A 54,220-nucleotide genomic window follows, 5' to 3' on the forward strand; every position below is an offset into this window, starting at 1 on the left:
GCGCCCCAGCGGCGAGGAGGCCAAGCAGATCGCCAACGAACTCAGGAATTGGGTGGCCAAGGAGATCGGCCCGATCGCCAAGCCCAAGGACATCCGCTTCGGCGAGAACCTGCCCAAGACGCGCAGCGGCAAGATCATGCGGCGCCTCTTGCGCAGCATCGCCAAGGGCGAGGCCATCACGCAGGACATCTCGACGCTGGAAAATCCGGCAATTCTGGAACAGTTGTCACAGACCAACTGATTCGATCTGTAGGACATGGCCGTTAATGGGAAGCAGGGGCCATTGCGGCCCGCGGCCTGAGGTAAAACCGGCACAGTTGCCATGCACCTCGACGTGCATGGGCGGGTTCACTGTGTTCGATCTTTACGAAGGAGGCCCCCATGGGCGTGAGATCTGCTTTCCTGTTCGTCATCCTGCTGCTGATTGCGGCGCTCGCCGCGCTCAACTGGGGCACGCTTTCGGGCCCGGTGCCGGTGTCGCTGGGCTTCATGACCGTGTCCGCGCCGCTGGGCCTCATGATGCTGGGGCTGACGGTGGCCCTCGGCGTATTCTTCCTGGTCTACGTTCTGTACCTGCACAGTTCGGTGCTGCTCGACGCCAAGCGCCACAACAGGGAAATGCAGGTGCAGCGCGACCTGGCCGACAAGGCCGAAGCCTCGCGCTTCACCGAACTGCGCAATTTCCTCGAAGCGCAGGAAACCAAGCACATGGCGCAGAACGCCGAGCGGCATGCCGCCATGCTGACGCGGCTGGGGCAGCTCGAGAGCGTGATCCGCCAGCGCTCCGAGCAGTCCGACAACACCGTGGCCGCGCACATCGGCCAGCTCGAAGACCGCATCGAGCGCAAGCCGCTGCCCACGGACATCGATCCGCGGATCTGACGAGCGCTCGTCAGCGCGCCAGCATCACCCAGGCCGCCAGCTTCTTGGCGTCGGCTTCGCTGACCTGGTTGTTAGCCGGCATTGCCAACGGCCCCCACACGCCCGAGCCGCCCTTGATGATCTTTGTCGCCAGCATGTCGACGGCGCCGGCGTTGCCCTTGTACTTGGCGGCCACGTCCTTGAAGGCGGGGCCGAGCACCTTGCGGTCCACCGCGTGGCAGCTCATGCAGTTCTTCGACGTTGCCAGCGCCAGGTCGGCAAAGGCGGGCGCCGCCAGGCCGAGGCCGAGAACCGCGAATGACAGGAGTCTTTTCATGGGGCTTTATTCGTAATGGCTGAGTTACATTCGATGTAACGCGATTGTAGGTAGCGCCGTGCACAGGCGTCCGGAAGCGTTGCCAACAAAACCCGGAGGGATTCGCGATGCTTTTTCTGCTGTTGGGCCTGCTCGGCGTAGGCCTCAAGTACTTCGAGGTGGGCATGGTGGCCGGCTGGAGCTGGTGGATCGTGCTGTCGCCTTTTGCCATGGCCGTGGCGTGGTGGGCATGGGCCGACTGGTCGGGCTACACCAAGCGCAAGGTCGTCGAGCGCGAGGAAGCGCGCAAGCAGGCGCGCATCGACCGCCAGCGCAGCAACATGGGCCTGCCGGGCAGCAAGGGCCAGCGCCCCAAGCGCTGACCGGCGGCTTCCAGCCCGGATGCCTCGCGGCACCGCGACATGGACGAGGAAGCGACCCGCCATGCGATGCTCGTCTTCGGGCTCTCGCTGCTTGTCGGGCCGGCCATCGGCGGACTGACGGGATGGCTCAGGAATCTTTTCTGGGGCGTGGGGGTCGGAGCCCTGCTGATCGGCTGCGCCGGCCTCTATGCGGCCGCAACCATCGGCTGGCATCGCTATCAGTCGATCGCAGGCACCGCCAGCGTGCAGGGCAGCCTGGTCGAATTCGTGGAGGAGCGCAGCAAGGACAGCAACGGCCACACGACGGTCTCGCGCGCGCCCATCGTCGAATACACCGCGGCTGACGGCCGCAAGCGCCGCGTCAAGGGGCTCGGCGGCGGGCTGTCGGACAAGGAGTGGGGCGATCCGGTCGAGGTGCGTTACAGCGTGGCCGACCCTGCGCAGGCCCTGGTGGCCGATTTCCAGAACATGTGGGGCGCCGTGTGGGGCCTGGGCCTCTTCGGGCTGTTCCCGATGATGTTCGGGCTGTTCTTCACCGGCATGGCGATCAAGGAGGGGCGGGCCCATGGCCGTGCAGCGGCGCCGCAGCGCACGGCCACGCCTGCCCAGCAGCGATGGCGCACGCGCGGCACCGTGCTGGCCAACCTGGTGTTCGTGGGCGGCTTTGCCGTCTGCTTTCTCTACCCGGACGAACGCCTGGGCAGGGCGCTCGGCGCAGGCTTCATGACCATCGGCGCCGGCGCATTGCTGCACTTCATCGTGCAGAGCCTGCCGCCGGCGATGGAGTTCGAGTTCCGCAGCATCCTCGCGATCGTGGGCCTCGGCTTCCTGGCCTTCGGCTACGGCGCGTGGATGATGTTCTGACCGGCTTCAGAACTTGTCGAGCACTGCGCCCGAACTGGCGCTGGAGGCATTGAACGCGAACTTGGCCTGCACGCCGCGCGTGTAGCGCGGCGCCGGCGGCTTCCAGCCTTCGCGGCGCCTGGCCAGCTCGGCTTCGGGCACATTGAGTTCGAGCACCAGCTTGTGCGCATCGATGGTGATCGAGTCGCCTTCGTTGACGAACGCAATGGTGCCGCCCGCCGCCGCTTCCGGCGCGACGTGGCCGACCACCATGCCCCAGGTGCCGCCCGAGAAGCGGCCGTCGGTGATCAGGCCCACGCTTTCGCCGAGGCCCGCGCCGATCAGCGCACCCGTGGGGGCCAGCATCTCGGGCATGCCCGGGCCGCCCTTGGGGCCGAGGTAGCGCAGCACCATCACGTCGCCGGCCTTGATCTTGCCGTCCAGGATGGCCTTGAGCGCCGACTGTTCGTCGTCGAACACGCGCGCCGGGCCGGTGATGACCGGGTTCTTGAGGCCGGTGATCTTGGCGACCGCGCCTTCGGGCGACAGGTTGCCCTTGAGGATGGCCAGGTGGCCTTCGTCGTACATCGGCTTGTCGATCGGGCGGATCACGTCCTGGTCGGCGCGCGGCACATCGGGCACGTCTTTCAGCACTTCGGCGATGGTCTGGCCGGTGATGGTGATGCAATCGCCGTGCAGCAGGCCCGCATTCAGCAGCACCTTCATGACCTGCGGAATGCCGCCGGCCTGGTGCAGGTCGACCGCGAGGTACTTGCCCGAGGGCTTCAGGTCGCACAGCACCGGCACCTTCTTGCGCATGCGCTCGAAGTCGTCGATGGACCAGTCCACGCCGGCCGCATGCGCGATGGCCAGGAAGTGCAGCACCGCGTTGGTGGAGCCGCCCGTGGCCATGATCACGGCCACCGCGTTCTCGATGGCCTTCTTGGTCACGATGTCGCGCGGCTTGATGTCTTTCTTGATGGCCTCGATCAGCACCTTGGCCGACTCCTTGGCCGAGTTGGCCTTTTCGTCGTGCGGATTGGCCATGGTCGACGAGTAGGGCAGCGAGATGCCCAGCGCCTCGAACGCGCTGGACATGGTGTTGGCCGTGTACATGCCGCCGCAGGAGCCCGTGCCGGGAATGGCGCGCTTCTCGATCTCGTGCAGGTCCTCGTCGCTCATGTTGCCGGCGGCGTTCTGGCCCACGGCCTCGAACACGCTCACGATGTTGAGGTCCTGCCCCTTGTAGCGGCCCGGCAGGATGGTGCCGCCGTAGACGTAGATGGCCGGCACGTTGGCGCGCAGCATGCCCATGAGGCCGCCGGGCATGTTCTTGTCGCAGCCGCCGACCACCAGCACGCCGTCCATCCACTGGCCGCCCACGCAGGTCTCGATGCAGTCCGAGATGACCTCGCGGCTTACCAGCGAGTACTTCATGCCTTCGGTGCCCATGGCCATGCCGTCGGAGATGGTGGGAGTGCCGAACACCTGCGCATTGCCGCCGGCTTCCTCGATGCCCGCGATGGCCGCGTCGGCCAGCTTCTGCAGGCCCGAGTTGCAGGGCGTGATGGTGCTGTGGCCATTGGCGACGCCGACCATCGGCTTCTTGAAGTCGGCTTCTTCGTAGCCCATGGCATAGAACATCGAGCGGTTGGGCGCGCGGCTCTTGCCTTCGACGATGTTGGCGCTGCGGCGGTTGATCTGGATTGGCTTGGTGTCCATGGTGTCTCTTGTGTCGTGGGGAGATCGAGGGGAATTCCAAGTATCGGACTTCTCATTGATTCATTCCAATCCATTTTTGTGCGCCGATTGATATGCTTGGCGTATGAAAGATGCCTTGATCGACCTGCGCGCCTGGCGCCAGTTCGTGGCCGTGGCCGAGGAGCTGCACTTCGGCCGCGCCGCGCTGCGGCTGCACATGACCCAGCCGCCGGTGACGCAGGCCATTGCCCAGCTCGAGAAAGCGCTGGGCGTCGTGCTGTTCGACCGCACACGCCGGCGCGTGGCGCTCACGCCGGCCGGCGAGGCGCTGCTGCCCGACGTGCGCGAACTGCTGGCGCGCGCCCAGGCGCTGCCGGCGCGGGCGCGCGCGGCGGCGGCGGGGCAGGTGGGGCGCGTGCGCATCGCCTTTGTCTCGACCGTCGGTTTCGAGCAGCTGCCGGCCTGGGTGCGCGAATTCCGCGTGCGCTGCCCCGAGGTGGCGCTCGAACTGGTCGAAGCCACGGGCGACGTGCAGCTCGAGGCCTTTGCGCGCGGCGAGATCGACGCCGGCCTGATGCTGCACTCGCCGGGCGCCGCGCCGCCCGGACTGGCGCGCCTGCCGGTGGAGGAAGAGGCGCTGGTGCTGGCGCTGCCGTCGCAGCACCGGCTCGCGCGTGCGCGCCCCGTGCCGCTGGCCGAGGCGCTGGCCGAACCGCTCGTGATCTTTCCGCGCCGCATCGTGCCGTCGCTGCACGATGCGGTCTTCGACCTCTATCACGCGGCGGGGCGCACGCCGCAGGTGGCGCAGGAGGCGATCCAGATGCAGACCATCGTCAACCTCGTCTCCGGCGGCATCGGCGTGGCCTGGGTGCCGCACAGCGTGATGCAGTTCCGGCGCGCCGGGGTGGTCTATCGGCAGGCCGACGAGTTCAAGGGCACGGGCCGGCGCCGCGTGGCGCTGCCGGCCTGCGAAACCAGCCTCGTGTGGCCCGCGCAGGCCGCGCATCCGGCGCTCGCGCGCTTCGTGGAGTTCGTGCGCGAGCGCACGGGGCGGGCGCGGGCGGGGTAGAGCCGCCTACCTGCGCGGCGTTCGTGCGCCGGCCGGCCGCGGTGCTGCGGGCGCATCGAGCGAGGCGGCGAGCAGCGCCTCGAGCCAGCCCGCAAAGGCCTGCATGCGGCGCGAGAGATTGCGCCGGTGCGGATAGACCAGGTGCACCGGCAGCGGCTGGGCGCGCGCCTCGGGCAGCACCTCGGCCAGCTCGCCGGCCGCGAGGTGTTCGCGCACGTCGTAGGCCGGGATCTGGATCAGCCCGAGCCCGGCGAGCGCGCAGGCGATGTAGGTCTCGGCGTTGTTCGCGGCCACCTGGCTGCGCATGCGCAGCGTCGCGGTCTCGCCGTCGCGCTGCCACTCCCAGGGCGCTGCGCGGCCGCTGGTCGGCGAGGCGTAGTTGACCGCGATGTGCTCGGGCAGGTCCGCTGGCGTGCGCGGCGTGCCATGGCGCGAAAGGTAGGCCGGGCTCGCGCAATTGATCAGCGTGAAATGCCCGAGCGGCCGCGCCACCAGGCTGCTGCTCGCCAACGGGCCCACGCGCAGCGCGCAATCGACACCTTCGAGCACCAGGTCCACGGCACGGTCGCTGGAGCCGAGTTCGAGCTCGATCGCCGGGTAGCGCTCGAAGAAATCCGGCAGCGCCGGCGCAATGAGCCGCCGCGCAATGCGGCTCGGCACGTCGACCTTGAGCCGTCCACTGACGTGGCTGCGCGACGGCAGGAACTGCTGCTCGATGTCTTCCATATCGGCCACGAGCGTGCGGGCGCGTTCCAGCAGCACTTCGCCGTCGGGCGTGAGGCCGACGCGCCGCGTGGTCCGGTGCAGGAGGCGCGAGCCCAGCTTCGCCTCGAGCTGCTGCACCGCCGTGGAAATGGTGGCGCGCGGCAGTGCGAGCCGATCGGCCGCACGCGTGAAGCTGCCGGTTTCGGCCACGCGCAGGAACACCTTGAGGAGGTCGATGCGGTCCATCCGTGCCAGTCGAATTGTTTGTAGTTTTACGAACAGTCTAGCGCCGGATTGTTGATTTATTCCGGAACTGGCGATCAATAGACTGAAGCTTCCCGATTCACATCAACGCTCTTCAGCAGGAGGTCATTCCATGTCCGCACGCACTCTCAAGAACAAGGTCGCCGTCATCGCCGGCGGCGGCAAGAACCTCGGCGCGCTCATCGGCCATCAACTGGTCGACGGCGGCGCCCGCGGCATCGCCATCCACTACAACAGCGACGCCTCGCGCAAGGATGCCGAGAAGACCGCCGCCGAGCTCGAGGCCAAGGGCGCCGCCACGCTGCTGGTGCAGGGCGACCTTGCTGTGGTGGAGAACAACGCGAGGCTGTTCGACCAGGCCGTGAAGCATTTCGGCCAGGTCGACATCGCCATCAACACCGCGGGCGTGGTGATCAAGAAGCCGATCCTCGATGTCACCGAAGCCGACTACGACAAGAGTTTCGACGCCAACGCCAAGGCCGCGTTCTTCTTCATCCAGCAGGCCGGCCGCACGCTGGCCGACGGCGGCAGCATCGTGTCGCTGGTGAGCTCGCTGCTGGCGGCCTACACGCCGTTCTACGCGATCTATCCGGCCTCGAAGGCGGCAGTGGAGCACTACACGCGCGCGGCCTCCAAGGAGTTCGGCGAGCGCGGCATCTCGGTCAACGCGATCGGCCCCGGACCGATGGACACGCCGTTCTTCTACGGCCAGGAAAGCAAGGAGGCCGTCCAGTACCACAGCAGCGCGGCGGCGCTCAGCAAGTTCTCGAAGAAGGGCTTGACCGACATCGAGGACATCGCGCCCATCGTGCGCTTCCTGGTCACCGAAGGCTGGTGGATCACCGGCCAGACGATCTTTGCCAACGGTGGCTACACCACCCGCTGATCCGGCAGGATCGCGCCCGGAGGACAACGCAAGATGCACACGATGATGGTGACGGGCGGCGGCTTCGCGCTGCTGGTGGTGTTTCTGTTGGCCGGCCGCTTCTTCGGCGACGGCTCGTCGCTGGCGCTGGCCGCGGCGGCCAAGTGGTTCATCCCGGCATGGTTCATCGGCGCCGGCATCAACATGGCCGTGGGCGTGATCAAGGCCGGCTATTCGGTGGCCGAAGAACTGCCGATCTTCCTGCTGGTCTTTGCCGTGCCGGCGGTCGTGGCGGCACTGCTGTGGTGGAGGTTCGGGCGCTGACATTGCCCTGAATGTCCCCGCGCCGGCCGCGACATTCGGGCCGGGCACAATCCGCGGATGCTCATGTATCCGCAGATCAATCCTGTCGCCCTGCAGCTCGGGCCCGTGGCCATCCACTGGTACGGCCTGACCTACCTGGCTGCGTTCGCGCTGTTCTATTTTCTCGGCACGCGCCGGCTGCGCCACGAGCCGTACCGCTCGCTGGTCGGGCAGGGCGCCTGGCAGCGCAAGGACATCGAGGACATCCTCTTCCTGGGCGTGATGGGCGTCATCGTGGGCGGACGGCTCGGCTATTGCCTGTTCTACAAGCCCGAGTTCTATCTTTCGCATCCGCTCGAGATCCTCTACGTTTGGCAGGGCGGCATGAGCTTCCATGGCGGCCTGCTGGGCGTGATCGGCGCGATGGTCTGGTTCGCACGTTCGCGCGCGCGGCCGTTCTGGCAGGTGATGGACTTCGTGTCGCCCTGCGTGCCCACCGGCCTGGCGGCGGGCCGCGTCGGCAACTTCATCAACGGCGAGCTCTGGGGCCGCTTCAGCAGTCCCGACCTGCCCTGGGGCATGGTGTTTCCGCAGAGCGGCTCGATGCTGCCGCGCCATCCCTCGCAGGTGTACCAGTTCCTGCTCGAGGGACTTCTGCTGTTTGCCATCATGTGGCTCTACGCCCGCAAGGAACGCAAGCAAGGGCAGGTGGCCGCGGTGTTCATGATCGGCTACGGCGTGCTGCGCTTCATCGCCGAGTATTTCCGCGAGCCCGACGACTTCCTGGGCCTGCGCGCGCTGAACCTGAGCCAGGGGCAGTGGCTCAGCGTGCCGATGGTGATCTTCGGCATCGGCCTGTGGATCTGGGCCGCGCAGCGCCGCCAGCCGGCGAGCGCCTGAGCGTCGGGTCCTCAGGGTAAGCAGGGGGGGCGCGGCCTTGCGGCCCCTCCGAGAGCCCCTCACAATTACGTGTAATTACAGAAAATTACGCCAGCCGATTTTTCCTTCAGCCGCCATGCGCCTGGTCCCCAACTCCCTGCACGACGAAGTCGCCGCCACGCTGCGCGAGCAGATCTTCGCGGGCGCGCTGGCGCCGGGCAGTTTCCTGGACGAGGCCGCGCTGTGCGAGCGGCTGTCGATTTCGCGCACTCCCTTGCGCGAGGCGCTCAAGGTGCTCACGGCCGAAGGCCTGCTGCGCCACGAGCCGCGGCGCGGCTGCTTCGTGCGCGAGGTGACGGAGCGCGATCTCGACGAGATATTCCCCGTCATCGCGCTGCTCGAAGGCCGCTGCGCCTACGAGGCGGCACGCAACGCCAGCGATGCGGAGCTGAGCGAGCTCGACGTGCTGCACGAACGGCTGGTGCGCCACGCCAAGGCCAAGCGCATCAACGACTACTACGCCACCAACCACCTGATCCACGAGGCCATCATCCAGCTGGCCGATAACAAGTGGCTGGCGCAGGTGATTGGCGATCTGCGCAAAATTCTCAAGCTGGCGCGGCTTCAGCAGCTGCATGCGCCGGGCCGGCTCGAGCAGAGCCTGTCGGAGCACTTGGCGGTGTTCGCCGCGCTCAAGGCGCGCGACAGCGAGGGCGCGGACGCGGCCATGCGCACGCACCTGACGCGCCAGCGCGAGGCGCTGCGCGCGGTGGCGCGACAACAGAAATCCAGGGTGATGTCGTGAACGGCCTGAAAGAAGACGGCATCCCCGCACCCCACAGCATTGGAGTTTGTCGATGAGTGCGACCGAGTGGTTCCAGGCGCGACTGCGCTCTGGCGAGAAGTCCGGCGAAAAGTCCGCTGCTAAGGTGCCCGTGGCACCCGAGGGCGCGGCCCGCGGCGCACCCAGGACGGCCGCGAAACCCAGCATGCGCTCGACCGCCGAGCGGCTGCAGGCCACGCTGCGCAAGGCCGACGAAGCCTTGTCGCCGCGTGCCCTGCGCCGCGTGCTCATGGCCCTGCAGGCCGTGATCGATCCGCGCGTGAGCGAGGTCGAGGGTGGGCGCCGGGCCCATGCCATCGCACGCGAATATGCCGCCGCCACGCCCGAGGAGCGGCGCGACTACTGGGCGCTCATGAGCGAGCATTTCGCGGCCGATCCGCACAAGCTCAAGTCCGCGCGCGACCAGCACCAGGCTGCCGTGGGAACGCCCGACGAAGGCCAGGCCGAGCTGCGGCTGCGGCGCGCGCTGGTGTCGCCGCGCATGCGCCTCCTGCAGCGTTTTGCGGTCGAACCCGAGGGCATGCGCTTCCTGGTCGACCTGCGCGCCGAACTGCTGCCATTCCTCAAGTCGGACAAGCGTCTCATCGCGCTCGATGCCGAACTGGAGCATCTGTTTTCCACCTGGTTCGACGTCGCGTTCCTCGAACTGCGACGGATCGACTGGCATTCGCCCGCGTCGCTGATCGAGAAGCTGATCCGCTACGAGGCCGTGCACGACATCAAGAGCTGGACCGACGTGAAGAACCGGCTCGACGACAGCGACCGCCGCTGCTACGGCTTCTTCCATCCGCGGCTGCCCAACGAGCCGTTGATCTTCGTCGAGGTGGCGCTGGTCGACCGCATCAGCGACGGCATCACGCCGCTGCTCGACGAGGCCGCCGTGCCGATCCAGCCGGCCAAGGCCACCACGGCCATCTTCTATTCGATCAGCAACACGCAGAACGGGCTGCGCGGCGTGAGCTTTGGCGATTCGCTCATCAAGCGGGTGGTCGAGACACTGCAGGAAGAGCTGCCGCGCCTGAAGACCTTTGCCACGCTGTCGCCGATCCCGGGCTTTCGCAACTGGCTCGCCAGGAATGCCGCCGAGCTGCTGCCGCGCCTGGACGAAAAGCGCGAGGCCGAACTCGGCCGCCTCGTCGGCTCGCTGCCGCCGACCGCCGAGCGGCTGCTCGCCGCGGTAGAGGCGCCGGCCACGCTCGATGCCAAGTCGCCGCTGCGCCAGTGGCTGCTGCAGGCCGCGGCCGAATACCTGGGCCACACGCTGGTCGACGGCACGCCGGCCGATCCCGTGGCGCGTTTTCACCTGGGCAACGGCGCGCGCGTGGAGCGTCTCAACTGGGCCGGCGATCCGTCGCCCAAGGGGCTGAAGCAGTCGTACGGCCTGATGGTCAACTACCTCTACGATCTCAAGCGCCTCGACAAGCATCGGGCATGGATCGCCGAGGGCAAGGTGGCGGTTTCGGGGGATGTGGAAAGCCTGTTCTTCAAAAAAGGCTGAGTTCTGCAAAGAAGTCCGGCGCGTGATGCGCCGGCCCGCATGGTGCGGCAATCTACAACGACAGGAGATGACAGATGACTCAGAGTTTTCAGCGACGCGACGTGCTGCGCCTGGCCGCAGCCGGGGCGGCCGTTCTGTGCGGCGGCGCAGGCGCGCAGGGAGGTAATTGGCCGACGCGGCCGGTCAACATGGTCGTGCCGTTCCCGGCCGGTGGCGGCACCGATGCCTTCGCGCGCCCGCTCTCGGCCCAGTTCGCCAAGGTGACCGGGCAGACGCTGGTCATCGACAACCGCGGCGGCGCGGGCGGCACCGTGGGCGCCAGCATCGCCGCCAAGGCCCAGCCCGACGGCTACACGCTCTTCATGGGCGCGGTGCACCACGCGATTGCGCCGTCGATCTACCCCAAGCTCGACTACGACCTCGAGAAAGACTTCGTGCCGCTGATGCTGCTGGCCAACGTGCCGCAGGTGGTGGTGGTCAATCCGCGCCGCGTCACGGCCAATACGCTGCAGGAGTTCGTCGCCGCCGCCAAGCGCAACCCCGGCAAGCTCAACTACGGCTCGGCCGGCGCGGGCACCTCGCACCACCTGGCGGGCGAGCTGTTCAAGCTGCAGACCGGCACCTTCATCACGCATATTCCCTACCGCGGCGCGGGGCCGGCGCTGTCCGACCTGATCGCCGGCAATGTCGACCTGATGTTCGACGGCCTCGGCTCTTCGGCCCAGCACATCAAGGGCGGCCGGATCAAGGCGCTGATGGTGGCCGGCAGCAAGCGCAACCCGGCGTTCCCCGACGTGCCCTGCGCGGCCGAGGTCGGCCTGCCGGACTACACGGTCACCACCTGGTACGGCCTGTGGGCGCCCAAGGGCACGCCGGCCGACCTGCAGGCGCGCATCGTCGACGAAATGAAGAAGGCCCTTCAGAGCGACGAGCTCAAGGCCATCTGGGCCCAGAACGGCTCCGAGATCCCGAACCTCGCCATGGCGTCGTACGGCGGTTTCGTGAATTCCGAGATCAAGCGCTGGGCCACGGTGGTGAAGGCCTCGGGCGCCAAGCTGGAGTAATGGGGCGGCCGCAAGCTTGCATGCCCGGCGCACACCGAATTTCCGAAGTACCTGCCCCGATGAAGACGAAAGCCAATTCCAACCTGTTTGCCGCCCTGCGCGCGGCCTTTCCCGCCGACCTCGGCCGCACTGCCGTGGAAACCGACAACGGCCTGTTCTATTCGTGGCAAGACCTCGACCGCGCCAGCGCGATGATGGCCAACCTGTTCGGTGCGCTGGGGCTGGAGGAGGGCGCCCGCATCGCGGTGCAGGTCGAGAAATCGGTCGAGGCGATGATTCTCTACCTTGCCACGCTGCGCGCCGGCTACGTGTTCCTGCCGCTCAATACGGCCTACCAGAGCGCCGAGATCGAGTACTTCATCGGCAATGCCGAGCCGGCCGTGGTGGTGTGCACCAGCCGAAATGCCGCGTGGGTCGGACCGATCGCGAGTGCGGCGGGCACCCGGCATGTGTTCACGCTGGACGACGACCGCACCGGCACGCTGCTGGAGCTTGCCGCGCAATGCAGCGACCGGCATGAAGCGGCGCGAAAGAGCGCAGGCGACCTGGCCGCCATCCTCTACACCAGCGGCACCACCGGCCGCAGCAAGGGGGCCATGCTCACTCACGGCAACCTGCTGTCGAATGCCGAGGTGCTCAAGGACTACTGGGGCTGGACGGAGGGCGACGTGCTGATCCACGCGCTGCCGATCTTCCATGTGCACGGCCTCTTCGTTGCGCTCCACGGTGCGCTGCTCAACGGCAGCAAGATGATCTGGTTTTCCAGGTTCGACCCGAAGCGCGTGGTCGAGAAGCTGCCCGAGGCCACCGTGTTCATGGGCGTGCCCACGCTCTATGTGCGCTTGCTGGCCGAGCCCGGCCTCACGCGCGAGGCGGTGCGCAGCATGCGGCTCTTCATCGCCGGTTCCGCACCGCTGCTCATCGAGACCTTCGACGAATGGCGCGAGCGCACCGGCCACACCATCCTGGAGCGCTACGGCATGAGCGAGACCATCATGCTCACCTCCAACCCGTACAGCCCCGCCCAGGGCGAGCGCCGCGGCGGCACGGTCGGCTTTGCGCTGCCGGGCGTGCGGCTGCGCGTGCGCGACGACGCCGGCCGCGACTGCACAACCGACGAGATCGGCAACATCCAGGTCAGCGGCCCGAACGTGTTCGCGGGCTACTGGCGCATGCCGGAGAAAACGAAGGAAGAATTCACCGCCGATGGTTTCTTCAAGACCGGCGACGTCGGCAAGATCGACGGCCGCGGCTATGTCACCATCGTCGGACGCAGCAAGGACCTGATCATCAGCGGCGGCTACAACGTCTATCCCGCCGAGATCGAGGGCTACATCAACGAGCTGCCCGGCGTGGCCGAAAGCGCGGTGGTCGGCGTGCCGCATCCCGACTTCGGCGAGGTGGGCGTGGCCATCGTCATCGCCAAGGCGGGCGGAGCGCTCGATCCCGATGCCATCGTGGCGGAGCTCAAGTCGAAGCTAGCGAACTTCAAGATTCCCAAGCGCTGCTTCGTCGTGCCCGAGCTGCCGCGCAACACCATGGGCAAGGTGCAGAAGGTGCTGCTGCGGGAGCAGCACAAGGGGCTGTTCGCATAGGGCCTTGCGATCCTCGCCTGCGGCATCCCCCGGAGCGAGGGCCCCCTAAGCTGCGCCCAGCCCGTTCATGAGCCCGCTGCCCGCATGGCAGTTGATGTATTCGTAGTTCTGCTCGTCGGCCTTCAGCACCGACACCTCGTGGTACACGCGCAGCTGCAGCTGGAAGTTCAGCGCCTGCACGTAGCGCATGAAGCTGCCGAAGATCGCAACGTGCGTGGGATGCGATTCGGCCCAGCGTTCCATGTCGGCGAGCGAACGCCAGAAGCTCAGGCCGAACGATTTCTCCAGCGGCGCGCCCTTGGCATCGAGGTGGTGCATGTAGCGGTTGCTGTAGCAGCCGATGTGAAGGCCCTGGTCGCGCAGGAAGTCCATGCCTTCGCGCAGCACGGGTTCCATTTCGCCGAGATAGAGCGTGCGTTCCTGGCCGGTGGTTTCGGCCCACTCCTGGCCGGAGCGGATCATCGCGATGTTCTCGTGGCCTGCGATGCGCACGCGCTGCCCCGGTGCCGGAGCGCCGGCAATGACGGCGCGCGTGCCCGAGGGCGCCATGGCGTCGGTCTGCGACAGCGGAATGCGGTCGCGCATCGAACCCCAGTAGCCGTGCTCCTGCAGTTCGCCGCTCACGCCGCCCATCACCACGCCCACGCCTTCGAGGCGGTCGGGTGTGTTGAACATGGTCTCGAAATGCTCGGCACGCGGCGAAACGATTTCGCGGAAATAGCCGAGGCCGTCCGCCAGCCGCTCGTCGGAGCGCCACCACGCATCGACCTGGGGCGCCGCGCACCAGCGCGCATGGGCGGCAGGGTCGTCCCAGTAGGCGATGGCGACCATGTTGTCGTAGCCGGCGGCGTCGACGTGGTGCGCGAAGTCGTGGTGGCCGGGCCCGTCGGGCAGTGCGAAGCCGGCTGCGATATTCATCAGCGCCGCGCATGCGCGGCCCTGCATCCCGGCGCCGCGCGACTGCACGCCGAAACAGCCCATCACGACCTGCCTGACCGCGGCCGGCGCGCGCGCCGACCAGACGGGATAGGGCGGCGCGTAGTTGTCCTCCACGCGGCGATGGCGCGTGCGGGGGCACTTCAGGTGCTCGGCGATGGCGGATTCCATGGCGTGCCTCCGATGCTTCAGGCCACCAGCGGCTGCTGGCGCGCGGCCGCCGCTGCCGGCTCGGATGCGGCGACGATGGCCTCGAAGGCGCCGCCCTCGACCTCGGGGGCGCGCTGCAGCACCACGGGTTCGCGGCGCGTCTTGTTCAACAGCAGCTGCGTGACGTCGGGCCGCGAGTAGTGGCCGCTCGGGTCGGCGGCCGCCTTGGAGAGCGCGATCATTCCCAGGTCGATGTCGGCGATCACCAGCCCCTCCTGGTCTTCGGCCAGCGGCGTGCCCAGCGGCGAACCGTCGGGCGCATAGATGCGCGCAAAGCCGCCGCCCACGCGCAGCATCTGCTGCTTGCCGGCGTCGGTGCACATCAGCTCGCTCATGGCCTGCGAGACGGTGGCGCACGGCGCCACCACGAAGCACTGGCCCTCGGCCGCGTACACCTGGCTCGCGGCGTTGTTGAGCTCGGGGCCGAGCGCATAGGCCGCGCCGCGGTAGAGCGAAAAGCTCGGCCAGGCGCCGCAGTGGATCTGCTCGTTCTGCGCATACATCGCGTACTTGCTGAGCGGCTGAAGATGCTCCCAGCACGAGAGCGATCCGATGTTGCCGATGGGCGTTTCGACCACAGCCAGGTCGCAGCCGTCGCCTTCGCCGAACACGGTGCGCTCCACATGCGTGGGCTTGAGCTTGCGGCGCGTCTGCACCGCTTGGCCCTGGTCGTCGATCAGCGCCTGCGCTATGTAGAGGCTGCCGGCGGCCTTTTCGCTGTAGCCGAGCGAAACCCAGATGTTGTGCTTGCGCGCGGCCTCCCGGATGCGGTCGAATTCGGCCGAGCCCACGACCAGCGCGTTGTCGTGGTAGCGCTGCACGAACTGCATGCCCCAGGCCGGCGAGTCGAGCCAGATCCACCAGGGGTAGCCGGGCACCCAGGTCTCCGGAAAGGCGATGAGCTTCACGCCCTGGCCGGCCGCCTGGGCCATGAGGTCGATGGTCTTGTCGATGGTGCCGTCGAGATCGAGGAACACGGGCGCTGCCTGCACGGCGGCGACGCGGAGCTTGGGGTGAACGGTGGCGGGCATGGCGGCGGGTCTCCGGAAGCAGGGGTTGAAAGAAACAACTTCGCACACCTCGCACCGGGTTTGCGCGGTGGCATGCGGGTTGCTTCAAGCGTAGATTCGCCGCCGCGAAACGCCTTGACCCGAACTTGCGGCGTTCTTGTTCCAGCGTTGCATGCCGACTTCCGAAGGAACCCCGATGACCCCGTTGCTCAGCACCGACGCCGTCCCGCGCGACCAGCGGCTCGCCTACTGGACCGACATGATCTGCAACGTCTACGTTCAGCTCGGATGCGACCCGGTGCGCGAAGGCGATACGGGCAACTTCGAAGGCAGCATCCGCCAGCACACGCTGCCGAGCCTGGACGTGTCGGTGGTCAGGTCGGGGCCGCAGAAGGTGATGCGCACGCCAGGCCACATCTCGCGTTCGAGCGACGACTGTTTTCTTGTCAGCATCCAGGCGCGCGGCCAGGGCGTGGTGCGGCAGGACGGTCGCGACGCCGTGCTGGCGGCAGGCGACTTTGCGCTGTACGACAGCACGCGGCCCTACCAGCTGCTGTTCGACGACAGCTTCGAGCAGATCGTGCTCAAGCTGCCGGGCGAACGCCTGCGCAGCGAGCTGCACGACACCGAAGCGCTGACGGCCACCACCGTGTCGGGGCGCGAGGGCGCGGGCCACCTGCTGCTGGGCATGATCCGCACGCTGCGCGAGGACATCGACACCTTGCAGCCCGCGTCGGCCCTGGCGGTGGCCAACGGCGTGCAGAGCATTCTTGTCGCCGGGCTGCAGACGCTTCCCGCGGCGCGCTCACCGGGCCTGAGCAGTCTCACGGCCTACCACCTGGCCCGCGTGAAGCGGCGCATCGACGAGCAATTGGCGGACCCTTCGCTGTCGGTGGGAAGCCTCGCGGCGCAGCTGGGCGTCTCGGCGAGCCACATCCATCGCGTCTTCAAGAGCGAGCCGCTCACGCCCTCGCAATACATCTGGGAGCGCCGGCTCGAAGCCTGCAGCCGCGATTTGCTCGAGCCGCGCCTGGCCGGCCGGCCGGTGGCCGAGATTGCCTATGGCCGAGGCTTCAACGATGCGGCGCATTTCAGCCGCGCATTCCGCGAACGCTTCGGCTGCTCGCCGCGCGAGTGGCGGCAGCAGCGCGTGCAATAGAAGAAGGGAAAGAGAGCCTGCAGCCTGTCTACTGCACGAGGAGCACCGAGGTGTCGGTCTCGGAGATCACCTTGGTAGCCACCGACCCCATCAGCGCGCGGCCCAGGATGCCGTGGCCATGGGTGCCGAGCACGATCAACTGCGCATGCGCCGCCGCCGCCGACTTGAGGATTTCCTCGGCCGCATGGCCATGGCGCTTGTCGATCGTGAAGTTGCTCACGCCGTTCTCCGTCAGCAATGCTGCCACGGGGTCGAGCACCTTGGCGTTTTCCTCGGCGTAGTAGTCGGTGATCACCTCCTTGCTGAGGTGGCGCGCCACGTGGCCCGAGATGCCGGTGGAGACATGCACGATGACCAGTTCATGGCCCTCCACGAACATGGAGCGGTTGGCCAGCAGGTAGTTGAGCGCCTTTTGCGTATAGGCGCTGCCGTCGACGGCGATGAGGATTTTCATGAACCCGTTATACGGCCGGGGCCCGGGCGTCGCAACGGGTCTCACCCCAGACCCGAGGGGCTTTCAGCATCCTCTCAGCCTTGCAGGCCCTTCCAGAGCATGTAGGCCGCAAGCAGGTACAGGATGCTGGCGAACACGCGCTTGAGCTTCTTCACCGGCAGGTTGTGCGCTGCCTTCGCACCCAGCGGCGCGGTGAGCACGCTGCACACCGCGATGACCGCGAGCGCGGGCAGCCAGATGTAGCCGAACGCGCCGGCCGGAAGGCCCTGCACCGACTGTCCGCTCACCACGTAGCCCAGCACGTTGGCCACCGCAATCGGAAAGCCGAGCGCGGCGCTGGTGGCTACGGCGTTGTGGATGGAGATGTTGCACCAGGTCATGAACGGCACGCTGACAAAGCCGCCGCCCGCGCCGACCAGGCCCGAGATGAAGCCGATGGCGCCGCCCGCCGACAGCTGCCCCGCGGTGCCCGGCATCTGGCGCGTGGGCTTGGGCTTGCGGTCGAGGAACATCTGCGTGGCGGAGAAGCCCACGAACAGCGCAAAGACGATGGCGAGCACCGTGCCCTTGAGCAGCGCGAACACGCCCAGGCTGCCCAGCAGGCTGCCGATGACGATGCCGGGCGCAAGGCGCCGCACGATGTCCCAGCGCACCGCACCGCGCTTGTGATGCGCGCGCACGCTGGACACCGAGGTGAAGATGATCGTGGCCATCGAGGTGGCGATCGCCATCTTCACGGCAAGATCGGAAGCCACCCCGCGGTGCCCCATGATGATCGTGATGAACGGCACCATGAGCATCCCGCCGCCAATGCCCAGCAGGCCTGCCAGGAAACCGGTGCCCAGGCCAAGCGCGGCCAGTTCGGCGATCAGGAGGGGGTCGAGCAGGGAAGTCACGCAGCGGAGCCTTGAAAAAAAGCAACGGCCCCGTGCAGCGCATGCAGGGGCCGTATGAACGGAAAAAGGTGTCTGCAAGTGGGCGCCGAACCCGCATCCTGAACCAGGGTTCAGGTGGGCGAGGGCAGCAAGACTTCGGGTTCATCTGACGCGAGATGATCACACCCGTCAAGCGATGTACCAAGCCCGGCTCCGGAGAGCATTGGAACAAGGAAATATTAAGCCCGACGCGCACCGCAGACAGTTCGGATTTTACGCCCCCCACGGGCCGGGTGCTTCCGCTCAGAGTAAATGGTCATCGCCCGCAAGGGCTTGATCGAGTTTCTGAATGAGTTGGGCGGCCTTGGCATCGGCGTCGCCGCCGCCTGCCGAGGAGGCCGCGGCCACGGGAGCCGGCGCGGCCGCAGCGGCCGCTTGCTGGGCCGCCAGGTCGAAAGCCAGGTTCAGCGAAGCGAGCACCGCGATGCGGTCGCGCGCCTTCACCTTGCCCGCATCGCGGATCTTGCACATGGCCGCGTCCACGCGTTCGACGGCTTCGCGCAGCTGCGCCTCGCCGCCTTCGGGGCAGCCGAGCAGATAGCTCTGGCCCATGATCTGAACTTCAATCTGCTTCATGCGGGGGAATCTTGGGAAGGTGGTTCGGCCGGCAGCCGCTCGAGCAGCGCATCGAGGCGCGTGCGGGCCGCGGCCAGCCGCGACTTCAGCGCGTCGCGCTCGCGAGTGAGCGCTTCGACCTGCTCCTGCAGCAGCGCATTGGTGCGCTGCACCTCTTCATGACGCACGAGCAGGCGTTCCACACGCTCGGCGATCTGGTCGATGGGGCTGGAGGCGGGCATGGTTGGCGATTGTAGTTTCCCCGGCGGACGGCAGGCGGCGCAACTTTTGGCTTACTGCGTTGGCGCAGGCCCTAAAATCCTGCGCGTTGGTGCCTGCGGCGTGGTTCACATGCCGCGGTTCAACGGGAAGCAGGAGTGAACGCCCCCCGGAAACGGAACAGGGCCGAAGCCGCCTGCGCTGCCCCCGCAACGGTCAAGCAGTCGACGCCGCAAGCGTCAACCTCATCCATCAAGCCACTGGGTGCCCTGAAACAGGCACCTGGGAAGGCGGTGGGGTCGCACTGCCAGCCCGGATACCGGCCAACGAGGCGGCTGCCGCATGCGCGATCGATTTTCGATTCGGCGCGCAAGGCAGCCATTGCGCCCAAGCGCCGGCGGGGAAGCCGGCGACGGGCATAGACGTTCGTTCGCTCCAATCATGACTTCCTGTGGTTTCCTTTCCCTCGGCCGTTCGCCTGCGCGCCGCCGCCGCCTTGCCTGCCTGCCGCTCGCGCTGGCCTCCGCCTTCGGCGGCATGGCGCTGCTTCAACTGCCGGCCGTCGCGCATGCCCAGCAGGATGCGCCGGCGCTCGGCGAAACCGTCGTCACGGCCAACCGCACGCCGCAGCCACTGTCGGACCTGGTGGGCGACGTGTCCGTGGTCGACCGCCAGACCATCGAGCGCAGCGGCGCTGTCGGCGTGGCCGACGTGCTGGCGCGCCTGCCGGGCATCGAGATCACGCGCAATGGCAGCGTGGGCAACACCACCAGCCTGTTCATCCGCGGCGCCGAGACGCGCTTCACGGCCGTGTACATCGACGGCGTGCGCGTCGATTCGCAATCGACCGGCGGTGCCGGCTGGGAAAGCATTCCCCTTTCGCAGATCGACCGCATCGAAGTGCTGCGCGGCCCGGCCGCCGCGGTATACGGCTCCGATGCCGTGGGCGGCGTGATCCAGCTCTTCACGAAGCGCGGCGAGGAGGGCGTGGCGCCCTACGCGGGCATCGGCTTCGGCAGCCACGGCCTGCGCAAGGCGGAGGCGGGCGTGAGCGGGAAGTCGGGTGCCTTCGACTACTCGCTGGGCGTGGCGCACGAGGAAAGCCGGGGCTTCAACGTGCTGCCGATGGACAAGCGCACGCCCTCGAAGGACGGCTTCACCAGTCCCGACCGCGACGGCTACCGCAGCAATGCCGGCAACCTGCGCCTGGGCTACCAGCTCACCCCGAACCAGCGGCTGGAAGCCACGCTGCTGTACAGCGACATGGAAGCCGGCTATGACCCGCCGGTGAGCTTCAGGACCCGGCCGCCGATCCAGTTCAAGAACGACATCTCGAACAACACGCTGCGCACGGCCGGGCTCTCGTGGTCGGCCAAGTGGAACGACATCTACAGCACGCGCGTGCAGGTCACCGATTCGCAGTCGGTCTACAAGACCCAGCCTTCGTTCTACCGCACCGAAACGAATCTGCGCGGCTACCTGTTCCAGAACGAGTTCCGCTTCGGCCCGCACCTGGTGACGGCCACGCTCGAGCGCCGCGAAGACGCGCTCGAGAATGCGCCCACCACCAGCAGCGGCCTGTTCTCGAGCAAGCGCTCGCAGGACGCGGTCTCGCTCGGCTACGGCTTCGTGCAGGGCGCGCATTCGCTCCAGCTGCATGTGCGCCACGACAACGACAGCGAATTCGGCGGCAAGACCACCGGCAGCGCCGCCTACGGCTACGCGATCACGCCCAGGCTGCGGGCCACCGTCTCGGCCGGGACCGCCTTCCGTGCGCCCACGCTGTACCAGCGCTTCAGCGAATACGGCGTGGCCAGCCTCAAGCCCGAGTCGAGCCGCAACGTCGAGCTTGGCCTGCAGTACGTCGATGGCGGCACGCATGCGGGCATCGTGGTCTACCAGAACCGGGTCGAGAACCTGATCGTGTTCGACGGTTCGGCCACCAACTGCCGCTCCGACTTCGGCTGCTATGCCAGCACCGCCCGCGCCCGCTACCAGGGCGTGACACTGTCGGGCGGCCACCGCATCGGTGACGTGACCTTGCGCGCATCGCTCGACTTCCAGGACCCGCGCGACCTGGACACCGACCACCTGCTGGCACGCCGCGCGCGCCGCCACGGCACGCTCGGCGCCGACTGGCGCATTGCAGGCTGGACGCTGGGCGCCGAGCTGCAATCGTCGAGCAAGCGTTTCGACGACGCGGCCAACACGCGAACGCTCAGTGGCTATACCGTGCTGAACCTGGTGGCCAGCACGCAGATCACGCGGGACATCGGCCTGGTGGCCCGCGTCGACAATGTGGGCGACAAGGACTACACGCTTGCACGCGGCTACGCCACCGGCGGCCGCAACGCTTACATCGGCCTGAAGTGGACACCGCAATAAGCCAGTCCCGCGCCAACGGCGAACCGGTCGCTGCACGCTCCTGCGCCGCCGTGCTGGTGGCGGCGCCGGCCTCGGGGCAGGGCAAGACCACGGTCGCGGCTGCGCTGGCGCGGCTGCACGCACGGCAGGGGCGGCGCGTGCGGGTCTTCAAGTGCGGGCCCGACTTTCTCGACCCGTACTGGCTGGCGCTTGCCAGCGGCTCGCCGGTGCACTCGCTCGATCTCTGGATGACCGGCGAGGCCGACTGCCGGCGGCGGCTGCATGCGGCCGCGGCCGAGGTCGACCTGCTGATCGTCGAAGGCGTCATGGGCCTGTTCGACGGCAGCCCCAGCGCGGCGGACCTGGCCGAGCGCTTCGGCCTTCCGGTGCTGGCCGTGATCGATGCGCAGGCCATGGCCGGCACCTTCGGCGCGCTGGCCTATGGCCTGCAGAATTTCCGCCCCGCGCTGCCCTGGGCCGGCGTGCTGGCCAACCGCGTGGCCGGCGAGCGGCATGCCGGGATGCTGAAAGAGGCCTTGCGCGAACCGGCGCAATGGCTCGGCGGCCTGCCGCGCGGCCCCGGTTTCGAATTGCCTGAGCGGCACCTGGGGCTGGTCGCCGCGCATGAACTTGGCGATGCGACAGCGCGGCTCGACGCGGCTGCCGACGCGATGGCCGCCACGCCCATCGGCCAGCGGCCGCTTTCCGAATGGCCGCAGCTGCGTTTCGAGGCCGCTCCGGCCGAGCCGCCGGCGCGCATCGATCCGCTGCTGCAGGGGCGCACCATCGCGGTTGCGCGCGACGCGGCCTTTGCCTTCATCTATCCGGCCAATCTCGACGTGCTTGCGGCGCTCGGCGCGCGGGTCGTGTTCTTCTCTCCGCTCGCCGGCGACGCACTGCCCGCATGCGATGCGATCTGGCTGCCCGGCGGCTACCCCGAGCTGCATGCGAAGGCGCTGTCCGCCTGCGGTCCGCTGCGCATCGCGCTGGTTGCGCATGTCGCCGCGGGCAAGCCGGTATGGGCCGAATGCGGCGGCATGATGTCGCTGTTCGAGCAGCTGGAAACGGCCGATGGCGCGTCGCACGCGCTCTGGGGATTGCTGCCGGGCCGGGTCGCGATGCACAAGCGGCTCGCCGGCCTTGGTCCGCAGCAGCTCAAGCTGGGTGCCCACACCCTGCGCGGCCACACCTTTCACTACTCGAGCTGCGAAACGCCGCTGGTGCCGGCGGCCTTCACCGGCAGGCCCGGCGCGGACGACCGCGCGGGAGAGGCCTTCTATGTGCACGGCCCGGTGCGGGCGAGCTATTTTCATGCGTGGTTCGCGTCCAGCCCCGAAGCCACGGCCAGGCTGTTCGGCGCGATGCCGATCGAGCTCGAACGCGAAACCCCGGAGGCCGATGCGCATGCCCGTTGAACACGAATTCATCCTCGGCGGCCAGAAAAGCGGCAAGTCGCGCCGCGCCGAGCAGCGCGCCGCCGACTGGCTGGCCGAGGCGCCCGCCGTGCGGCGCGCCGTGCTGATTGCCACCGCCCAGGCGCATGACGACGAGATGCAGGAGCGCATCGTGCGCCACCAGGCCGACCGCGCCCGCCGCGTGCCTGCCATGCGAACCGTGGAAGAACCGGTCGAGCTGGCGCGCGCCATCGTCACGCAGAGTTCGCCCGACACGCTGGTGGTGGTCGACTGCCTCACGCTCTGGCTCACCAACCTGCTGATGCCGCTGCGCTCCGAGACCGCGCAGCCGGTCACGCGCACGCCGGCTGCGCATGCCGCGATGCTGCTCATGGCGCTGCGCGAGGCGCGCGGGCCGGTGGTGCTGGTCGGAAACGAGATCGGCCTGGGCGTGATTCCGCTCGGCCGCGAAACGCGCGCCTTCGTCGATGCGCTGGGCCGCATGAACCAGGACGTGGCGGCCGCCTGCGACCGCGTCACGCTGATGGCGGCCGGCTTGCCGCTGACCCTGAAAGCGCCTACATGACAGCCCGCTGGATTCGATGCTTTTCCGCGGCCCTTGGCCTGGGCCTCTTCGCGTTGGCCGCGCATGCCCTCGACGTGGTCGACGAGCGCGGCGTGGCGGTGAGCCTGCCGCAGCCGCCGCAGCGCATCGTCACGTTGCTGCCTTCGCTGACCGAAGGCGTCTGCGCGCTCGGTGCGTGTTCGCGGCTGGTGGGCGTCGACAACTATTCCAACTCGCCGAGCGCGGTGCGCGCCTTGCCGCAGCTGGGCGGGGGGCTCGAGCCGAACGTCGAAGCCATCGTGGCGCTGCGGCCCGATGCGGTGCTGCTCGCCAAGTCCTCGCGCGTGACGCAGCGGCTCGAGGCGCTGGGCCTCAAGGTGCTGGTGCTCGAACCCAAGAGCCATGCCGACGTGCGGCGCGTGCTCGACAAGCTCGACCAGGTGCTCGGCACCCGCGAGGCGCCGAACATCTGGCGCACGATCGATGCCGGCGTGTCGGCCGCGGCGCAATCGCTGCCGGCCGGCGCCAGGGGCCAGCGCGTCTACTTCGAGGTCAACAGCGCGCCCTATGCGGCCGGCGAGTCGTCGTTCATCGGCGAGACGCTCACGCGCCTGGGCATGAAGAACATCGTGCCGGCTTCGCTCGGGCCCTTTCCCAAGCTCAACCCCGAATACGTGGTGCGCGCCAATCCCGATCTCATCATGGTCAGCGTGCGCAGCGCGGCGGGCATGGAGCAGCGCCCGGGCTGGAGCGGCATCCGCGCGGTGCGCGAAGGGCGCATCTGCCGCTTCGACGCCGCGCAGTCGGACGTGCTCGTGCGTCCCGGCCCGCGCATGGACGAGGCCGCACGGCTGATGGCGCGCTGCATCGCGGAGAAGGCCGGCTGAGCCGCGGCGACCTCATGCATACACGCCATCAGCGCCGCGTCTGGCTCTTCGGCATCGCCTTGCTGGTGCTGGGCGGCACACTGGCGGTACTCGGCCTGGGCATCGGCAGCACCGGCTTCGAAAGCCTGCTGGCGGCGTGGAGCGATCCGGTGGCGCTGCGCATCGTCTGGGACATCCGGCTGCCGCGCACGCTGGGCGCCTGGCTCGCGGGCGCGCTGCTCGGGCTGGCGGGCTCGGTGGCGCAGGGGCTGTTCCGCAATCCGCTGGCCGACCCTTATCTGCTGGGCAGCGCCTCGGGGGCCTCGCTCGGCGTGGCGGTGGCGCTGCTGCTGTTCGGCGGCTCGGCCGCCAGCATGCAATGGGCGATGCGCCTGGGGCTCACGGGCGCGGCCTTCGTGGGCGCGGTGCTCGCGGTGATGCTCACGCTGGTGCTCGCGCGCGGCGTGCAGCAGACACTGCGGCTGCTGCTCGCGGGCGTGATCGTCGGCGTGGTGCTCGGTGCCGCCAAGGACCTGATCACCATCGCCTCGGCCGACATCCTGCAGGCCATCCAGGGCTTCATCCTGGGCAGCACCGGCCTGGTCGGCTGGAGCGCATGCGCGGTGATGGCGGCGGTCGGTGCAGTGTGCCTGCTGCTGGGCTGGGCGCTCGCGCCGGTGCTCGACGGCCTGGCGCTCGGCGAAGCGACGGCCCGCAGCCTGGGCCTGCCGCTGGGCGCCATGCGCGCCACGCTGGTGGTGGTGCTCGCACTGGCCACCGGCGCGGCCGTGGCGCAGACCGGCCTGATCGCCTTCGTGGGCCTGGCCGCGCCGCACCTGGTGCGCTCCGTGGTCAAGACCACGCACGCCGGGCTGATCGTGCTGTCGGCTGCAATGGGCGGCCTGCTGCTGATGGCCGCCGACCTGCTGGCGCGCTGGCTCATCGCGCCGCAGGAACTGCCCGTGGGCGTGCTCACGGCCGTGCTCGGCGGCAGCTACCTGCTGTGGCTGATGCACAGGCGCAGCGCGCGGGGCGGAGTGGCATGAGCCGGATCGCCGCACTCGAAGCCCGCGGCCTGGGCGCCATGCTCGGCAACACCGAGGTGCTGCACGGCATCGACCTGAAGCTCGGCGCCGCGCGCTGGACCAGCGTGGTCGGGCCGAACGGGGCGGGCAAGTCGACCCTGCTCAAGGCGCTGGCGGGCCTGCTCGCGCACCGCGGCGAAGTCTTTCTTTTCGGCGAGCCGTCGGCCAAGGTGCCGGGCCGCATTCGCGCGCAGCGCCTTTCGTGGCTGGGCCAGAGCGGCGCGGCGGGCGAGGGCAGCGCCGACGACCTGATGGTCTACGACATCGCCATGCTCGGCCGCCTGCCGCACCAGCGCTGGCTTGCAGCGCCGAGCACTGCCGACCGCGCGGCGGTGGAGCGCGCACTGCGCAGCACCCAAGCGTGGGAGTGGCGCGAACGGCCGCTCGGCCAGCTCTCGGGCGGCGAGCGCCAGCGCGTGCTGCTGGCGCGCGCGCTCGCGGTCGAGGCCGAGCTGCTGCTGATGGACGAGCCGCTTGCCAACCTGGACCCGCCGCACCAGGCCGACTGGATGCAGACCACGCGCGCCCTGGTGGCCGAGGGCCGCACCGTGGTCAGCGTGCTGCACGAACTGCCGATGGCGCTGGCCGCCGACGAGCTGGTGGTGATGAACCACGGCCGCGTGGTGCACCACGGCGGCAGCAGCGACCCTGCCACCCATGCCGCACTCGAACAGGTGTTCGACCGCCGCATCCGCGTGCACCGCGTGGCCGACCAGTGGATCGCGCTGCCGAACTGACCCACATCAACACGGAGCCCGCCTCATGCAAATCGAAACTCCCCCCAGCGAGAAGCCGTACGACAAGGCCGAAGGCGAACGCCGGGGCATCGTCATCGTCAACACCGGCGACGGCAAGGGCAAGAGCACCGCGGCCTTCGGTCTGGCGCTGCGCGCGCACGGCCGCGGCAAGGCGGTGAAGATCTACCAGTTCATGAAGGTGCCTTCGGCGCGCTTTGGCGAGCACCGCATGTTCGAGCAGATCGGCATTCCGATCGAGGGCCTGGGCGACGGCTTCAGCTGGAAGAGCCAGGACCTCGAACGCTCGGGGCAGCTCGCGCGCGACGGCTGGGAAAAAGCCAGGGCGGCCATTCTTTCGGGCGAGTTCTTCCTGGTGGTGCTCGACGAGATCACCTATCCGCTGATCTACGGCTGGCTGCCGCTCGAAGGCGTGCTCGAAACGCTGCGCACGCGGCCCGGGCACGTGCACGTGGTGCTCACGGGCCGGCGCTGCCCGCCCGAGATCGTCGAACTGGCCGACACCGTGACCGACATGGCCATGGTCAAGCACGCATTCAAGGCCGGCATTCCGGCGCAGCGCGGCATCGAGGACTGAGCGGGTGCCCCCCATCGCCGCGCTGTGGCTCGCCCTGGCCATCGACCGCTGGCTGGGCGAACCCGCCGCGCGCTGGCATCCCGTGGTGTGGATGGGGCGGTATCTCGGCTGGATCGGCTCCCGCATGGCGCCGCGGGCGGCCGATGCAAAGCCGCGCGACCTGCCGCTGTTCCTGGCCGGGGCGCTGGCCTGGGGCGTGGGCGCGATGCTGGTCGGTGCGCCGGCGCTGGCGTTGCAGGCAAGCGCCGCGCAATGGCTGCCCGGCTGGGCAGAAGCCCTGGTGCTGGGCCTTGCGCTGAAGCCGCTCTTCGCATGGCGCATGCTGCGCGCCGAGGTGCTTGCCGTGGAGGCGGCGCTGGCCGTGTCGCTGGAAGCGGGCCGCGCGCAGCTTGCCCGGCTGGTGAGCCGGGATGTTTCCGCGCTCGGCGAACGCGAAGTGCGCGAAAGCGCGATCGAGTCGCTGGCCGAGAACCTCAACGATTCGCTCGTGGCGCCGCTGTTCTGGTTCGTGCTGCTGGGGCTGCCGGGCGCGGCGGTCTATCGCTTCGCCAACACGGCCGATGCAATGTGGGGCTATCGCGGCGAGCGCAATGGCCGCGACTGGAGCTGGTTCGGCAAATGGGCCGCGCGCGCCGACGACCTGCTCTCGTGGCTGCCGGCGCGGCTCACGGTGCTGTTGCTTGCGCTCGCGGCATGGCGGTGGCCGCGGGACGTGGCACGCGAGGCGCGGCGCACGCCGTCCCCCAACAGCGGCTGGCCGATGGCGGCGATGGCGCTGCTGCTCGGCGTGCGGCTTGCCAAGCCCGGTGTCTATGCCTTGAATGCCGAAGGGCGGCCCGCCGATGCGGCCGATACGCGGCAGGCCGCACAGTGGGGCGGCAGGGCGGTGCTGGCCACGGCCGCTTGTGCATCATTGGCCATCTTCGCGGCAACCTACTGGGCATGACACCGGAACACACGACATCCACCGAACTGCTGCACGGCGGCCCCGACGCCACCGGCACCGCCTGGCACGATTTCTCGACCAACGGCAATGCCACGGGCTCATGCCCGGCGGTGCTTGCCGCACTGCGTGCAGCCGACGCGGCGCATTACCCCGACCCGGGCTACACGGCGCTGCGCCGCGCATTGGCAAACTTTCACGGCGTGGCCGCCGAACGCATCGTGATCGCGGCGAGCGCGAGCGAATTCATCCACCGCATCAGCGCGGCCTTCGCGCAGAGTGGCGGCCGGCAGGTCTTGCTGCCGGCGCACAGCTATGGCGACTACGAGCGTGCGGCGTCGGCCTGGGGCCTGCAGGTGCTGCGGCCGCCGGCGCTGCACGGTGAAGCGGCGCTGCGCTGGTGCTGCGAGCCTTCGAGCCCGCGGGGCCAGGCCGAGGCCGATCTCGCGCCGCACGCCAAGGCCGGCGGCACCTGCGTGCTCGACCTGGCCTACGAAGCGCTGCGTCTCGAAGGTGCGGCATCGCTCGACGCGGCGCAGCGCAACCGCGTCTGGCAGCTGTGGACGCCCAACAAGGCGATGGGCCTGACGGGCATCCGCGCCGCCTATGCCATCGCACCCGAAGGCGAGGCCGCCGCGCCGCTGAAGCAGCGCCTCGAGCGGCTGGCCCCCTCGTGGCCGGTGGGCGCGCACGGCGTGGCGCTGCTCGAGACCTGGATCGGCGACGCCGCCCAAGCCTGGCTCGCCCGAAGCCTGCGCACCCTGCGCGAATGGAAGGCGCAGCAGCGCGCCCTTTGCGAATCGATGGGATGGCAGTGCCTGCCGAGCGACGCCAACTTCTTCTGCGCGCGCACCGACGCGCCTTATCCGCAGCGGGCCGCCCGGCTGCGCGCCGAAGGCATCAAGCTGCGAGACTGTGCATCATTCGGCCTGCCGGGCCATGTGCGGCTCGGCGTGCTGCCGCCGCAGAGCCAGCAGGCGCTGAAAGAGGCCTGGACGCGCGCGGCGGCTTCGGCCGAACCTTGAAAGCCAGGACATCCGCATGCTCTACGCCATCACCACGCTCTTTCTTTGCCAGCTGGCCGGCGAGCTGCTCGTGCAGTGGCTGGGCCTGCCGATTCCCGGTCCGCTGATCGGCATGCTGCTGCTGTTCATCGTGCTGCTCGTGCGCGGCGGCGTGCCTGACGCTTTGAGCGAGACCTCGGGCCATCTGCTGCGCAACCTCATGCTGCTGTTCGTTCCCGCGGTGACCGGCGTCATGCTGCACTTCGAACGGGTCGGGCGCGAATGGCTTCCGTTCCTTGCGGCCGGTATCGTGGGCGCGGCCTTCACCATGGCCGTGACCGCGCTCACCTTGCGCTGGATGATCCGCATCACCGGCAAGGATGCCGAATGACCCCGCCCGCCAAGCTGTCCGAGATCTGGGTTTTTCTTGCGCAGTCGCCGCTCTTGTGGCTGTCGCTCACGCTGCTCGCCTACCTGGGCGCGCTGTGGCTGCACCGGCGCAGCGGCGCCAATCCGGCGGTCAATCCGGTGCTGGTCTCGGTGGTCGTCATCGTGGGCGTGCTGCTCGTCACGCGCACGCCCTACGACACGTATTTCGAAGGCGCCAAGTTCGTGCACTTCCTGATCGGGCCGGCCACCGTGGCGCTGGCCGTGCCGCTCTACGGCCAGCTCGGGCGGCTGCGGCGCCTGTGGCTGCCGATCGGCGTGGCGCTGCTGGTGGGCTCGGCGGCGGCGATCGTGTCGGCCATCGGCATTGCCTGGGCGCTGGGTGGATCGCGCGAGCTGCTGATGTCGCTCGCGCCCAAGTCGGCCACCATGCCGATCGCGATGGGCGTGGCCGAGAAGATCGGCGGGCTGCCGTCGCTGGCCGCGGTGGCGGCCGCCGTGGCGGGCATCTCGGGCGCCATCATGGCCACGGGTCTCCTGAACCTGCTGCGCATCAAGGAGCCCGCGGTGCGCGGCTTTGCCGTGGGCATGGCGGCGCACGGCATCGGCACAGCGCGGGCCATCCAGGTGAACGAAACGGCGGGCGCCTTCTCCGCGCTGGCGCTGGGGCTGAACGGCATCGCCACCGCGCTGCTGGTGCCGCTGCTGATCAGGCTCGCCGGCTTCTTCTGACGCAGAATGGCGCCTTCCCATTTGGCGCTGGAGAGCAGGCATGGCCCGGTACACCGCAGAGATCTTCTGGCAGCGAGGCGACCAGGACTTCCTGGGCAACAGCTACAGCAGAAGGCATTCGCTGCGCTTCGATGGCGGCGCGGAAGTGCCGGGCTCCTCGTCGCCGCACGTGGTGCCGCTGCCGTTTTCCGATGCGGCGGCGGTCGATCCCGAAGAAGCCTTTGTCGCATCGCTCTCGAGCTGCCACATGCTGTGGTTCCTCACCATGGCGGTGAAGCGCAAGTTCATCGTCGACCGCTATTTCGACGCGGCGAGCGGCGTCATGGAAAAGAACGCCGAAGGCCGGCTCGCGATGACCGTGGTCACGCTGCGTCCCGAGGTCAGTTTCTCCGGCGAGAACCTGCCCACGCGCGAGCAGATCGAGCACATGCACCACCGCGCGCACGAAGAGTGCTTCATCGCCAACTCGGTGAAGACCGAGGTGCGCTGCGAGCCGGTGTTCGCCGCGGCCGCCTGAGCGGCGGCCGGCGCGTTCAGCGCCGCTGCAGCCGCGGGTTCTTCGCGAACAGCTCGGCCGCCCAGTCCACGAAGGCCCGCACCTTCGCGCTCAGGTGGCGGTTGGGCGGATAGACCACGTGGATCGGCAGCGGCTCGCGCTGCCAGTCGGGCAGCACCTCGATCAGCTCGCCGCTTGCGAGCAGCGGCTCGGCCATGAAGGTGATGCACTGCGAAATGCCGAAGCCGCCGAGCACCGCCGCCATGTGGGCGTTGCTCTCGTTGACCGATACGCGGTAGGGGCCGTTGAGCTCGATGTATTCGTCGCCCTTCCTGAACTCGTGCGGATAGGTACGCCGCGTGCTGCCCGAAAAATAGCTCACCACGTGGTGCCGCTTCTCGATGTCGTTCGGATGCTGCGGAATGCCGTAGCGCTTGACGTAGGCGGGCGACGCCACGGTCACGAAGTGCAGCGTGCCGATGCGCCGGGCCACCAGCGACTGGTCGCTCAGTTCGCCGGCGCGGATCACGCAGTCGACGTTGTCGCTGATGAGGTCGACCGTGCGGTCGCTCACGCCCAGGTCGAGCTGGATCTCGGGGTAGCGGTCGCAGAAGGTGGCCAGCGCGGGCAGGATGATCTGCCGCGCCACCGAGGTGCCGACGTCGATGCGCAGCCGCCCCGTGGGGTTGGCCTGCGCGTTGGTCATGCTGGCCTCGATGTCGTCGAAGTCGTTCAGCAGGCGCGCCGCGCGCTCGTAGTAGGCGGCGCCGTCCGGCGTGACCGTGACGCGCCGCGTGGTGCGGTTGAGCAGCTTCACCCGCAGGCGCGATTCCAGCGCCTGGATCTGCTTGGTGACCGTTCCCTTGGGCAGGGCGAGCGAGTCCGCGGCCCGGGTGAACGTGCCCGCTTCCACCACGCGGACAAAGATCCGCATTGCCTGGATTTGATCCATTGATGACTGTTCCTGGGAGCCCGGCCATTGCCGAGAGGACGCGGATTCTCACACAAGGTGACAATCCCCCGGCGTTTCCTGGATTGTTAGCTGTTTGGAAACAGAGTAGGGGCAGCTTGCCTGTTTAACGCCACACTGGCCGCCTTATATTTCGACTATCGCCAATCCTCCTGAGGTTGCCTCCATGTCACCGCGCCCATCGTCCCGCTCTGCCGAAGCCGCTGCTCTCGCCGCGGCGCAAGGCGTGGAAGCCGATCTGTCGATCGAGCTGCCCGGCCGTGAGCCCGTGGGGGCCCGGGTCTATGGGCAGCGCCCGCGCGGCGAGACGGTGCCGCTGGTGCTGCACTTCCATGGCGGCACCTTCATCTGCGGCAACCTGGACAACGGCCGTAACGTGGCCCGGCTGCTGGCCGGCGCTGGCGCGGTGGTGGTGTCGGTGGACTATCCGCTGGCGCCCGAGTCGCCGTTCCCCGAGCCCATCGAAGTGGGCTATGCCGCGCTCGAATGGCTCTACAAGCAGCGCGTGAAGCTCGGCGGCAAGGGTGCCCAGGTGTACCTGGCCGGCGAAGAGGCCGGCGGCAACCTGGCCGCCGGGGTGGCGCTGATCGCCCGCGACCGGGCGCATCCGCCGCTGGCCGGGCAGATCCTGCTGTCGCCCATGCTCGACCCGTGCGCGGGCACGGCATCGCTGCGCAAGGCCACCAACGACTCGGCCGAATGCCGCTGGGCCACGGGCTGGGAAAAGTACCTGAGCTGCCCGTCGAACGCGATGCACCCGTATGCCGTGCCGAGCGGATCGCTGCGGCTGTCGTCCCTGGCGCCGGCCCTGGTGCTGGTGGGCCCCGACGATGCCATGCGCGACGAGGCGATGACTTTTGCCGGGCGCCTGCGCGCGGCCGGCATCGACGTCACCAGCAGCGTGCTGCCCGGTGCCGCCAACTGGCCCAAGGCGCTGTACGACCCCGAGCCCTCGGGCTGCAAGACCTGCGAAGCCAGCGTGCAGCAGCATTTCCGCGAATTTTTCAGTGCCACCACGCCGCCCCCGGTAGCACCCAGGCCCAGCTAGGCGGGCCGGTCGCGGCAGCCCTCTGCTGACGACGCGACGCCGCCCCTCGGCCCACCGGTAACCCCGGTCATTTTCGAAATCCGCCTCCTGGCGCCAAAAGCGCCGGGATGGCCTGTTGCATCCCAAGTAGTCATCGAGAAGGACGAACCATCATGTCGAACAACAAGCAAAACCTTTCTTCCGCCGCCCGCAAGGGCCTGTGGCCCGCAGTGACCGGCCTCACCGCACTGCTGGCGGTGGCCGCCGCGGTGCTCGGCATGCACAGCTTCAAGGCGGAGGCCACGGCACCAGCCGCGGCGCAGCAGGGCACGCCGGTGTCGGTGGCCACCGTGGCTTCGAGCGAGATCAATGCCTGGGACGAGTTCTCGGGCCGGCTCGAGGCGGTGCAGCGCGTCGACGTGCGCTCCCGCGTGGCGGGCGCCGTGCAGTCGGTGCACTTCCGCGAAGGCGCGCTGGTGAAGCAGGGCGACCTGCTGATCACCATCGACCCCGCGCCGTACGCGGCCGAAGTGGAGCGCGCCGAAGCGCAGGTGGCCTCGGCCCAGGCGCGCCAGGCCTTCAGCCGCAGCGAGCAGGAGCGCGCCAAGCGCCTGTGGGACCAGCAGGCCATCGCCCAGCGCGAATACGACGAGCGCGTGAACGCCGCCCGTGAAGCCGAAGCCAACCTGCGCGCCGCGCAGGCGTCGCTGCAGTCGGCGCGGCTGAACCTGGGCTACACCCAGGTGCGGGCGCCGGTGGCGGGCCGCATCGGCAAGCTCGAAGTGACGATGGGCAACCTGGTGGCCGCCGGCCCCGGCGCGCCGGTGCTGACCACGCTGGTGTCGGTGAGCCCGATCTATGCGAGCTTCGATGCCGACGAGCAGGTGATCACGCGGGCCCTGAAGGACCTGCCGAGCGGCGCCAGCGCCCGCGGCCAGATCGAAAGCATTCCCGTGCAGATGGGCACCGCCGGCCTCGAGGGCACGCCCTTCACCGGCAAGCTGCAGCTGATCGACAACCAGGTCGATGCGCGCAGCGGCACCGTGCGTGTGCGGGCCTCCTTCGACAACAAGGACGGCAGCCTCATTCCCGGCCAGTTCGCCCGCATCCGCATGGGCCAGGCACGCAACGACTCCGCATTGCTGGTGAGCGAGCGCGCCATCGGCACCGACCAGAACAAGAAGTTCGTGATGGTGGTGGGCGAGGACAACAAGGCGGTCTACCGCGAAGTCACGCTCGGCGCATCGATCAACGGGCTGCGCGTCGTGAGCAAGGGCCTGAAGGCCGGCGACCGCGTGGTGGTCAATGGCCTGCAGCACATCCGCCCCGGTGCGCTGGTGGTGCCGCAGAGCGTGACGATGGACGCCAAGGCCGACACCAAGCAACAACAACCGGAACGCGTCGCGGAAGCCGCGAAGTCCTGAACTCGGAGGGGAGCGCTCTTGCGCTCGCCGGAGAAACAACATGAATCTCTCTAAATTCTTCATCGACCGGCCGATCTTTGCCGGCGTGCTGTCGCTATTGATCCTGATAGCCGGCCTGATCGCGCTGCGCGGGCTGCCGATCTCGGAGTACCCCGAAGTCGCGCCACCCTCGGTGGTGGTGCGCGCCCAGTACCCGGGCGCCAACCCGAAGGTGATCGCCGAAACCGTGGCCACGCCGCTCGAAGAGCAGATCAACGGCGTCGAAGGCATGCTCTACATGGGCAGCCAGGCCACCACCGATGGCGTGATGACGCTCACCGTCACCTTCCGCCTCGGCACCGATCCCGACAAGGCCCAGCAGCTGGTGCAGAACCGCGTCTCGCAAGCCGAGCCGCGCCTGCCGGAGGAAGTGCGCCGCCTCGGCATCACGACCGTCAAGAGCGCGCCCGACCTGACGATGGTGGTCCACCTCGTCTCGCCGAACAACCGCTACGACATCAACTACCTGCGCAACTACGCGGTGCTGAACGTCAAGGACCCGCTCGCGCGCATCGAAGGCGTGGGCCAGGTCCAGATCTTCGGCGGCGGCGACTACTCGATGCGCGTCTGGCTCGACCCGCAGAAGGTCGCGCAGCGCGGCCTCTCGGCGAGCGACGTGGTGGCTGCGATCCGCGGCCAGAACGTGCAGGCCGCGGCCGGCGTGGTCGGCGCATCGCCGGGCCTCGCGGGCGTGGACATGCAGCTGTCGATCAATGCGCAAGGGCGCCTGCAGAGCGAGGAAGAGTTCGGCGACATCATCGTCAAGAGCGGCACCGACGGCGCCGTGACGCGCCTGCGCGACATCGGCCGCCTCGAGATGGGTGCTGCCGACTACTCGCTGCGTTCGCTGCTCAACAACGACCCGGCCGTCGGCATGGGTGTGTTCCAGGCGCCGGGCTCCAACGCGCTCGACATCTCGTCCAACGTGCGCAAGACGATGGCCGAGCTCAACAAGAACATGCCCGAAGGCCTGGAATACCGCATCGCCTACGACCCGACGCAGTTCGTGCGCGCATCGATCGAATCGGTGATCCACACGCTGCTCGAAGCCATCCTGCTGGTGGTGCTGGTCGTGATCCTGTTCCTGCAGACCTGGCGCGCGTCGATCATTCCGCTTTTGGCCGTGCCGGTGTCGGTGATCGGCACCTTCGCGGTGCTGCACGTCCTCGGGTTCTCGATCAACGCGCTGAGCCTGTTCGGGCTGGTGCTGGCGATCGGCATCGTGGTGGACGACGCCATCGTGGTGGTGGAGAACGTCGAGCGCAACATCGAGGCGGGGCTCACGCCGCGTGAAGCGACCTACCGCGCGATGCGCGAAGTGTCCGGGCCCATCATCGCGATCGCGCTGGTGCTGGTGGCCGTGTTCGTTCCGCTGGCTTTCATCAGCGGTCTCACGGGCCAGTTCTACAAGCAGTTCGCGGTGACCATCGCGATCTCGACGGTGATCTCGGCGATCAACTCGCTCACGCTGTCGCCCGCGCTCGCCGCCCTGCTGCTGCGCGGCCATGACGAGCCCAAGGATGCGCTGACGCGCGGCATGGACAAGGCCTTCGGCTGGCTGTTCCGCGGCTTCAACAAGCTCTTCAGCCGTGGCTCGGAAGCCTACAGCGGCGGCGTCAAGAGCGTGATCTCGCGCAAGACGCTGATGCTGGCGATCTACCTCGCGCTGATCGGCGTGACCTTCGGCCTGTTCAAGGCCGTGCCCAGCGGCTTCGTGCCGGCGCAGGACAAGCAATACCTGATCGGCTTTGCCCAGCTGCCCGACGGCGCCACGCTGGACCGCACCGACGAAGTGATCCAGCGCATGGGCGAGATCATGAAGAAGAACCCGAACGTGGAAGACGCCATCGCCTTCCCGGGCCTGTCGATCAACGGCTTCACCAACAGCTCGAACTCGGGCATCGTGTTTGCCACGCTCAAGCCCTTCGACCAGCGCAAGCGCGCCGACCAGAGCGGCGGCGCGGTGGCCGGGCAGCTCAACGGCGCCTTCGCCAGCATCCAGGACGCGTTCATCGTGATGTTCCCGCCGCCGCCGGTGGCGGGCCTGGGCACCACGGGCGGCTTCAAGCTGCAGATCGAAGACCGCGCCTCGGTCGGCTACGACCAGATGGACGCGGCGGTGAAGGCCTTCATGGCCAAGGCCTATGCCGCGCCTGAGCTCACGGGCATGTTCACGAGCTGGCAGGTCAACGTGCCGCAGCTGTATGCCGACATCGACCGCACCAAGGCGCGCCAGCTCGGCGTGCCCGTGACGGACATCTTCGACACCATGCAGATCTACCTCGGCAGCCTGTATGCGAACGACTTCAACAAGTTCGGCCGCACCTACAGCGTGCGCGTGCAGGCCGATGCGCCGTACCGCGCCCGCGCCGAAGACGTGGGCATGCTGAAGGTGCGCTCCACCACGGGCGAGATGGTGCCGCTGTCCGCGCTGATGAAGGTCAATTCGACCTTCGGGCCGGAACGCGCCATGCGCTACAACGGCTACCTGGCGGCCGACATCAACGGCGGCCCGGCCCCCGGCTATTCGTCGGGCCAGGCGCAGGACGCGATCACCAAGATCGCGGCCGAGACGCTGCCCAAGGGCGTGAGCTTCGAGTGGACCGAGCTGACTTACCAGGAAATCCTGGCCGGCAACTCCGCCTTCCTGGTGTTCCCGCTGGCCATCCTGCTGGTGTTCCTGGTGCTGGCCGCGCAGTACGAGAGCCTGACGCTGCCGATCGCCATCATCCTGATCGTGCCCATGGGCATCCTGGCCGCGATGACCGGCGTATGGATATCGGGGGGTGACAACAACGTCTTCACGCAGATCGGCTTGATCGTGCTGGTGGGACTGAGCGCGAAGAACGCGATCCTGATCGTGGAGTTTGCGCGCGAGCTCGAGTTTGCCGGACGCACGCCGATCCAGGCCGCGATCGAAGCCAGCCGGCTGCGCCTGCGCCCGATCCTGATGACCTCGCTGGCCTTCGTGATGGGTGTGCTGCCCCTCGTGCTCTCGACCGGCGCGGGTTCGGAGATGCGCAAGGCCATGGGCGTGGCGGTGTTCGCCGGGATGATCGGCGTGACGGCCTTCGGCCTGTTCCTCACGCCGGTGTTCTACGTGCTGCTGCGCCGCCTGGCGGGCAACCGCGCGCTCAAGCTGCATGGCGAAGTGCCGCATGGCGAGGAGTTTGTCTCGGCGGGCCATCCGGCCGCACCGGCACCCTCGTCGCACGGTGGTTCGGGCGGCGGCGGGCTGCACCCGGTGCCGGCCTCGCCGCGTCCTTCGCACGACTGATTGCATGGTCGATCAAGAAGAAAGTTTCATCATGAAATTCGCATTTCAACCCTGGGCCCGCACCGCTTTGCTGCCGCTGGTCGCGGCCCTGGCGCTGGCCGGCTGCGCAAGCGTGCCCTCCGGCGTGCCCGAGATCCAGACCACCGCCCAGTTCAAGGAGCAGGGCGCCGTGCCGCCCGCGGGCTGGACGCGTGCCGTGCCCTCCGAGGCGCAGGCGCGCGGCGCCTGGTGGCTGGCGTTCAATGACCCGGTGCTCAATGCGCTGGTCGAGAAGGCCGACGTCAACAACAACAACATCCAGGCCGCGGCGGCGCGGCTGGCCGAGGCCCGCGCGCTGGCGCGCAGTGCCAATGCCGACCGCATGCCGCAGATCGGCCTGGGCGCGGGCGCCAACCGCGGCGCCGGGCTCGACAAGGCCTCGGCAAGCACGAGGCCGGGCACGATGACCAACATCGGCGCCACCTTCTCGTACGAGGTCGACCTGTTCGGCCGCCTCTCGGGCGCGAGCAATGCGGCCAAGCTCGACGCGCAGAGCCGCGAGGCCCTGCTGCAGAGCACGCGCCTCGCGGTGCAGGCCGAGGTGGCCCAGACCTACCTGCAGCTGCGCGCGCTCGACGCCGAGCGCGCGCTGGTGCGCGAACAGGTCGAGGCCTACCGCGACACGCTGCGCCTCTCGCAGCGCCGGCAGCAGGCCGGCGACATCGCCGAGCTCGACGTGGCGCGCGTGCAGACCGAGGTGTCGTCCACCGAGTCGGACGCGCTCGCGCTCGACCGGCAGCGCGCCCAGGTCGAGCATGCGCTGGCGGTGCTGGTAGGCGATTCGGCCTCGAGCTTCGGCCTGCGCACCGACGATTGGGCCACCGCGCTGCCGTCCGTGCCGCCCGGCGTGCCGGCCACGGTGCTCACGCGCCGCCCCGACGTCTCGGCCGCGCAGAACGCGGTGCTCGCGGCCCAGGCCCGCGTCGGCGTGGCGCAGGCCGCCTGGTTCCCGGACATCTCGCTGACCGGCGCGGCCGGCTACGCATCGCCCGAGATCGGCGACCTGTTCAAGTGGTCGGCCCGCTCGTGGGGCGTGGGTGCGCTGCTCTCGCTGCCGATCTTCGACGGCGGCCGCCGCGAAGCCGGCGTGCAGGGCGCCAATGCCCAGCTCGATGGCGCGCTCGCGAACTACCGCAACCAGGTGCTGGTGGCGTTCCAGGAGGTCGAAGACCAGCTGTCCGCCATCCGCATCCTGCAGGAGCAGTCGACCGTGCAGGCGCAGGCCGTCACTTCGGCGCAGCGCGCGACCAGCCTGTCGGACACGCGCTACCGCAACGGCTACATCAGCCAGCTCGACCTGCTGGACGCCCGCCGCAGCGAACTGCGCAACCGGCGCCAGGCGCTGCAGGTGAAGTCGGCGCAGTACCAGGCGGCCGTGGGGCTGATCCGCGCCATTGGCGGCGGCTGGGAGGTGCCGGCTGCCACGGCGCAGGCGCAGCCCGGTGGAACAGCGGCGGTAAAAACCGCGGCACGCTGAGAGAAACACCAAAGGGGCGCAAGCCCCTTTTTCTTTGCCTCTTCGCGCCTGCCGCAAGAGGGCTGCGGCGACAACGGACAATAGCCGCATGACAACCCGATGCGTGATGGTTCTCGGCACGACCAGTGGCGCCGGCAAGAGCTGGCTGACCGCCGCGCTGTGCCGCTGGTACGCGCGCCAGGGCCTCAAGGTGGCGCCCTTCAAGGCGCAGAACATGAGCAACAACGCCCGCGTGGTCGGTGGCGGCGAAATCGGCAGCGCGCAGTATTTCCAGGCACTGGCCGCGCGCGCCGTGCCCGACGTGCGCATGAACCCGCTGCTGCTCAAGCCCGAGCGCGACACCCACAGCCAGGTGGTGCTGATGGGGCAGGTGAGCGCGGAGCTCACGGCCATGCCCTGGCGCGGGCGCAGCGAGCGCGTCTGGCCGCGGATTGCAGAGGCGCTCGACGCGTTGCGCGCCGAAAACGACGTGGTGGTGATCGAAGGCGCCGGCTCGCCGGCCGAGATCAACCTGATGGCCAGCGACATCGTCAACCTGCGCGTGGCCCGCCATGCGGATGCGCGCTGCCTGCTGGTGACCGACATCGACCGCGGGGGCGCCTTCGCGCATCTGTACGGCACCTGGGCGTTGATGCCCGAGAGCGACCGCGCGCTGCTGCGCGGCTTCGTGCTCAACAAGTTCCGCGGCGACGCCTCGCTGCTGGCGCCGGCGCCGCAGCAATTGCAGGCGCTGACCGGCATCGCCACCGTCGCGACGCTGCCGATGTGGCGGGAGCACGGCCTGCCCGAAGAAGACGGCGTGTTCGATGACCGAGGCCATGCCAGCGGGACGGTCACGCGCACCGTGGCCATCGTGGCCTACCCGCGCATCAGCAACCTCGACGAGTTCCAGCCGCTCAAGAACGTGCCGGGCGTCCGCCTGGCCTGGGCGCGCACGCCGGCGGAGCTGGCCGGCGCCGACTGGATCGTGCTGCCCGGCTCCAAGCACACCAGCGGCGACCTCGCATGGCTGCGCGCACAGGGCCTGGACTGCGCCATTGCCGCACACGCGGCCGGCGGCGGTGCCGTGCTGGGTGTCTGCGGCGGCCTGCAGATGCTGGGCGAGGCGCTGGTCGATCCGCACGGCATCGACGGCAATGCGCCCGGCCTGGGCCTGCTGCCGCTGGTGACGGTGTTCGAGCGCGAAAAGACCGTGCGCCACCGGGCGGCAGTCTTCGGCCAGCTGGGCGGCGCATGGGCTTCGCTCTCGAACGTGCCGGTGGCGGGCTACGAAATCCATCACGGCCAGACTGCCATCCACCCGCAGATGGCGCAGGACGGCCGTGCCGTGATGCCCGAGGGCCTGGCCTGGCAGAACGCGCGCGGCAACGTGCTGGGCCTCTACCTGCACGGCCTGTTCGAGGACGCGGCCGCACTGCAGGCACTCTTCGGCGCCGCGGCACCCACGCTCGACGCCACCTTCGACGGCCTGGCCGATTTCATAGACAACCACTTCGAGGCCGGCGTACTGCAGGGCCTGATCGCATGACCGACAACAACCAGACCATTCCTTCCATCTCCGACATCCACGACGGCGCCCTTGCGGCGCGCCTGCAGGCGGCGCTCGACAACAAGACCAAGCCGCTCGGCGCGCTCGGCCGCATCGAGGCGCTGGCGCTGCGGATCGGCCTCGTCCTGGGCAGCGAAACGCCGGTGCTCGAAGCGCCGCAGATGCTGGTGTGCGCGGCCGACCATGGCCTGGCGGCGCGCGGCGTCTCGGCCTTCCCGAGCGACGTGACCTGGCAGATGGTGGAGAACTTCCTGGCCGGCGGCGCGGCCGTCAGCGTGCTGGCGTGCCAGCATGGGCTGGCGCTCACGGTGGTCGACTGCGGCGTGCGGCGCGATTTCCAGGCACGCCCGGGGCTGGTCTCGCGCCGGATCGCCGCCGGCACTGCCGATGCGTCGGCCGGCCCCGCCATGACGCCGGCGCAGTGCGCGCAAGCCATCGCCAACGGACGCGAGGTGGTGCGCGCGCTGCCGGGCAATGCCTTGCTGCTCGGCGAAATGGGCATCGGCAACAGCTCGGCCGCGGCGCTGCTGCTTGCGCGCCTTGCGGGGCTGGACATCGACGGCTGCACCGGCGCCGGCACCGGCCTCGACTCCGCGGGGCTTGCGCGCAAGCGGGAGGTGCTGCGCGAGGTGCTGGTGCTGCATGCGGCTGCGAACGAGCCGCTCGATGCACTTGCTGCGTTCGGCGGCTTCGAAATCGCCACCTTGGTCGGCGCGGTACTGCAGGCGGCGCAGGAGCGGCGCGTGATCGTGGTCGATGGCTTCATCGCGAGCGCCGCGGTGCTCGTCGCGCAGGCGCTGCAGCCGCATGTGGCGCAGCGCTGCGTGGCCGCGCACAGTTCGGCGGAGCCCGGGCATGCGCTGTTGCTGAAGCACCTGGGGCTCGAGCCCTTGCTGAACCTGGACCTGCGCCTTGGCGAGGGCTCGGGCGGCGCGCTGGCCTGGCCGCTGCTCGAATCGGCCTGCCGCATCCTGCGCGAGATGGCCAGCTTCGAAGCCGCCGGCGTGTCGCGCAAGGACAGTTGAACCCATGAACGGTGTCCGCCACTACCTGCTGGCGCTGCAGTTCTTCACGCGCGTGCCGGTGACCGGCCGGCTCGCCGAATGGATCGGCTTCAGCCCGCAGATGCTGCGTGCGAGCGCGGCGCATTTTCCCGGTGTGGGATGGCTCGTGGGTGGCGTGGGCGCGGCCGTTTTCGTGCTCGCGCTGCAAGGCTTGCCCGGCGTGGCCGGCGCGCTGGCCGCGGCGCTGCTGAGCATGGCGGCAACGGTGCTGCTGACCGGTGCCTTTCATGAAGACGGACTGGCCGACGTGGCCGACGGCCTGGGCGGATCGGCCGACCGCAGCCGCGCGCTCGAGATCATGAAGGACTCGCGCATCGGTGCCTTCGGCGCCATTGCGCTGGTGCTGGCGCTCGGCCTCAAGGCCGCACTGCTCGCGTCGATGGCGGGGCAGGGCGCGCAGGCGGTGGCCGGTGCCATCGTGGGCGCGCATGTGCTGTCGCGCCTGGCGCCGCTGTTCCTGATCCGCTGGCTGCCGTATGTGGGCGACAGCGGCGCAAGCAAGGCCAAGCCCCTGGCCGATGCGATCGGCGGCGGTGCCTTGCTGGTCGGCGTGCTCTGGTCGGTGCCCGCTGCCCTGCTGATGCTGGCGACGCAGGGCCCCGCACGAACGATGGCTGTGGCTGTGGCATGCGCCCTGGCGGCGTTGCTCATGGCGCGCATGTTCCGGCGCCGGCTGCAGGGATTCACCGGCGACGGGCTCGGCGCGACGCAACAGCTGTGCGAGCTCGCGATCTACCTCGCGCTGGCGTGGCGGGCATGAAGCTGTGGCTGGTGCGCCATGCGCAGACCGAGGCCGCGCCGGGCCTTTGCTACGGCAGCGCGGATGTGGGCGTGCCGGCCGAGGCGACGCTGGCGGTGGCGCATGCGGTGGCTTCGCGCCTGCCCGCGGACCTTGCGCTGGCGCACTCGCCCCTGAAGCGCTGCGCCGAACTCGCGCAAGCCATCGGCAGGCTGCGCCCGGACCTTGCCACGCGCGCCGATCCGCGCCTTGCCGAGATGGATTTCGGCGCCTGGGAAGGCCGGCCCTGGTCGTCGATTGCGCGTGCCGAATTCGAGGCGTGGACCTGCAATTTCGCCGAAGGGTGCCCGGGTGGGCATGGCGAAAGCACGGCCCGCTTCATGCAGCGCATCGGCATGGCCTTCGATGAATGGCGCGCGTCGGGGCAGGACGCGGTGTGGGTCACGCACGCAGGCGTGATGCGGGCGGTGGAACTGCTGAATTGCGGCGTGCGGCGCGTCGACGATGCCGCGCAGTGGCCGTCGGTGCCCATTGACTATGGGGCGTGCCAGCTGATCGAATGCGGCTGATGCGCGGTGGCACCCGCTGCCGCACGTCACCGTCCGTCACCGCCATGCCGAAACCGTCCACGAACGAGCGCCTGTACGTACGCCTCGACGACGATCCCTTGCACGGGCCGGAGGCCGGCATGCCCGCGGGTACGCTGCGCGCTTTTCCGGTCACCGGGCTGCTGCGGATGCACGTTGCGCACATTCTTCTCTACAGGGAAACGCTGCCCGAGGGCCGCGAGGTCCTGGAGCGCGTGCTGCCCGATGGGGCGGTGCGGCTGGTCTTCAACCTGGGCGATGCGCCCTCGGCGGGCGAGAGCGCCGGGCATGCGGTCGAGGCCATCGGCGCGTCGGCGGCGCCGGCCCTCGTGCGCCTGCGCCGGAAGATGGAAGGGCTGTCGGTGACCCTGCGTCCCGGCGCGGCCGCGGCGCTGCTGGGAAGGCCAGCCAGCGAGATCGCAGGCACTGCCGTGCACCTGGATGAACTGTGGCGCGGCCGTGGCGCCGAACTGCTCGAGCGCATCGCGCTGCAGCCGGACGACGCGGCGCGCGTGTCGGTGCTGTGCGCGGCCCTGCAGCGCCGGCTGGCCGATGGCGACGGCGCCGTCCACGCGGCGGCAATGCGCGCGGCGCAACTCATCGCCATGTCGGGCGGCCGGCGTCCGCTGCGCGAGGTGGCGGCTGCCGTCGGCCTTGGCGAGCGGCGGCTGCAGCAGGTCTTTCGGCAGCAGGTGGGGCTGTCGCCGCGGGCCTGGAGTCGGCTTGCTCGGCTGCATGCCTGCGTGCGCGCCTTGCGCCTGCAGCGCGAACCCGCCTGGGCGGACCTCGCGCTGGACGGGGGCTTCTATGACCAATCGCACCTCATCAACGAGTTCCAGGCGCTTTGCGGCCTCACGCCGACGGAGTTTCTGGGCCGCGCGATTTCGGGTTCTTCCAAGACGGCGGATTGACGCGGCCTTACTGTCGCTTCTCACTCGCAACGAAAGGACAGGACGATGCCATCCGAAAGCAGGGAGCGACAGTTGAAGGGCCGCGTGGCCGTGGTCACCGGCGCCAGCCGCGGCGCCGGCCGCGGCATTGCGGTGGAACTGGGCGCCGCGGGCGCCACCGTGTACGTCACCGGTCGAAGCACGCGCGAGCGGCCGGCAAACACCTATGGCCAGCTGCTCGCCCTCTCGGAACTCGATGTTCTGCCGGGCAGCGTCGACGAAACGGCCAACGAGGTCACACGCATGGGCGGACGAGGCATTCCGGTGCGCTGCGACCACGCGCAGGAAGACGAGGTGAAGCAGCTCTTTGCGCAGGTGCAGCGCGAGCAAGGCCGTGTGGATCTGCTCGTGAACAACGCCTGGGGCGGCCACGAGACGTTCAACGGCGTGTTCGAAGCGCCGTTCTGGGAGCATCCGCTTGCCAACTGGGACTCGATGTTCGACCGCGGCGTGCGCAACCACCTGCTCGCCAGCCGCTTCGCCGCGCCGCTGATGGTGGCGCAAAAGAGCGGGCTGATCGTGACCACCACCTTCTGGGACCGCGGCAACTACCTGCGCGGGAACCTGTTCTACGACCTGGCCAAATCGGCCATGGCCCGGCTGGCCTTTGGCATGGCGCAGGAGCTTCGCCCGCACGGCGTTGCTTCGCTGGCCGTGTCGCCGGGCTGGATGCGCACCGAGTTCGTGCTGGCCGGCCACAAGACCGACGAGGCGCATTGGCACGAGCGCCCGGCGCTGGCGCGGACCGAGTCGCCGCGCTATCTCGGCCGCGCGGTGGCCGCGCTGGCGGGCGATGCGCGGGTGCTCGAGAAAAGCGGCGGCGTGCACCGCGTGGCCGACCTGGCGCGCGAATACGGCTTCACCGACATCGATGGCCGGCAGGTCGAAGCGTTCGAGCTGTAGCCGGAGAACAGGCCGGGTACAGGCCGGTTTCAGGCCGACCTGGGCCGCGGCGTCTTCGGTTTGTAGTCGCAATAGGGTGCCACCGCGCATTCCCAGCACTTCGGCGTGCGCGCCACGCAGATGTAGCGCCCATGCAGGATGAGCCAGTGGTGCGCATGCAGCCGGAATTCGAACGGAACGCGTTTCTCCAGCTTGAGCTCCACTTCGAGCGGCGTCTTGCCCGGCGCAAGCCCGGTGCGGTTGCTGACGCGGAAGATGTGGGTGTCCACGGCGATCGTTGCTTCGCCGAACGCCACGTTGAGCACCACGTTGGCGGTCTTGCGGCCGACGCCCGGCAGCGCCTCGAGCTCGGCGCGCGTACGAGGCACTTCTCCGCCATGCTTCTCCACCAGGATGCGGCAGGTCTCGATCAGGTGTCTGGCCTTGCTGCGGTAGAGCCCGATGGTCTTGATGTAGTCCTCCAGGCCCTCCACGCCCAGCCGGAGCATCGCCTGCGGCGTGTTCGCCACCGGAAACAGCTTGCGCGTGGCCTTGTTCACGCCCACGTCGGTCGCCTGCGCCGAGAGCAGCACGGCGGCCAGCAGCTCGAAGGGCGTGGCGTATTCGAGTTCGGTTTCGGGGGTGGGGTTGGCCGCCTGCAAAGTGGCGAAGAAGAGGGGGATGTTGTCTTTTTTCATGGGGTTCCGGGCAAGGCGCCCAATATATCGCCGGCGGCCAAAAGCCCACCGTGCGGCACGCCGCCGCGCTTTCGCCACAATAGCGACCCAGAAAGTGAGACTTCCCATGCAATTCGCTTCCCGCCTCGACAACGTCGAAACCTCCGCCATCCGCGAACTCTTCAAGCTGCTCGGCAAGCCCGGCATCATCAGCTTTGCGGGCGGCTTCCCCGACAGCGCCATGTTCGACGTGGAGGGCCTGAAGGAGGCGAGCCAGAAGGCGCTGGCCGAGGAACCCGGCGGCGCGCTGCAATACGGCGCCACCGAAGGCTACGAGCCGCTGCGCAGCCAGCTCAGTTCCTTCATGAAGACCAAGGGCGTCGATGTCGACCCCAGCGGCCTGATCGTCACCACCGGCAGCCAGCAGGCGCTCGACCTGCTGGGCAAGACCATGATCTCGCCCGGCGACAAGGTGATCGTCGAAGGCCCGACCTTCCTGGCCACCATCCAGTGCTTCCGCCTCTACGGCGCGCAGCTCATCAGCGCGCCCATCGATGCCAACGGCGTGAAGACCGACGAGCTCGAGAAACTCATCGCCGAGCACAAGCCCAAGTTCGTCTACCTGATTCCCACCTTTGGCAACCCGAGCGGCGCCATGCTGAGCCTGGAGCGCCGCAAGAAGGTGCTCGAACTGGCCGTGAAGTACCAGACGCTGATCGTCGAGGACGACCCCTACGGCGACCTCTACTTCGGCGAAGCGCCGCCGCCTTCGATCCTGGCGCTGAGCAAGGACGTGCCAGGCAGCCGCGAGCTGCTCGCGCACTGCGGCAGCCTCAGCAAGGTGCTGAGCCCGGGCCTGCGCATCGGCTGGATGATCGCGCCGGCCGAGCTGCTCGCCAAGGCGACGATGTGCAAGCAGTTCAGCGATGCGCACACCAGCACCTTCTCGCAGGCCACCGCCGCGCAGTACCTCAAGAGCGGCCGCATGCCGGCCACGCTCGCGCACGTGCGCGAGGTCTACGGGCAGCGCGCGCAGGCCATGGGTGCGGCGCTCAAGCGCGAGCTGGGCGATGCGGTGAGCTTCACGCAGCCGCAGGGCGGCCTGTTCTTCTGGGCCCGCCTCACGGGCGCCAACGGCAAGCTGGCCGATGCCAACGAGTTGGCCAAGCGCGCCATCGAGAAGCTCGTGGCCTTCGTGCCCGGGGCACCGTTCTTCGCGGAGAAGCCCGATGTCGCGACGCTGCGGCTGAGCTTTGCGACGGCCGACGTGGCCAAGATCGAAGAGGGCGTGAAGCGCCTGGGCCAGGCCCTGTAGGCCTTCGTTTCAGGGCGAGCGGTGCAGGCGCGGCGCCGCCAGCAGCGCCAGGTTGTCCGCAATGGCCGCATCCACGTTCGGATAGCGGCCTTTCATTTTCGATAGCGTCATGATGGTCTGCAGCGCCTTCAGGTCCTTGACCGAGGGTGCGACCTTGATCTGCGCGATGGCCGCCGATGCGTTGCCGCCGTTGACCAATGCCATCACCTTGCTTGCCCAGTCGTTTGCGCGCGCCATGTCTTCACCTGCTTTCGTTTGAACCGCCGACTGTACACAGACAGCGAGTTAGGATCGACCATGAGAAAAACCTTTCAGCTTCAGGTCGAGGGCAAGCACCCCGACCGCCTCCTCGAAGCCATCAAGCACGAGATCCGCAAGTACATCAAGCGCGAGCGGCGCCGCGAGTTGCCCGAGGGCAGCGACTTCTGGGACTTCGATTGCAGGTTCGGCGCCTCGGCAGAAGCCGCCGAAGTCGTGCACCTGTCGGCCATCACAGGCCTGATCGACGGCATCGTCAAGGATGCCGGCAAGCAGTTCTACGTCGAGATCCTGGCCAAGCCTGGCAAGCGCAAGCCGCGCGCGGCCGGGGAGCCGGCGCAAGAAGAGCCGCCCGAAGAAATCTAGCCCGCCATCTCAGAGCAGCTCAGAGCAGCGCCTGCGCGAGCCGCAGGCCGTGGCGCTGCTCCGCATCCTGCAGCGAGCGCGCAATCGACGGGTGCAGCCGCACCCCGTCCTTCGACTGCGCGTCGCGGCGCTTCAAGCCGCCTTCGCCTGGCAGCCGCACAGGCCTGGCGGCATCGATCGGCCGGTTGTTGCGGCACTGCGCCGCCACGTGGTCCATCTGGTGCAGGAAAGCCTCCTTGCCGCCGAAGGCATGCAGATCGTGCAGTGTGACGTGCACCGTCGCGCCCCAGCCCTCGGGCGGATCGGCCCGGCCATGGCCCGCGAGGCCGGCCGTCAGCGTCTCGACCAGCAGTGCCATGCCGTAGCCCTTGTGCCCATGGCTCAGTCCGCCCACGGGCAGTAGCGTGCCGGGCGGCTGGTCGAACAGCACCTGCGGGTTGTTCGACGGCTTGCCGGCGGCGTCGATCAGCCATTCCTCCGCAAAGGTTTCGCCCGCGGCGCGCTTGCGGTTGCTCATGCCGTTGGTGGTGATGGAAGCCGAGATGTCGACCATCACGCCGCCTTGCGAGAGCGGAAAACCCATGGCCAGCGGATTCGGCGTGAATACCGCCTGCGTGCCGCCAAAGGGCGCGACGCTGGCGGTGTTGGGGTCGGAGCAGGCGAGCAGCATCAGCATGTCTTCCTCGAGCGCGCGCAGCATGTAGACGGCGAGGCAGGCGATGTGGTGGCTGCGGCGGATCACGAGCGAGGCGGTGCCGAGTTCGCGGGCGCGCGGAATCAGCAGGTCCATGCCCTGGTCCATGAGCCAGGGGCCGGGCAGGCGCTTGCCGTCCCAGAGCACGGCGGCGGGGCGGTCCGACAGCACTTCGGGCGCGCCGCCCGGTGTCATGCCGCCCGATTCGAGTTCCTTCACATAGCCGGCCAGCAGCGCGAGGCCGTGCGTGTCGTGCCCGAGCAGGTCGCCTTCGACCAGGGTGCGGCCGACGCTGTCGGCCATCGGCGCGGCGAGCCCGGCCTTCTGCAGCAGGGCGCTGGCGTAGTCCTTGAGCGCGTCGGCGCGGTAGAGCGGGGCGGTGGTGTCGGTCATGTCATGTCTCCATCAAGCTGCTTGTTGCGGGTGCTTGTGTTTGTGATGTGCGTGCTGGTTCGGACGTTTTTCGCGGGCGCGTGCACAGGGCTCGCCGCTGGTGTACCGCTGATCAACGACTGCTCCGCATAACGCCCGCCGTCGGCGGGAGCGCGTCCTGAACAAGCATTGCACGCACAACAACGACATTCACTCCAGAAGCTCCAACAGCCGTTCAAGCCCGCCCTCGTTGATCGCCACCATGGCCTGCTCGCGCACCTTCGGCTTGGCGTGATAGGCCACCGAAAGGCCGGCTTCCCCCATCATCGGCAGGTCGTTCGCACCATCGCCCACGGCAATGGCTTCCTGCGGAGAAATGCCCAGCAGGGATGCAACCTCGAGCAGCGTGCGGCGCTTCTCGGCGCCGTCGCAGATGTCGCCCCAGCTTTGCTGCACCACCTGACCGGTGAGCTTGCCGTCGGCCTCGTCGAGCAGGTTGGAGCGCGCGAAGTCGATGCCCAGGCGGTCCTTCACGCGGTTCGCAAAGAAGGTGAAGCCGCCCGACACCAGCAGCACCTTGAGGCCGGCCGCCTTGCAGGCTGCCACCAGTTCCGCCGCGCCCGGATTGAGCTTCAGCCGCTCGTCGTAGACCTGCTGCAGCGCCTCGACCGGCACGCCCTTGAGCAGCGCCACGCGTCGCCGCAGGCTTTCCTTGAAGTCCTTGATCTCGCCGCGCATCGTGGCTTCGGTGATCGCGGCCACCTCGGCCTTCTTGCCGACGGCATCGGCGATCTCGTCGATGCATTCGATGTTGATCAGCGTCGAGTCCATGTCGAACGCGATCAGCTTGAAATCAGCCAGATTCAGCGGCGGCTTCATGCGCTGGATGACGAGGCCGGGGGAGATTTCTGTGATTGCGCTCATGCGGGGGCGGGTTCCTTGACGATCGGTTGTCCGAGGCTGCGCAGCACGTCGCGCACCATTTGCGCACGCTCCTTGGGCTCTTTCAGCTCGCGCTCGATGCGCAGCTTCTCGTTGCCCGCGAGCTTGATGTGCTTGTTCTTCTGGATCAGGTGGATGATGGCCATCGAGTCCACCGGCGGATCCTTCTTGAACGTGATGTGGATGATGCCCGGCGCCGCATCCACCTTCACCACGCCATAGGGCCGTGCCAGCACGCGCAGCCGGTGCGTGTCGATCAGCGTCTGCGCCTGCGGCGGCAGCTTGCCGAAGCGGTCGACGATTTCTTCGAGCAAGGTGTCGATCTGCTCGGGCGTCTTTGCCGTAGCCAGCTTCTTGTAGAACGACAGGCGCAGGTGCACGTCGCCGCAGTAGTCGTCGGGCAGGAGGGCGGGCGCGTGCAGGTTGATCTCGGTGGTGACCGACAGCGGCGCGAGCAGGTCGGGCTCCTGCCCGGCCTTGAGCGCGCGAACGGCCTCGCTCAGCATCTCGTTGTAGAGCTGGAAGCCGATCTCCATCATGTTGCCGCTCTGGTTTTCGCCCAGCACTTCGCCCGTGCCGCGGATTTCCAGGTCGTGCATCGCAAGATAGAAGCCCGAGCCCAGTTCTTCCATCTGCTGGATGGCGTCGAGCCGCTGCGCCGCCTGCTTGGTCAGGCCTTCGGTGTCCGGCACCATCAGGTAGGCATAGGCTTGGTGGTGCGAGCGGCCGACGCGCCCGCGCAGCTGGTGCAACTGCGCCAGGCCGAACTTGTCTGCGCGGCTCATCACGATGGTGTTGGCGGTCGGCACGTCGATGCCGGTCTCGATGATGGTCGAGCACAGCAGGAGGTTGTAGCGCTGCGCCACGAAGTCGCGCATCACGCGCTCGAGTTCGCGCTCGGGCATCTGGCCGTGGGCCACGGCGATGCGGGCCTCGGGCAATATCTCCTCGAGCTTCTGTCGCCGGTTCTCGATGGTCTCGACCTCGTTGTGCAGGAAGTAGACCTGCCCGCCGCGCTTCAGTTCGCGCAGCACGGCTTCGCGGATCACGCCAGTGCCCTCGTTTCGCACGAAGGTCTTGATGGCGAGGCGCCGCTGCGGCGCGGTCGCGATCACGCTGAGGTCGCGCAGGCCTTCGAGCGCCATGCCCAGCGTGCGCGGAATCGGCGTGGCGGTGAGCGTGAGCACGTCGACCTCGGCGCGCATGGCCTTCATCGCCTCCTTGTGGCGCACGCCGAAGCGATGCTCCTCGTCGATGATGAGCAGGCCCAGGTTCTTGAACTTGACCGATTGCGAAAGCAGCTTGTGCGTGCCGACCACGATGTCGACCGTGCCTTCGGCCAGGCCCTTGGCCGCCGTGGTGATCTCCTTGGCCGAGCGGAAGCGGCTCATCTCGGCCACCTTGACCGGCCACTTGGCGAAGCGGTCGACCAGCGTCTGGTAGTGCTGCTCGGCCAGGAGCGTGGTGGGTGCGAGGAAGGCCACCTGCTTGCCGCCGGTGATCGCGATGAAGGCGGCGCGCAGCGCCACCTCGGTCTTGCCGAAGCCCACGTCGCCGCAGACCAGGCGGTCCATCGGCTGCGGCGAGATCATGTCCTGCACCACGGCGTGGATCGCGGCCTTCTGGTCGGCGGTTTCCTGGAAGCCGAAGTCGTTGGCGAACACCTCGTAGTCGGCAGCCGAATAGCGGAAGGCATGGCCCTGGCGTGCGGCGCGGCGGGCGTAGATGTTGAGCAGCTCGGCGGCCGAGTCGCGCACCTGCTCGGCGGCCTTGCGCTTGGCCTTTTCCCACTGGCCGGAGCCCAGCTTGTGCAGCGGCGCCTCGTCGGCGCTGACGCCGGTGTAGCGGCTGATCTGGTGCAGCTGCGAGACGGGCACGTAGAGCGTGGCCTTGTCGGCGTATTCCAGGTGCAGCATTTCCTGCAGCAGCGGCTTGCCTTCGGCGTCGGTGCCCTGGCCCAGGTCCATGTGGATCAGGCCGCGGTAGCGTCCGATGCCGTGCGCAGTGTGGACCACCGGGTCGCCGACGTTGAGCTCGGACAGGTCCTTGATCAGCGCCTCGACGTCGCTGACCTGTTCCTGCTTCTTGTTGCGCCGGCGCGTGGTGGGCGCGGTGGCGAAGAGCTCGGTCTCGGTGACGAAGTCGATGCCCTGCTCGCGCCACGCGAAGCCCGATGCCAGCGCGGCGGTGGCGATGCCGATCTTCTCGTCGGTGGAAGCCTCGAACTCGGCCAGCGAATCGAAGGCCGGCGGACTCACGCCGCTGGCGCGCAGGAAGTCGAGCAGGCTCTCGCGCCGGCCCTCGCTTTCGGCGATCAGCAGCACGCGGTGGGGCGTGGCCTTGATGTGGGCCTTGAGGCCGACCAATGGATCTTCAGCGCCGCGCACCACGGCAAAGGGCGGCAGTCTGTCGAACTCGGCGTAAGGCGTGTCGGTGGCAATGTCGCCGCCGCCGGTGTTTCCGCGAATGGCGAGCTGCGCATGCGGCTTGGCGCGCTGGTAGAACTGCTCGGCGCTCAGGAACAGCGCCTCGGGCGGCAGCGCCGGGCGTTCGGGGTCGCCGCGCACCAGGCGGTAGCGCTCGCTGGCGTCCTGCCAGAAATGCTGGAACGCGGGCTCGAGGTCGCCGTGCAGCACCACGGTGGCGTCCGCACCCAGGTAGTCGAACACCGTGGCCGTCTCGTCGAAGAACAGCGGCAGGTAGTACTCGATGCCGGCGGTGGCCACGCCGTTGCCCATGTCCTTGTAGATGCGGCTCTTGGTCGGGTCGCCTTCGAGCAGTTCGCGCCAGCGGCTGCGAAAGCGTGCACGGGCGTCGTCGTCCATCGGGAACTCGCGGCCCGGCAGCAGCCGCACTTCCGGCACCGGATAAAGGCTGCGCTGGGTGTCGGGGTCGAAGGTGCGGATCGAGTCGATCTCGTCGTCGAACAGGTCGACGCGAAACGGCACCATCGAGCCCATCGGAAAGAGGTCGATCAGGCCGCCGCGCACCGCGTATTCGCCCGGGCTCACCACCTGCGTCACGTGGCTGTAGCCGGCCAGCGTGAGCTGGGCCTTGAGCTTGGATTCCTCAAGCTTCTGCTTGGCCTTGAAGTGGAAGGTGTAGCCGGCCAGGAAGGCCGGCGGCGCGAGCCTGTAGAGCGCGGTGGTGGCGGGCACCAGCACCACGTCGGCCTCTTTCTGGCTGATGCGCCAGAGCGTGGCCAGGCGCTCGCTGATCAGGTCCTGGTGCGGCGAGAAGCTGTCGTAGGGCAGCGTTTCCCAGTCGGGGAAGAGGGCGCAGCGCAGCTCGGGCGCGAAGAAGGCGATTTCGTCGATCAGCCGCTGCGCGTCGTTGGCGTCGGCCGTGAACATCGCGGTGGCGCGGCCCGCGGCCTTCTCGCGCATGCCCAGCTGCGCCAGCAGCAGGGCATCGGCCGACAAAGGAGGACGCGGCAGCGTGAATCGCTTGCCCGCCGTGAGGTGGGGGAGGTCCATGGAACGCTTTGAAAATGCAGAACACCCCGCGCCGCTGGCGAGGGGTGTGAGACGGTCGATTCTAGAATGGCGGCCCTTTATCCGCTTGCCGGCCGCTGGCCCGCGCCGCACCCCATGTCTTCTTCCCGACTTTTCGTGCTGATTCCTTGTGCCGGTTTCGGCCACCGTGCAGGTGGCGTTCAGCCCAAGCAATACCAGCGGTTGGCGGGATCGTCGATGGTGGCCCACACGGTGGCTGCGTTCCGCGCGCTGGCAGGCCGCTTTGCCGGCCTGGCGGTGGTGGTGTCGCCGGACGACCGCGAGGTGCAGACGGCGCTGCCGCGCTTTCCGGCGGACAGCGAATTCCTGCTGCGCGTGGGGGGCGTCACGCGCGCAGCCACGGTGCGCAATGGTCTCGCGGCGCTGCGGCAGAAGGGCGCCGGGGCGCATGACTGGGTGCTGGTGCACGACGCGGCGCGTTGCCTGGTCACGTCGAGCCAGATCGAGGCGCTGATCGCGGCCTGCGAGCACGACGCCGTCGGCGGGCTGCTGGCGCAGCGGCTGGCCGACACGCTGAAGGCGTCCTCGGCCGACAGCCGCGTCACCCAGACCCTTTCGCGGGCCGACAAGTGGCTGGCCCAGACGCCGCAGATGTTCCGCATCGGCATGCTGCTCGATGCGCTGGAGCGGGCGGGCGACGCGGTGACCGACGAGGCCGGCGCCATCGAGGCCATCGGCCTGTCGCCCCTGCTGGTGCCGGGCAGCGCACAGAACTTCAAGGTCACCTTTCCCGAGGACTTCGCGCTGGCCGAGGCGGTGCTGCTCGGCCGCCGAAAGGCCATCGCATGACGGCCGCGTTCAACATCCGCGTGGGCGAGGGCTGGGACGTTCATCAGCTGGTGGCAGGGCGCAAGCTCATCCTCGGCGGCGTGGAGGTTCCGCACACGACCGGCTTGCTGGGGCATTCGGATGCCGACGTGCTGCTGCATGCCATCACCGATGCATTGTTCGGCGCGGCCGGCCTGGGCGACATCGGCCGGCATTTTCCCGACACCGACGCGCAGTTTCGCGGCGCCGATTCGGCGGTGCTGCTCGGCGAAGCGGCACGCCGCGTGCGCGCCGCGGGCTGGGAGATCGGCAATGTCGACAGCACGGTGATTGCGCAGGCGCCCAAGCTGGCACCGCACATCCCGGCCATGTGCCGGCGCATCGCCCAGGTGCTGGGGCTGGCGCCCGATCAGGTCAACGTGAAGGCCAAGACGGCCGAAAAGCTCGGCCCGGTCGGCGAAGGCCGCGCGATGGAAGCCCGCGCGGTGGTGCTGCTGCACCGCCAGGGCTGACTCAGGCCCGCCGGCCTTGGGCTTCCGCCGGCCTCGGCTCGGGCATGGCGCGCGGCATGCGGATGTGCGCCGCCAGGCCGCGTCCGGGCGTGCTGGTGAGCGCAAAGGTGCCGCCCATGCGCTCGATGTTCTTTGCCACGATCGACAGGCCGAGCCCGGCACCGGCCGCGGACGTGCGCGCCACGTCGCCGCGGAAGAAGGGCTTGGTCAGCTGCGAGAGCAGGGCGGGCTCGACGCCCGCGCCGTGGTCGCGCACCTTGATCAGCACCGCGTCGTTGTTCGACTGCGCCTGGATCACCACGTCGGCAATGCCGGTGGAGGGCGTCTTGCCGTAGCGCCGCGCGTTCTCCACCAGGTTGGAGATCACGCGCGTGAGCTCGACCTCGTCGCCCAGCACGCGCAGGTCGGGCGGCACGTCGACCCGGATATTCATCTCTTCGTAGTCCTGCACGGCATAGGTGCAGGCGTCGACCACGTCGCGCAGCAGCACGGGCTTGGGGTCGACATGGTCGGGGCGCGCGTAGTCCAGGAACTTGTCGATGATGGCGTCCAGCTGGGCGATGTCGGCCGCCATGTGGTCGCGGGCGTCCTCGTCGGACACGCTCATCTCGGTTTCGAGCCGCAGCCGCGCGAGCGGCGTGCGCAGGTCGTGCGAGATGCCGGCCAGCATGATGGCGCGGTCCTGCTCGATCTTGGCGAGCTGGTCGGCCATGCGGTTGAAGCCGATGTTGACCGCGCGGATCTCGTTGGTGCGGGCGCTCTCGTCGAGCCGGTGCGCCTCGTATTCGCCTTCGCGCACCTGCATGGTGGCGCGCGACAGCTGCTTGAGCGGCAGGTTGATGAGCCGCGTGATCAGCGCCGCGCCGGCCAGGGACAGGGCCATGGCGGTGCTGAGCCAGACCAGCCAGGTGCGTCCGCCCACGCGACTGAAGCGGGTCGGG

General features: G+C 68.7%; 55 protein-coding genes and 1 riboswitch (1 of these 56 cut by a window edge). Of the genes, 39 read left to right on the forward strand and 16 right to left on the reverse strand.

Going from position 1 to position 54,220, the window contains the following annotated elements:
- Both EJO66_RS15140 and EJO66_RS15145 read left to right on the forward strand, forming a co-directional pair.
- A partial coding sequence (locus EJO66_RS15140; RefSeq protein WP_420856689.1) for an AMP-binding enzyme occupies positions 1-241 on the forward strand: 241 nt, incomplete at its 5' end.
- A gap of 140 nt (positions 242-381) precedes the next feature.
- Positions 382-882 (forward strand): LapA family protein, encoded by a 501-nt coding sequence (locus EJO66_RS15145; RefSeq protein WP_124960477.1) that lies wholly within the window; start codon positions 382-384, stop codon positions 880-882.
- A 10-nt stretch (positions 883-892) separates the two neighbouring features.
- Here EJO66_RS15145 and EJO66_RS15150 read toward each other — a convergent pair whose 3' ends face one another.
- Positions 893-1,198, reverse strand: a complete 306-nt coding sequence (locus EJO66_RS15150) for a c-type cytochrome (protein ID WP_124960478.1) — start codon at positions 1,196-1,198, stop codon at positions 893-895.
- Between the two features lie 107 nt (positions 1,199-1,305).
- On the opposite strand from EJO66_RS15150, the gene EJO66_RS15155 reads away from it, so the two are divergent.
- Together EJO66_RS15155 and EJO66_RS15160 are read left to right on the forward strand one after the other, a co-directional pair.
- Positions 1,306-1,560 (forward strand): TIGR04438 family Trp-rich protein, encoded by a 255-nt coding sequence (locus EJO66_RS15155; RefSeq protein WP_124960479.1) that lies wholly within the window; start codon positions 1,306-1,308, stop codon positions 1,558-1,560.
- A 39-nt stretch (positions 1,561-1,599) separates the two neighbouring features.
- The gene (locus EJO66_RS15160) at positions 1,600-2,424 is read left to right on the forward strand and encodes a DUF3592 domain-containing protein (protein WP_125965531.1); all 825 of its coding nucleotides are present in this window, start codon (positions 1,600-1,602) and stop codon (positions 2,422-2,424) included.
- 6 nt (positions 2,425-2,430) lie between these two features.
- Here the strand turns inward: EJO66_RS15160 and ilvD are convergent, their stop codons facing one another.
- Positions 2,431-4,125, reverse strand: coding sequence for a dihydroxy-acid dehydratase (gene ilvD, locus EJO66_RS15165; RefSeq protein ID WP_124960481.1), 1,695 nt, complete (start codon positions 4,123-4,125; stop codon positions 2,431-2,433).
- Positions 4,126-4,228: 103 nt separating this feature from the next.
- Here ilvD and EJO66_RS15170 point away from each other — a divergent pair, with 103 nt between their 5' ends.
- Positions 4,229-5,173, forward strand: a complete 945-nt coding sequence (locus tag EJO66_RS15170; protein ID WP_125965532.1) for a LysR family transcriptional regulator — start codon at positions 4,229-4,231, stop codon at positions 5,171-5,173.
- A gap of 6 nt (positions 5,174-5,179) precedes the next feature.
- Here EJO66_RS15170 and EJO66_RS15175 read toward each other — a convergent pair whose 3' ends face one another.
- Entirely contained in the window at positions 5,180-6,124 is a 945-nt protein-coding gene (locus tag EJO66_RS15175; RefSeq protein WP_124960483.1) for a LysR family transcriptional regulator, read from the reverse strand.
- 130 nt (positions 6,125-6,254) lie between these two features.
- On the opposite strand from EJO66_RS15175, the gene EJO66_RS15180 reads away from it, so the two are divergent.
- The 7 genes from EJO66_RS15180 (at position 6,255) to EJO66_RS15210 (ending at position 13,190) form a co-directional block, all read left to right on the forward strand.
- Complete coding sequence (locus tag EJO66_RS15180; protein WP_124960484.1) at positions 6,255-7,028, forward strand: SDR family oxidoreductase; 774 nt, start codon at positions 6,255-6,257, stop codon at positions 7,026-7,028.
- 33 nt (positions 7,029-7,061) lie between these two features.
- Positions 7,062-7,331: a hypothetical protein gene (locus tag EJO66_RS15185; protein ID WP_125965533.1), complete on the forward strand. Its 270-nt coding sequence runs from the start codon at positions 7,062-7,064 to the stop codon at positions 7,329-7,331.
- Positions 7,332-7,388: 57 nt separating this feature from the next.
- A complete protein-coding gene (lgt, locus tag EJO66_RS15190; protein ID WP_124960486.1) occupies positions 7,389-8,210 on the forward strand; it encodes a prolipoprotein diacylglyceryl transferase in 822 nt (273 codons plus the stop codon).
- Between the two features lie 115 nt (positions 8,211-8,325).
- Positions 8,326-8,994: a GntR family transcriptional regulator gene (locus tag EJO66_RS15195; RefSeq protein WP_124960487.1), complete on the forward strand. Its 669-nt coding sequence runs from the start codon at positions 8,326-8,328 to the stop codon at positions 8,992-8,994.
- A 52-nt stretch (positions 8,995-9,046) separates the two neighbouring features.
- A complete protein-coding gene (locus EJO66_RS15200) occupies positions 9,047-10,531 on the forward strand; it encodes a malonyl-CoA decarboxylase (protein WP_125965534.1) in 1,485 nt (494 codons plus the stop codon).
- A 74-nt stretch (positions 10,532-10,605) separates the two neighbouring features.
- The gene (locus EJO66_RS15205) at positions 10,606-11,595 is read left to right on the forward strand and encodes a Bug family tripartite tricarboxylate transporter substrate binding protein (RefSeq protein ID WP_125965535.1); all 990 of its coding nucleotides are present in this window, start codon (positions 10,606-10,608) and stop codon (positions 11,593-11,595) included.
- 59 nt (positions 11,596-11,654) lie between these two features.
- A complete protein-coding gene (locus EJO66_RS15210) occupies positions 11,655-13,190 on the forward strand; it encodes a malonate--CoA ligase (protein ID WP_125965536.1) in 1,536 nt (511 codons plus the stop codon).
- A 45-nt stretch (positions 13,191-13,235) separates the two neighbouring features.
- Here EJO66_RS15210 and EJO66_RS15215 read toward each other — a convergent pair whose 3' ends face one another.
- On the reverse strand, positions 13,236-14,297 hold the full coding sequence (locus tag EJO66_RS15215) for a phenylacetaldoxime dehydratase family protein (RefSeq protein WP_125965537.1): 1,062 nt from the start codon (positions 14,295-14,297) through the stop codon (positions 13,236-13,238).
- A 17-nt stretch (positions 14,298-14,314) separates the two neighbouring features.
- Positions 14,315-15,367 carry a carbon-nitrogen hydrolase family protein gene (locus EJO66_RS15220; protein WP_124960492.1) on the reverse strand — a complete coding sequence of 351 codons (1,053 nt, stop codon included), beginning with the start codon at positions 15,365-15,367 and terminating at the stop codon, positions 14,315-14,317.
- Between the two features lie 175 nt (positions 15,368-15,542).
- Between EJO66_RS15220 and EJO66_RS15225 the strand changes: the two genes are divergently transcribed.
- Positions 15,543-16,505, forward strand: a complete 963-nt coding sequence (locus EJO66_RS15225; protein WP_124960493.1) for an AraC-like ligand-binding domain-containing protein — start codon at positions 15,543-15,545, stop codon at positions 16,503-16,505.
- 28 nt (positions 16,506-16,533) lie between these two features.
- Here the strand turns inward: EJO66_RS15225 and EJO66_RS15230 are convergent, their stop codons facing one another.
- The 4 genes from EJO66_RS15230 to EJO66_RS15245 all read right to left on the reverse strand — a co-directional run bounded on the left by EJO66_RS15230 (position 16,534) and on the right by EJO66_RS15245 (position 18,691).
- A complete protein-coding gene (locus tag EJO66_RS15230) occupies positions 16,534-16,959 on the reverse strand; it encodes a universal stress protein (RefSeq protein WP_124960494.1) in 426 nt (141 codons plus the stop codon).
- A gap of 74 nt (positions 16,960-17,033) precedes the next feature.
- Positions 17,034-17,855, reverse strand: a complete 822-nt coding sequence (locus EJO66_RS15235; protein WP_124960495.1) for a sulfite exporter TauE/SafE family protein — start codon at positions 17,853-17,855, stop codon at positions 17,034-17,036.
- Positions 17,856-18,137: 282 nt separating this feature from the next.
- Entirely contained in the window at positions 18,138-18,470 is a 333-nt protein-coding gene (locus tag EJO66_RS15240; protein ID WP_124960496.1) for a cell division protein ZapA, read from the reverse strand.
- Positions 18,467-18,691 carry a hypothetical protein gene (locus EJO66_RS15245; protein WP_012747655.1) on the reverse strand — a complete coding sequence of 75 codons (225 nt, stop codon included), beginning with the start codon at positions 18,689-18,691 and terminating at the stop codon, positions 18,467-18,469. Before EJO66_RS15245 ends, EJO66_RS15240 begins: the two co-directional genes overlap by 4 nt.
- Positions 18,692-18,761: 70 nt before the next feature.
- Positions 18,762-19,010, forward strand: a riboswitch (cobalamin riboswitch).
- Positions 19,011-19,109: 99 nt separating this feature from the next.
- On the opposite strand from EJO66_RS15245, the gene EJO66_RS15250 reads away from it, so the two are divergent.
- Genes EJO66_RS15250 through EJO66_RS15305 form a run of 12 tightly spaced genes read left to right on the forward strand, consistent with a single transcriptional unit; the run spans position 19,110 to position 29,857 of the window.
- Positions 19,110-21,053, forward strand: coding sequence for a TonB-dependent receptor domain-containing protein (locus tag EJO66_RS15250; RefSeq protein WP_125965538.1), 1,944 nt, complete (start codon positions 19,110-19,112; stop codon positions 21,051-21,053).
- Entirely contained in the window at positions 21,038-22,447 is a 1,410-nt protein-coding gene (locus tag EJO66_RS15255) for a cobyrinic acid a,c-diamide synthase CobB (RefSeq protein WP_125965539.1), read from the forward strand. The genes EJO66_RS15250 and EJO66_RS15255 overlap by 16 nt, the downstream gene beginning before the upstream one ends.
- The gene (locus tag EJO66_RS15260; protein ID WP_124960499.1) at positions 22,431-23,012 is read left to right on the forward strand and encodes a bifunctional adenosylcobinamide kinase/adenosylcobinamide-phosphate guanylyltransferase; all 582 of its coding nucleotides are present in this window, start codon (positions 22,431-22,433) and stop codon (positions 23,010-23,012) included. Before EJO66_RS15255 ends, EJO66_RS15260 begins: the two co-directional genes overlap by 17 nt.
- Positions 23,009-23,878, forward strand: a complete 870-nt coding sequence (locus EJO66_RS15265) for an ABC transporter substrate-binding protein (RefSeq protein WP_124960500.1) — start codon at positions 23,009-23,011, stop codon at positions 23,876-23,878. Before EJO66_RS15260 ends, EJO66_RS15265 begins: the two co-directional genes overlap by 4 nt.
- Before the next feature lie 14 nt (positions 23,879-23,892).
- On the forward strand, positions 23,893-24,903 hold the full coding sequence (locus EJO66_RS15270) for a FecCD family ABC transporter permease (RefSeq protein WP_124960501.1): 1,011 nt from the start codon (positions 23,893-23,895) through the stop codon (positions 24,901-24,903).
- A complete protein-coding gene (locus EJO66_RS15275; protein WP_124960502.1) occupies positions 24,900-25,679 on the forward strand; it encodes an ABC transporter ATP-binding protein in 780 nt (259 codons plus the stop codon). The genes EJO66_RS15270 and EJO66_RS15275 overlap by 4 nt, the downstream gene beginning before the upstream one ends.
- A gap of 25 nt (positions 25,680-25,704) precedes the next feature.
- Positions 25,705-26,274, forward strand: coding sequence for a cob(I)yrinic acid a,c-diamide adenosyltransferase (gene cobO, locus EJO66_RS15280; RefSeq protein ID WP_125965540.1), 570 nt, complete (start codon positions 25,705-25,707; stop codon positions 26,272-26,274).
- 4 nt (positions 26,275-26,278) lie between these two features.
- Positions 26,279-27,220: an adenosylcobinamide-phosphate synthase CbiB gene (cbiB, locus tag EJO66_RS15285; protein ID WP_125965541.1), complete on the forward strand. Its 942-nt coding sequence runs from the start codon at positions 26,279-26,281 to the stop codon at positions 27,218-27,220.
- A complete protein-coding gene (locus EJO66_RS15290) occupies positions 27,217-28,242 on the forward strand; it encodes an aminotransferase class I/II-fold pyridoxal phosphate-dependent enzyme (protein WP_124960505.1) in 1,026 nt (341 codons plus the stop codon). The genes cbiB and EJO66_RS15290 overlap by 4 nt, the downstream gene beginning before the upstream one ends.
- Before the next feature lie 16 nt (positions 28,243-28,258).
- On the forward strand, positions 28,259-28,612 hold the full coding sequence (locus tag EJO66_RS15295) for a CidA/LrgA family protein (RefSeq protein ID WP_124960506.1): 354 nt from the start codon (positions 28,259-28,261) through the stop codon (positions 28,610-28,612).
- Positions 28,609-29,340, forward strand: coding sequence for an LrgB family protein (locus tag EJO66_RS15300; protein WP_124960507.1), 732 nt, complete (start codon positions 28,609-28,611; stop codon positions 29,338-29,340). The genes EJO66_RS15295 and EJO66_RS15300 overlap by 4 nt, the downstream gene beginning before the upstream one ends.
- A gap of 40 nt (positions 29,341-29,380) precedes the next feature.
- Positions 29,381-29,857 (forward strand): OsmC family protein, encoded by a 477-nt coding sequence (locus EJO66_RS15305; protein WP_125965542.1) that lies wholly within the window; start codon positions 29,381-29,383, stop codon positions 29,855-29,857.
- A 16-nt stretch (positions 29,858-29,873) separates the two neighbouring features.
- Here EJO66_RS15305 and EJO66_RS15310 read toward each other — a convergent pair whose 3' ends face one another.
- Positions 29,874-30,788, reverse strand: coding sequence for a LysR family transcriptional regulator (locus EJO66_RS15310; protein ID WP_124960509.1), 915 nt, complete (start codon positions 30,786-30,788; stop codon positions 29,874-29,876).
- 184 nt (positions 30,789-30,972) lie between these two features.
- On the opposite strand from EJO66_RS15310, the gene EJO66_RS15315 reads away from it, so the two are divergent.
- The 10 genes from EJO66_RS15315 (at position 30,973) to EJO66_RS15360 (ending at position 43,881) form a co-directional block, all read left to right on the forward strand.
- A complete protein-coding gene (locus tag EJO66_RS15315) occupies positions 30,973-31,854 on the forward strand; it encodes an alpha/beta hydrolase (RefSeq protein WP_124960510.1) in 882 nt (293 codons plus the stop codon).
- Between the two features lie 152 nt (positions 31,855-32,006).
- Positions 32,007-33,257, forward strand: coding sequence for an efflux RND transporter periplasmic adaptor subunit (locus tag EJO66_RS15320; protein WP_124960511.1), 1,251 nt, complete (start codon positions 32,007-32,009; stop codon positions 33,255-33,257).
- A 40-nt stretch (positions 33,258-33,297) separates the two neighbouring features.
- Positions 33,298-36,573, forward strand: a complete 3,276-nt coding sequence (locus EJO66_RS15325) for an efflux RND transporter permease subunit (RefSeq protein WP_124960512.1) — start codon at positions 33,298-33,300, stop codon at positions 36,571-36,573.
- A 31-nt stretch (positions 36,574-36,604) separates the two neighbouring features.
- Complete coding sequence (locus EJO66_RS15330) at positions 36,605-38,089, forward strand: efflux transporter outer membrane subunit (RefSeq protein ID WP_125965543.1); 1,485 nt, start codon at positions 36,605-36,607, stop codon at positions 38,087-38,089.
- Positions 38,090-38,177: 88 nt separating this feature from the next.
- Positions 38,178-39,617, forward strand: a complete 1,440-nt coding sequence (locus EJO66_RS15335) for a cobyric acid synthase (RefSeq protein ID WP_125965544.1) — start codon at positions 38,178-38,180, stop codon at positions 39,615-39,617.
- Positions 39,614-40,663, forward strand: coding sequence for a nicotinate-nucleotide--dimethylbenzimidazole phosphoribosyltransferase (gene cobT / locus EJO66_RS15340; protein ID WP_125965545.1), 1,050 nt, complete (start codon positions 39,614-39,616; stop codon positions 40,661-40,663). Before EJO66_RS15335 ends, cobT begins: the two co-directional genes overlap by 4 nt.
- A gap of 4 nt (positions 40,664-40,667) precedes the next feature.
- The gene (locus EJO66_RS15345; RefSeq protein WP_125965546.1) at positions 40,668-41,462 is read left to right on the forward strand and encodes an adenosylcobinamide-GDP ribazoletransferase; all 795 of its coding nucleotides are present in this window, start codon (positions 40,668-40,670) and stop codon (positions 41,460-41,462) included.
- Positions 41,459-42,010, forward strand: a complete 552-nt coding sequence (locus EJO66_RS15350) for a histidine phosphatase family protein (protein WP_125965547.1) — start codon at positions 41,459-41,461, stop codon at positions 42,008-42,010. Before EJO66_RS15345 ends, EJO66_RS15350 begins: the two co-directional genes overlap by 4 nt.
- Positions 42,011-42,054: 44 nt before the next feature.
- Positions 42,055-42,939 carry a helix-turn-helix domain-containing protein gene (locus EJO66_RS15355; protein ID WP_240648582.1) on the forward strand — a complete coding sequence of 295 codons (885 nt, stop codon included), beginning with the start codon at positions 42,055-42,057 and terminating at the stop codon, positions 42,937-42,939.
- Positions 42,940-42,984: 45 nt separating this feature from the next.
- Positions 42,985-43,881 carry an SDR family NAD(P)-dependent oxidoreductase gene (locus tag EJO66_RS15360; protein WP_124960519.1) on the forward strand — a complete coding sequence of 299 codons (897 nt, stop codon included), beginning with the start codon at positions 42,985-42,987 and terminating at the stop codon, positions 43,879-43,881.
- Positions 43,882-43,910: 29 nt separating this feature from the next.
- Here EJO66_RS15360 and nth read toward each other — a convergent pair whose 3' ends face one another.
- On the reverse strand, positions 43,911-44,558 hold the full coding sequence (gene nth, locus EJO66_RS15365) for an endonuclease III (RefSeq protein WP_124960520.1): 648 nt from the start codon (positions 44,556-44,558) through the stop codon (positions 43,911-43,913).
- 106 nt (positions 44,559-44,664) lie between these two features.
- Here nth and EJO66_RS15370 point away from each other — a divergent pair, with 106 nt between their 5' ends.
- The gene (locus EJO66_RS15370; RefSeq protein WP_125965548.1) at positions 44,665-45,852 is read left to right on the forward strand and encodes an aminotransferase-like domain-containing protein; all 1,188 of its coding nucleotides are present in this window, start codon (positions 44,665-44,667) and stop codon (positions 45,850-45,852) included.
- A 9-nt stretch (positions 45,853-45,861) separates the two neighbouring features.
- Here the strand turns inward: EJO66_RS15370 and EJO66_RS15375 are convergent, their stop codons facing one another.
- A complete protein-coding gene (locus tag EJO66_RS15375; protein ID WP_012747682.1) occupies positions 45,862-46,089 on the reverse strand; it encodes a hypothetical protein in 228 nt (75 codons plus the stop codon).
- 60 nt (positions 46,090-46,149) lie between these two features.
- On the opposite strand from EJO66_RS15375, the gene EJO66_RS15380 reads away from it, so the two are divergent.
- On the forward strand, positions 46,150-46,476 hold the full coding sequence (locus tag EJO66_RS15380) for a DUF6172 family protein (RefSeq protein ID WP_047787035.1): 327 nt from the start codon (positions 46,150-46,152) through the stop codon (positions 46,474-46,476).
- Positions 46,477-46,495: 19 nt separating this feature from the next.
- On the opposite strand, the gene EJO66_RS15385 is transcribed toward EJO66_RS15380, so the two are convergent.
- The 3 genes from EJO66_RS15385 to mfd all read right to left on the reverse strand — a co-directional run bounded on the left by EJO66_RS15385 (position 46,496) and on the right by mfd (position 51,960).
- Positions 46,496-47,563 carry an Ldh family oxidoreductase gene (locus EJO66_RS15385; RefSeq protein WP_124960522.1) on the reverse strand — a complete coding sequence of 356 codons (1,068 nt, stop codon included), beginning with the start codon at positions 47,561-47,563 and terminating at the stop codon, positions 46,496-46,498.
- 189 nt (positions 47,564-47,752) lie between these two features.
- Positions 47,753-48,466: a phosphoserine phosphatase SerB gene (gene serB, locus EJO66_RS15390; protein WP_125965549.1), complete on the reverse strand. Its 714-nt coding sequence runs from the start codon at positions 48,464-48,466 to the stop codon at positions 47,753-47,755.
- Positions 48,463-51,960, reverse strand: coding sequence for a transcription-repair coupling factor (gene mfd / locus EJO66_RS15395; RefSeq protein ID WP_124960523.1), 3,498 nt, complete (start codon positions 51,958-51,960; stop codon positions 48,463-48,465). Before mfd ends, serB begins: the two co-directional genes overlap by 4 nt.
- Before the next feature lie 114 nt (positions 51,961-52,074).
- Here mfd and ispD point away from each other — a divergent pair, with 114 nt between their 5' ends.
- Complete coding sequence (gene ispD / locus EJO66_RS15400) at positions 52,075-52,788, forward strand: 2-C-methyl-D-erythritol 4-phosphate cytidylyltransferase (RefSeq protein WP_124960524.1); 714 nt, start codon at positions 52,075-52,077, stop codon at positions 52,786-52,788.
- Complete coding sequence (ispF, locus tag EJO66_RS15405; protein WP_124960525.1) at positions 52,785-53,279, forward strand: 2-C-methyl-D-erythritol 2,4-cyclodiphosphate synthase; 495 nt, start codon at positions 52,785-52,787, stop codon at positions 53,277-53,279. Before ispD ends, ispF begins: the two co-directional genes overlap by 4 nt.
- Position 53,280: 1 nt before the next feature.
- Here the strand turns inward: ispF and EJO66_RS15410 are convergent, their stop codons facing one another.
- Positions 53,281-54,220 carry the 3' portion of a sensor histidine kinase gene (locus tag EJO66_RS15410; RefSeq protein WP_124960526.1) on the reverse strand. Its footprint extends 470 nt past the window's final position, so only the last 940 of its 1,410 coding nucleotides appear in the window; the start codon falls outside the window, past its right edge; its stop codon occupies positions 53,281-53,283.

This window comes from Variovorax beijingensis (genome assembly GCF_003951285.1).
Lineage (GTDB): Bacteria > Pseudomonadota > Gammaproteobacteria > Burkholderiales > Burkholderiaceae_C > Variovorax > Variovorax beijingensis.

Coding starts and splice junctions, on each gene's coding strand:
- EJO66_RS15145 (WP_124960477.1), top strand. CDS start 382: ATGGGCGTGAGATCTGCTTTCCTGTTCGTCATCCTGCTGCTGATTGCG.
- EJO66_RS15150 (WP_124960478.1), bottom strand. CDS start 1,198: ATGAAAAGACTCCTGTCATTCGCGGTTCTCGGCCTCGGCCTGGCGGCG.
- EJO66_RS15155 (WP_124960479.1), top strand. CDS start 1,306: ATGCTTTTTCTGCTGTTGGGCCTGCTCGGCGTAGGCCTCAAGTACTTC.
- EJO66_RS15160 (WP_125965531.1), top strand. CDS start 1,600: ATGGACGAGGAAGCGACCCGCCATGCGATGCTCGTCTTCGGGCTCTCG.
- ilvD (WP_124960481.1), bottom strand. CDS start 4,125: ATGGACACCAAGCCAATCCAGATCAACCGCCGCAGCGCCAACATCGTC.
- EJO66_RS15170 (WP_125965532.1), top strand. CDS start 4,229: ATGAAAGATGCCTTGATCGACCTGCGCGCCTGGCGCCAGTTCGTGGCC.
- EJO66_RS15175 (WP_124960483.1), bottom strand. CDS start 6,124: ATGGACCGCATCGACCTCCTCAAGGTGTTCCTGCGCGTGGCCGAAACC.
- EJO66_RS15180 (WP_124960484.1), top strand. CDS start 6,255: ATGTCCGCACGCACTCTCAAGAACAAGGTCGCCGTCATCGCCGGCGGC.
- EJO66_RS15185 (WP_125965533.1), top strand. CDS start 7,062: ATGCACACGATGATGGTGACGGGCGGCGGCTTCGCGCTGCTGGTGGTG.
- lgt (WP_124960486.1), top strand. CDS start 7,389: ATGCTCATGTATCCGCAGATCAATCCTGTCGCCCTGCAGCTCGGGCCC.
- EJO66_RS15195 (WP_124960487.1), top strand. CDS start 8,326: ATGCGCCTGGTCCCCAACTCCCTGCACGACGAAGTCGCCGCCACGCTG.
- EJO66_RS15200 (WP_125965534.1), top strand. CDS start 9,047: ATGAGTGCGACCGAGTGGTTCCAGGCGCGACTGCGCTCTGGCGAGAAG.
- EJO66_RS15205 (WP_125965535.1), top strand. CDS start 10,606: ATGACTCAGAGTTTTCAGCGACGCGACGTGCTGCGCCTGGCCGCAGCC.
- EJO66_RS15210 (WP_125965536.1), top strand. CDS start 11,655: ATGAAGACGAAAGCCAATTCCAACCTGTTTGCCGCCCTGCGCGCGGCC.
- EJO66_RS15215 (WP_125965537.1), bottom strand. CDS start 14,297: ATGGAATCCGCCATCGCCGAGCACCTGAAGTGCCCCCGCACGCGCCAT.
- EJO66_RS15220 (WP_124960492.1), bottom strand. CDS start 15,367: ATGCCCGCCACCGTTCACCCCAAGCTCCGCGTCGCCGCCGTGCAGGCA.
- EJO66_RS15225 (WP_124960493.1), top strand. CDS start 15,543: ATGACCCCGTTGCTCAGCACCGACGCCGTCCCGCGCGACCAGCGGCTC.
- EJO66_RS15230 (WP_124960494.1), bottom strand. CDS start 16,959: ATGAAAATCCTCATCGCCGTCGACGGCAGCGCCTATACGCAAAAGGCG.
- EJO66_RS15240 (WP_124960496.1), bottom strand. CDS start 18,470: ATGAAGCAGATTGAAGTTCAGATCATGGGCCAGAGCTATCTGCTCGGC.
- EJO66_RS15245 (WP_012747655.1), bottom strand. CDS start 18,691: ATGCCCGCCTCCAGCCCCATCGACCAGATCGCCGAGCGTGTGGAACGC.
- EJO66_RS15250 (WP_125965538.1), top strand. CDS start 19,110: ATGACTTCCTGTGGTTTCCTTTCCCTCGGCCGTTCGCCTGCGCGCCGC.
- EJO66_RS15260 (WP_124960499.1), top strand. CDS start 22,431: ATGCGCATGCCCGTTGAACACGAATTCATCCTCGGCGGCCAGAAAAGC.
- EJO66_RS15265 (WP_124960500.1), top strand. CDS start 23,009: ATGACAGCCCGCTGGATTCGATGCTTTTCCGCGGCCCTTGGCCTGGGC.
- EJO66_RS15270 (WP_124960501.1), top strand. CDS start 23,893: ATGCATACACGCCATCAGCGCCGCGTCTGGCTCTTCGGCATCGCCTTG.
- EJO66_RS15275 (WP_124960502.1), top strand. CDS start 24,900: ATGAGCCGGATCGCCGCACTCGAAGCCCGCGGCCTGGGCGCCATGCTC.
- cobO (WP_125965540.1), top strand. CDS start 25,705: ATGCAAATCGAAACTCCCCCCAGCGAGAAGCCGTACGACAAGGCCGAA.
- EJO66_RS15290 (WP_124960505.1), top strand. CDS start 27,217: ATGACACCGGAACACACGACATCCACCGAACTGCTGCACGGCGGCCCC.
- EJO66_RS15295 (WP_124960506.1), top strand. CDS start 28,259: ATGCTCTACGCCATCACCACGCTCTTTCTTTGCCAGCTGGCCGGCGAG.
- EJO66_RS15300 (WP_124960507.1), top strand. CDS start 28,609: ATGACCCCGCCCGCCAAGCTGTCCGAGATCTGGGTTTTTCTTGCGCAG.
- EJO66_RS15305 (WP_125965542.1), top strand. CDS start 29,381: ATGGCCCGGTACACCGCAGAGATCTTCTGGCAGCGAGGCGACCAGGAC.
- EJO66_RS15310 (WP_124960509.1), bottom strand. CDS start 30,788: ATGGATCAAATCCAGGCAATGCGGATCTTTGTCCGCGTGGTGGAAGCG.
- EJO66_RS15315 (WP_124960510.1), top strand. CDS start 30,973: ATGTCACCGCGCCCATCGTCCCGCTCTGCCGAAGCCGCTGCTCTCGCC.
- EJO66_RS15320 (WP_124960511.1), top strand. CDS start 32,007: ATGTCGAACAACAAGCAAAACCTTTCTTCCGCCGCCCGCAAGGGCCTG.
- EJO66_RS15325 (WP_124960512.1), top strand. CDS start 33,298: ATGAATCTCTCTAAATTCTTCATCGACCGGCCGATCTTTGCCGGCGTG.
- EJO66_RS15330 (WP_125965543.1), top strand. CDS start 36,605: ATGAAATTCGCATTTCAACCCTGGGCCCGCACCGCTTTGCTGCCGCTG.
- EJO66_RS15335 (WP_125965544.1), top strand. CDS start 38,178: ATGACAACCCGATGCGTGATGGTTCTCGGCACGACCAGTGGCGCCGGC.
- cobT (WP_125965545.1), top strand. CDS start 39,614: ATGACCGACAACAACCAGACCATTCCTTCCATCTCCGACATCCACGAC.
- EJO66_RS15345 (WP_125965546.1), top strand. CDS start 40,668: ATGAACGGTGTCCGCCACTACCTGCTGGCGCTGCAGTTCTTCACGCGC.
- EJO66_RS15350 (WP_125965547.1), top strand. CDS start 41,459: ATGAAGCTGTGGCTGGTGCGCCATGCGCAGACCGAGGCCGCGCCGGGC.
- EJO66_RS15355 (WP_240648582.1), top strand. CDS start 42,055: ATGCCGAAACCGTCCACGAACGAGCGCCTGTACGTACGCCTCGACGAC.
- EJO66_RS15360 (WP_124960519.1), top strand. CDS start 42,985: ATGCCATCCGAAAGCAGGGAGCGACAGTTGAAGGGCCGCGTGGCCGTG.
- nth (WP_124960520.1), bottom strand. CDS start 44,558: ATGAAAAAAGACAACATCCCCCTCTTCTTCGCCACTTTGCAGGCGGCC.
- EJO66_RS15370 (WP_125965548.1), top strand. CDS start 44,665: ATGCAATTCGCTTCCCGCCTCGACAACGTCGAAACCTCCGCCATCCGC.
- EJO66_RS15375 (WP_012747682.1), bottom strand. CDS start 46,089: ATGGCGCGCGCAAACGACTGGGCAAGCAAGGTGATGGCATTGGTCAAC.
- EJO66_RS15380 (WP_047787035.1), top strand. CDS start 46,150: ATGAGAAAAACCTTTCAGCTTCAGGTCGAGGGCAAGCACCCCGACCGC.
- EJO66_RS15385 (WP_124960522.1), bottom strand. CDS start 47,563: ATGACCGACACCACCGCCCCGCTCTACCGCGCCGACGCGCTCAAGGAC.
- serB (WP_125965549.1), bottom strand. CDS start 48,466: ATGAGCGCAATCACAGAAATCTCCCCCGGCCTCGTCATCCAGCGCATG.
- mfd (WP_124960523.1), bottom strand. CDS start 51,960: ATGGACCTCCCCCACCTCACGGCGGGCAAGCGATTCACGCTGCCGCGT.
- ispD (WP_124960524.1), top strand. CDS start 52,075: ATGTCTTCTTCCCGACTTTTCGTGCTGATTCCTTGTGCCGGTTTCGGC.
- ispF (WP_124960525.1), top strand. CDS start 52,785: ATGACGGCCGCGTTCAACATCCGCGTGGGCGAGGGCTGGGACGTTCAT.